A 56,557-nucleotide genomic window follows, 5' to 3' on the forward strand; every position below is an offset into this window, starting at 1 on the left:
GTGCAGGGGGTGCAGTTCTTCCCCAATCCGAAGCTGAAGAAGCCGCAGGAATAGCTCTGCGACAGTGTGTTGAAAATGCCCCGGCTTGCCGGGGCATTCTTCTTTCGGCGCCGAAATGCCGCGCATCACCACCAACATCAAGGAATGTCGAAGCAGCCTTGCCCTAGCATGACCCTCCGCCCTTCTCGCCCGGCCAGCCCATGATCGCCACGGCCGGCTAGTCTGTAGGGCATCGCCGCAAGGAATCCTACCGATGCCGCAACCGACCCGAAGGAAGCCCTCTCGTGCTTGACCGCTTTGGCATGCTGGAGGTGATGCGCGCCTCACGCCTGACGCAGTTCCCGATCAGCCCCGTTCTGCGCGAAACCCACGGCTTCAAGGGCCGCCTGACCTTCTTTCTGCTGCTGGCCGCCGCGCTGGTGTTCACCTTCGGCGCGCTCGGCCATGATATCCGCGCCAGCGGCACCCATCTGGAGGCCGGCTGGCCCGTGGTGGTGCTGGTGGTCGCTCTGCTGATCGCCCTGGGCTTCGAGTTCATCAACGGCTTCCACGACACGGCCAACGCCGTAGCCACGGTGATCTACACCAACGCCCTGCCGCCACGCTTCGCAGTGGCCTGGTCGGGGCTATGGAATTTCCTCGGTGTGCTCTTCTCCAGCGGCGCGGTGGCCTTCGCCATCGTCTCGCTGCTGCCGTTGGACCTGCTGCTCAAGGTGGACAGCAGCGCCGGCCTGGCGATGATCTTCGCCCTGCTGATCGCCTCGATCCTGTGGAACCTCGGCACCTGGTGGCTGGGCTTGCCGGTGTCCTCCTCGCACACGCTGATCGGCTCCATCGTCGGCGTCGGCCTGGCCCACGGCGCCATCGCCGGGCACATCGCGCTGTCGGGCAATGCCTGGTCGCAGCTGACGACGGTGGGCTACGCACTGTTCCTCTCGCCGGTGGTGGGCTTCTTCGCCGCGTTCGTGCTGCTGCGGGTGATGAGCTCGACCATTCGCAACCGCACACTGTTCCACGCCCCTGAAGGCCGCACACCGCCGCCCCGCTGGATTCGCGCCATCCTCATCCTCACCTGTACCGGCGTCTCCTTCGCCCACGGCTCCAATGACGGGCAGAAGGGTATCGGGTTGATCATGCTGATCCTGATCGCAACCGTTCCCCTGGCGTTCGCGGTGGATCGCGCCCACTCGCCGGAGCAGACTCGCCAGCTGATCGCCCTCACCCAGGCCAGCCAGGAACAACTGCACCGCGCTGGCGGCAGCCCGGCGGCGGACCCGCGCCAGGCGCTGCTGAGTTACCAGGAAGACGAGGTGGTGCACCCCGACCTCCTGCCGTCGCTGGGCAGCGTCATCGGCGATATCGGCGCGCGCCTGAAGCGCCATGGGCAGATGAGCGACGTGCCCGCCGAAGAGGTGCAGGACCTGCGCAACGACCTCTACCTGAGCCTGGAAACCATCCGCCTGCTGGACCGCAGTGGCCAGCGCTTCGACCTGGAAGCCTGGAACAGCCTGCAGGCGCTGCGCCATGAAGCCGATCGCACCATCCGCTTCATTCCGGTGTGGGTGAAGGTCGCGGTCGCCCTGGCACTCGGGCTAGGCACGCTGGTGGGCTGGCGGCGCATTGTCACCACCGTCGGCGAGGGCATCGGCAAGACCCCTCTGACTTATGCACAGGGCGCGTCGGCGCAGTTGGTGGCGATGCTCACCATCGGCGCGGCGGATGGCTTCGGGTTGCCGGTGTCGACGACCCAGGTGCTCTCCTCCGGCGTGGCCGGCACCATGGCGGCGAACGGCAGCGGGCTACAGTGGCCGACCATCCGCAACATGCTGCTGGCCTGGGTGCTGACGCTGCCGGCAGCCATCGGCCTGGCCGCGGGGCTGTACTGGCTGTTCATCCGGCTGATGTAGAACCCTGTAGGAGCGAGCTTGCTCGCGAACAGAATTTCCGCACTGCTTGGGAGCCAAGCGGTTCGCGAGCAAGCTCGCTCCTACAAAGAGCCTGCTCCCATATAAAGACGGCGTGCCGGTGAGCCGCGCCGACCGCCGAGCAGTTAACGCTGGCTCATGACCACTTCCCTTCCACCCCGCGGCCGGGGCACCGCCAGCAATCCACACAACCGTTTCGCGCCGACCACCTCGGTGCCTGTGGATAACGACTGGTACGACCGTGGCCGACCATCCGCAACATGCTGCTGGCCTGGGTACTGACGCTGCCGGCGGCCATCGGCCTGGCCGCGGGGCTCTACTGGCTGTTCATCCGACTGATGTAGAACCCAGTAGGAGCGAGCTTGCTCGCGAACAGAATTTCCGCACTGCTTGGGAGCCAAGCGGTTCGCGAGCAAGCTCGCTCCTACAAAGAACCCGCTCTCATATAAAGACGGCGCGCCCGGTGAGCCGCGCCGACCGCCGAGCAGTTAACGCTGGCTGTGGAAAACTCCGTGGATTACTGTATCCATATACAGTATTTATTCCGAGCTTTCCCACATGACCACTTCCCTTCCACCCCGCGGCCGGGGCACCGCCAGCAATCCACACAACCGTTTCGCGCCGACCACCTCGGTGCCTGTGGATAACGACTGGTACGACGAAGTACCCAAGCCCCAGGTGACCGAAATCCGTACTGAGCGGGCGAAGTCGGTGATCTCGCGCAACCAGTCACCGGACCTTCCCTTCGACCGCTCGATCAATCCGTATCGCGGTTGCGAGCACGGCTGCATCTACTGCTACGCGCGGCCCAGCCACGCCTACTGGGACCTGTCGCCAGGGCTGGATTTCGAGACGAAGCTGATCGCCAAGACCAATGCCGCCGAAGTGCTGGAAGAAGAGCTGAGCCGCAAGGGCTACGTCTGTGCGCCGATCAACCTGGGCGCCAACACCGACCCGTACCAGCCCATCGAACGCCAGCAGCGCCTGACCCGGCAGATCCTCGAAGTGCTGCTGCGCTTCCGCCACCCGGTGACCATCGTCACCAAGGGCTCGCTGATCCTGCGCGACCTCGACCTGCTGGCGGAGCTGGCCAGACAGAACCTGGTCGCGGTGATGATCAGCCTGACCACCCTGGACGATGAGTTGAAACGCATCCTCGAACCCCGCGCCGCCGCACCGTCTGCGCGTCTGCGGGCGATCCGCGTGCTGCGCGAACAGGGCATTCCGGTGGGCGTGCTGTGTTCGCCGATGATCCCGATGGTGAATGACCGCGAGCTGGAAGCCTTGCTGGAAGCTGCTCACGATGCCGGCGCGCAGAGCGCCAGCTACATGATGCTGCGCCTGCCCCGCGAAGTCGGGCCGCTGTTCGAGGAGTGGCTGGCGGCGCACTACCCGCAGCGCGCCAATCATGTGATGAGCCTGATCCGCCAGGTGCGCGGCGGGGAAATCTACGACAGCCGCTTCGGCCACCGCTTTCGCGGCGAGGGCCCGTTCGCCGACCTGCTGGCCAAGCGCTTCGAGGTGGCCATGCGTCGTCTGGGCCTGGGCCGGCGCGGCAACTTCAACCTGGACTGCACGGCATTCGCCCCGCCGCGCAGCCAGATGAGCCTGTTCTGACAGCCGCCCAGCGGAAATTTCGATCAGCGGATTACAATCACCGCAATATCGCCTTGCCATGATAGCTTGCCGATATCATCTTGGAATGTCGGCGAAACATCATGCAAAAGCTCATTCCAGAGCGGTTTTTTAATTTTGGTTTAATCTTCGTTGTCTAGGGTTTGCGCATAAAGTGACTAACCGGTCACGCCAGATTTTTTCCCACGCCTGTGTCTTTTCTCCCTAGGGAGAGCGTCGGCTGACGTGGGAAAATTCTTCGTCATTCTTCGAGGCTGATACATGAACGACAAAACGCACGGTGAGGATCACGCCCACGAATCTGCTGACGAGGCGCTGCGCCATATCGTCGAGGGCTTCCGCCAGTTCCGCCATGAGGTCTTCCCGCAGCAGGAAGAACTGTTCAAGAAACTGGCCCACGCGCAGAACCCGCGCGCCATGTTCATCACCTGTGCCGACTCGCGCATCGTCCCGGAGCTGATCACCCAGAGCTCGCCGGGCGACCTGTTCGTCACCCGTAACGTGGGCAACGTGGTCCCGCCGTACGGCCAGATGAACGGCGGCGTTTCCACCGCCATCGAGTTCGCGGTAATGGCGCTGGGTGTGCAGCACATCATCGTCTGCGGCCACTCCGACTGTGGCGCGATGAAGGCGGTGCTGGCGCCGCAGACACTGGAAGGCATGCCCACGGTAAAAGCCTGGCTGCGCCATGCCGAAGTGGCTCGCACCGTGGTCGCGCAGACCTGCGGCTGCGCCACCCAGGAGCACCTGGGCGTGCTGACCGAAGAGAACGTGGTGGCCCAGCTCGACCATCTGAAGACCCACCCGTCCGTGGCGGCGCGCCTGGCTTCCGGCCAGCTGTTCATCCATGGCTGGGTGTATGACATCGAGACCAGCGCCATCAAGGCCTACGACGCCCAGGAAGGCCGCTTCCGCGCCCTCGACGGCGAAGGCCCGACGCCGAGTGCGACCCCGCGCCCGCGCTACTCCCCCCAATAAGCGGCTGATACCAGTACGCTCCGGGGCGCGGCGGCCCAGCAGAACAAACGCCGCGCCCCGCTTCTGACTTGATCCCTGCCTGAGGCGTACGCCCCCACCGCGTTCGCCATCCCTCTGAATTGCGCGTGTCGATGCGGTCGAGACCGGCGTCGTGGGCTTTCGCGCGCCCGAAAAATGCTTGAAGGAGAACAGCGCCATGTCGGCTTCCCACTCTGTTCCATGCGGACTTTCCCAGCTGCGCCAAGCGCTGCCGCGCGACCTGCTCGCGTCGGTGGTGGTCTTTCTCGTCGCCCTGCCGTTGTGCATGGGCATCGCCATCGCCTCGGGCATACCGCCGGCCAAGGGCCTGGTGACTGGCATAATCGGTGGCCTGGTGGTCGGCTTCCTCGCCGGCTCGCCCTTGCAGGTCAGCGGCCCGGCGGCGGGCCTCGCCGTGCTGGTCTTCGAACTGGTGCGTACCCATGGCATTGCCATGCTCGGACCGATCCTGCTGCTGGCCGGCGCGCTGCAACTGCTGGCGGGAAGGCTGCGTCTGGGCTGCTGGTTCCGCGTGACCTCGCCAGCGGTGGTCTACGGCATGCTCGCGGGCATCGGCATCCTTATCGTGCTATCGCAGGTCCACGTCATGCTGGACCTCAAGCCGCAGGCATCCGGGCTGGACAACCTGCTGGCCTTCCCCTCGGCACTGCTGTCCGAAGCCCGCGGTTTCGATGCGGCGCTGCTCGGGCTCGGCACCATGGCCTGCATGGCGCTATGGGACCGCTTCAAGCCGGGCCGGTTGCGCATGCTGCCCGGTGCGCTGATTGGCGTGAGCCTGGCGACGTTGGTGTGCATCGCACTGCAGCTCGATGTGCTGCGGGTGAGCGTGCCGGAGAACCTCGGCGACGCCGTCGACTGGGTCCGCCCGAGCGACCTTGCTGCGCTGCTCGACCCGACGCTTTTGCTGGCCGCCGTGGTGGTGGCCTTCATCGCCAGCGCCGAGACGTTGCTCTCCGCCGCAGCGGTGGACCGCATGCACACCGGCCCACGCTCGGACATGGACCGCGAACTGAGCGCCCAGGGCGTGGGCAATATGCTCTGCGGGCTGGTCGGTGCGCTGCCGATGACCGGGGTGATTGTGCGCAGTTCGGCCAATGTGCAGGCCGGTGCGCGCAGCCGCGCCTCGGCGATCTTCCATGGGTTGTGGCTGCTGGCATTCGTCGTGCTGCTGGGCGGGTTGCTGCGGCAGATTCCCATCGCCAGCCTGGCCGGCGTGCTGGTCTACACCGGGATCAAGCTGGTGGACCTCAAGGCGCTGCGCTCGCTGGGCCGTTACGGGCGGATGCCAGTGCTGGTGCACGCGGCGACCGCGCTGGCCATCGTCGCCACCGATCTGCTGACGGGTGTGCTGCTGGGCTTCGCGCTGACGGTACTGAAGCTGGTATTCAAGGCGGCGCGGCTGAAGATCAACCTGCGCTATGACGGCCAGGGCAACGGTGCCGAGCTGCGTCTGGTCGGCGCTGCCACCTTCCTCAAGGTGCCGGCGCTGTCCCAGGCGTTGCAATCGGTGAAGCCAGGCACGCACCTGCGCGTACCGCTGCAACACCTGAGCTACATCGACCACGCGTGCATGGAGTTACTGGACGACTGGGGCCGCAGCGCCGCGGCCAGCGATTGCCGGCTATCCATTGAGGGCAACGGCCTGCGCCGCCGTGTGGAAGGCCGGGTGCGCGCGCTGCAGAGTGGCGGCTGAGCCTCAGTCGCGGCCCAGTTCCAGCTCCACACCGAACTGCCGAGACAGGCACGGCCACTGCTGCCAGGCCATGACCACCTGCGGATCATTGAGGCGGGCACGGTAGCTGACGGCGGACTCGGCACTGAAGGTACTGTCGTCGAGCATGCCATTGACCGCATGGTGCACCGCTTCATCCAGTTGGTTGGCGAAGGGTTCGCCGATCAGTTGGTGCGCCACCAGGTTCGCCACCGTGGTGTCCAGCGGGATCAGCGGCTGGTTGAAGTGGGCGATGTAGCGGTCGTTCACCTCTTCCACCAGGCGATGGGCGAGGTAGGCCTCGTCCAGCAGTGCGTCGAGGCCATCATGGCCGTCGAGCAGCGCGGGCGGGGTGAGGAAGAACTGTTCGGCAAGCTTGAGCACCGGCTTGATGCGGTCCTCGATGCCGGCCGCGCGGGCCACCGAGTTGGCGGCGTCGAGGAAGTCCGGCACCTGTTCGATGTAAGCATGGACGAAGCGCGTCAGCGTGCCGCTGGGGTCCTCCCCCGTCAGGGCGATGCTCTTGTGCAGGCTTTGCAGTTGGCTCTGGATCAGGCGGGCGAGATGGCCGTGGCGGGATTCGAGCAGGTGGGCATTCCGGATCAGCTCACGCAGTGCAGCGGTGTTCATGACAACTCCAAGACAACGGGTTTGGAAAGTGAAGAAAGACCTTAGCCGCACCCGGGGCGCAGCTAAGACGCGATTGTCATATTCATGAACTGGTTATGCCGGCACGGCATATCAGACCGCCAGCATGGTACTCCAAACCCGCGCCATCCGTGGCCTTGAGATCGCACTTCGGTCTTTCAAACACAGTTTTTACTCTGCGTTGTTATGTCGCAACCCGTGGCTATACTCCGCTTCGACACACCGAAAACCTGATGGACCCGGCCTGCCCTGCGTGCTGCCGAGGTAAGACGTCAAAGTAAGTTGTCTTGGCGGTCACTCCCTTGGCCGTTGGCTTGTTCAGGCTCGAACCCTCTGCAATGGGGATCGCAGCCAGGGCGCTATGCCGGCGGGATAAAAACAACGATAAGGGGAACCCGAATGCTGCGACATCCACGAGTCTGGATGGGCTTCCTTTTGCTCTTGGCTTTCAGTCAGGCAAACGCCGCCTGGACGGTCAACATGGCCCCCGGTGCGACAGAAGTCAGCCGTAATGTTTTCGATCTGCACATGACGATCTTCTGGATCTGCGTGGTCATTGGCATCGTCGTCTTTGGCGCGATGTTCTGGTCGATGATCGTCCACCGCCGGTCCACCGGGCAGCAGCCCGCGCATTTCCACGAGAGCACCACGGTGGAAATCCTCTGGACCGTCATTCCCTTCCTGATCCTGGTGGTGATGGCCGTTCCGGCCACCAAGACGCTGATCCACATGTACGACACCTCGGAGCCCGAGCTGGACGTGCAGGTCACCGGTTACCAGTGGAAGTGGCAGTACAAGTACCTGGGCCAGGACGTGGAGTTCTTCTCCAACCTCGCCACGCCCCAGGACCAGATCCACAACAAGGCCGATAAGGACGAGCACTACCTGCTCGAAGTGGACAACCCGCTGGTGCTGCCGGCCGGGGTCAAGGTGCGTTTCCTGGTCACCTCCAGCGACGTGATCCACTCCTGGTGGGTGCCGGCCTTCGCGGTCAAGCGCGACGCCATTCCCGGCTTCGTCAACGAGGCCTGGACCAAGGTCGACCAGCCCGGCGTCTACCGCGGCCAATGCGCCGAGCTGTGCGGCAAGGACCACGGCTTCATGCCCATTGTCGTCGACGTGAAGTCCAAGCCCGACTTCGATAAGTGGCTGGCCGAACGCAAGGAAGAAGCCGCCAAGCTCAAGGAGCTGACCAGCAAGGAGTGGACGAAGGAAGAGCTGGTCGCCCGTGGCGACAAGGTCTACCACACCGTCTGCGCCGCGTGTCACCAGCCCGAAGGCCAGGGCATGCCGCCCATGTTCCCGGCGCTCAAGGGCTCGAAGATCGTCACCGGGCCGAAGGAGCACCACCTGGAGACCGTCTTCAACGGCGTCAGCGGCACCGCGATGGCGGCCTTCGGCAAGCAGCTCTCGGAAGTGGATATCGCTTCGGTGATCACCTACGAGCGCAATGCCTGGGGCAACAACGACGGCGACATGGTGACCCCGCAAGAAGTGGTCGCCTACAAGCAGAAACAACAATAAGGAGGCCGCGATGAGTACAGTGATCGATCACCCCGACCATTCTCACGCCGGCGACCACCACCACGGCCCCGCCAAGGGCCTGATGCGCTGGGTACTGACCACCAACCACAAGGACATCGGCACGCTGTACCTGTGGTTCAGCTTCTGCGCCTTCCTGCTGGGCGGCTCCTTCGCCATGGTGATCCGCGCCGAACTGTTCCAGCCGGGCCTGCAGATCGTCGAGCCGGCGTTCTTCAACCAGATGACCACCATGCACGGCCTGGTGATGGTCTTCGGTGCCGTGATGCCGGCCTTCGTCGGCCTGGCCAACTGGATGGTGCCGCTGATGATCGGCGCGCCGGACATGGCTCTGCCACGCATGAACAACTTCAGCTTCTGGCTGCTGCCGGCTGCCTTCGGCCTGCTGGTGAGCACCCTGTTCATGCCCGGCGGCGGCCCGAACTTCGGCTGGACCTTCTACGCACCGCTCTCGACGACCTTCGCGCCACACAGCGTGACCTTCTTCATCTTCGCCATCCACCTGATGGGCATGAGTTCGATCATGGGCGCGATCAACGTCATCGCCACCATCCTCAACCTGCGTGCCCCGGGCATGACGCTGATGAAGATGCCGCTGTTCGTCTGGACCTGGCTGATCACCGCCTTCCTGCTGATCGCGGTGATGCCGGTGCTGGCAGGTTGCGTGACGATGATGCTGATGGACATCCACTTCGGCACCAGCTTCTTCAGCGCGGCAGGCGGCGGTGACCCGGTGCTGTTCCAGCACGTGTTCTGGTTCTTCGGCCACCCCGAGGTGTACATCATGATCCTGCCGGCGTTCGGCGCTGTCAGCTCGATCATCCCGGCCTTCAGCCGCAAGCCGCTGTTCGGTTACACCTCGATGGTCTACGCCACCGCCTCGATCGCCTTCCTGTCCTTTGTCGTGTGGGCGCACCACATGTTCGTGGTGGGCATTCCGCTGGTGGGCGAGCTGTTCTTCATGTACGCGACCATGCTGATCGCCGTGCCCACCGGGGTGAAGGTGTTCAACTGGGCGTCGACCATGTGGCAGGGTTCGCTGACCTTCGAGACGCCGATGCTGTTCGCCGTGGCCTTCGTCATCCTGTTCACCATCGGCGGCTTCTCCGGGCTGATGCTGGCCATCGCCCCGGCGGACTTCCAGTACCAGGACACCTACTTCGTGGTGGCGCACTTCCACTACGTGCTGGTGCCCGGCGCGATCTTCGGCATCTTTGCCTCGGCCTACTACTGGCTGCCGAAGTGGACCGGCCACATGTACGACGAGACCCTGGGCAAGCTGCACTTCTGGATGAGCTTCATCGGCATGAACCTGGCGTTCTTCCCGATGCACTTCGTCGGGCTTGCCGGCATGCCGCGACGGATTCCGGACTACAACCTGCAGTTCGCCGACTTCAACATGGTCTCGTCCATCGGCGCCTTCATGTTCGGCACCACGCAGTTGCTGTTCCTGTTCATCGTCATCAAGTGCATCAAGGGCGGCAAGCCGGCACCGGCCAAGCCGTGGGATGGCGCGGAAGGCCTGGAGTGGACGATTCCCTCGCCCGCGCCCTACCACACCTTCACCACGCCGCCCGAGGTGAAGTGACGAACTGGCTCTTGTAGGAGCGAGCTTGCTCGCGAACCGGCCTCCCCCGCAGGCCATGGCTTCAAGTGGTTCGCGAGCAAGCTCGCTCCTACGAAAAGAGGACAACAAGATGAGCGACGGCAACATCGAAACGCGCAAGCTGGTAACCCGGCTGGTCATTGCCGTGGTCGCCATGTTCGCCTTCGGCTTCGCCCTGGTGCCGCTGTACGACGTGATGTGCAAGGCGCTGGGCATCAACGGCAAGACCTCCGGCAGCGCCTACCAGGGCGACGGCCAGGTGGTCGATCAGTCGCGCGAGGTGAAGATCCAGTTCGTCGCCAACAACAACATCGACATGGTCTGGGAGTTCCACCCCGAGGCCGAACAATTGGTGGTGCATCCCGGCGCGGTGAACCAGATGCTGTTCGTCGCCTACAACCCCACCGACAAACCGATGACCGCCCAGGCGATCCCGAGCATCGCGCCGTCGGTGGCGGCCACCTACTTCCACAAGACCGAATGCTTCTGTTTCACCCAGCAGGTGCTGCAGCCGGGCGAGCGCATCGAAATGCCGGTGCGTTTCATCGTCGACCGCGACCTGCCCAAGGATGTGCGTCACCTGACGCTTGCTTACACGCTGTTCGACATCACTGCCCGCAAGCCACCCGTGGCCAGTAACGAGCGCTGAAGGGCAAAGGAGAACAAGAGAGATGGCAACCCACGATCCCTATTACGTCCCCGCGCAGAGCAAGTGGCCGATCATCGCCACCCTCGGCATGCTGGTGACGATGTTTGGCGTCGGCACCTGGATGAACGACATGAGCGCCGGCAAGGAACACTCCCACGGCCCGTGGATCTTCTTCGCCGGCGGGCTGATCCTGGCGTACATGCTGTTCGGCTGGTTCGGCAACGTCATCAAGGAAAGCCGCGGCGGGCTCTACAGCCCGCAGATGGACCGCTCGTTCCGCTGGGGCATGAGCTGGTTCATCTTCTCCGAGGTGATGTTCTTTGCCGCCTTCTTCGGCGCGCTGTTCTACGTGCGCCACTTCGTCAACCCATGGCTGGGTGGCGAAGGCCACCACGGCATCTCGCATATGCTCTGGCCGCAGTTCGAAACCGGCTGGCCGCAGTTGAACAACCCGGACAACAAGCTCTTCCCGCCGCCCAAGGAAGTGATCGATCCGTGGAAGCTGCCGCTGATCAACACCCTGCTGCTGGTCACCTCCAGCTTCACCGTGACCTTCGCCCACCATGCGCTGAAGAAGAACCACCGCGGCCCGCTGAAGATGTGGCTCGCGCTGACCGTGGCACTGGGCGCGTGCTTCATCGTGCTGCAGGCCTACGAATACCACGAGGCCTATAGCGAGCTGGGCCTGACCCTGGGCTCGGGCATCTACGGCGCGACCTTCTTCATGCTCACAGGCTTCCACGGCGCCCACGTGACCATCGGCGCGATCATGCTGAGCATCATGCTGATCCGCATCATCCGCGGGCACTTCGACGCCGACAAACACTTCGGCTTCGAGGCGGCCAGCTGGTACTGGCACTTCGTCGACGTGGTGTGGATCGGGCTGTTCATCTTCGTTTACGTGCTGTGAGGCGAGAGGGACCTGTAGGAGCGAGCTTGCTCGCGAACGCTTTTCCCTGATGCCTCAGGGGTGTGCGGTTCGCGAGCAAGCTCGCTCCTACGAAAAGCAATGCGGGATCAGAAATGCCAGGGGGCGGAGCTGCCGAGTTGGCCGCTGAAGAAACCCCAGGCGATGAGAGCGACGGTCAGGGCAGTCAGGGTGACACGCACGGTCAGCGCGTTGACCACCCGCGAGCCGTGGCCCTCGTCCTTGACCAGAAAGAACAGGCCACTGAACAGACTGACGACGGTCGCCAGCAACAACAGAACGATCGCAGCTTTGAGCACTACCGGCCTCCTGTCCGCAGGGGACTGGGGTTGAGGGGGATGTCTTGCAGTATAGCCAGCACGCATCTGAGCACCGGCCCGATCCCGCGCAGGGAAGCCGCGCCACGCGCGCCTTCCGGCCCGGTATCGCGCCGACCCTGGTGGTCCTCGCGCTGCTGCCGGTGCTGATCGGCCTGGGCTTCTGGCAACTGTCCCGCGCCGCCGAGAAACGTACCCTCCTCGCCGCCGCCGAAGTGCAGCGCCAGCAGGACCCGATCAGCATCGCCGAACTGGAACGCCAACCGCCGCGCAGCTACGTTCGTGTGCGCCTGCAGGGCCAGCTCGACGCCGAACATACCGCCCTGCTCGACAACCGCACCCGCAACGGCCAGGCCGGCGTCGAGGTGCTGCAACCCTTCTTCGACCGCGTCGGCCACCAGTGGCTGCTGGTCAATCGCGGCTGGGTGCCCTGGCCCGACCGCCGCGTGCCGCCGAAGATCGATACCCCCAGCCACGACCTGTTGCTGGATGCCTGGACCTACGCCCCGCTGTCCACCGGCCCGAGCGCTCCGCTCGCCGGCTGGCCACGTCTGATCACCCAGGTGGACGCCCCTTTCCTGTGGGATCAGTTGGGCCGCGAAGGCAGCCCGCTGGAAATCCGCCTGGAGCCGGGCGACGCCGCCTTCGACACCGACTGGCCGATCGTCGCCATGCCACCGGAGCGCCACGTCGGCTACGCCGTGCAGTGGTTCGCCCTGGCCATCGCACTCTCCGCCCTCTACCTCTACCTCGGCATCCGTCGCGCACGGGAGACCTTCGACCATGACCGCCATGACTCTGCCTGACTCCTCCGCCCGCCGCCGCGGGCGCGTGCAACTGCTGCTGATCCTCGGCATGGTGCTGGGGCCGATGCTGCTCGCCACCGCGATGTACAAGCTGCAGTTCTGGGTGCCGGAAGGCCGCAGTTACAGCGGCGACCTGATCGCCACCGGGCAGACCCCGGCCGATCTGGGCGTGCAGGCCGACAAGTCGAGCGAGCATTGGCAACTGTTGGTCACCGCGCCGGAAAGCTGCACCAGCGACTGCCAGCAACTGGTCTACCTGGCCCGCCAGATCAACATCGGCCTGGGCCGCGAAGCCAGCCGCGCCGAACACGCGCTGGCCTTCGCCAAACCGCTGCCAGCCGAGTTCACGGGGTTGCTCGAAAAGGACTACCCACGCCTGCAACGCCTGGGCCTGACGCCCAACCAGCACACCGGCGCCCAACCGCAGCTGTGGATCGTCGACCCCCACGGCAACCTGGTGCTGCGCTACGACGCCAAGGCCAACGGCAAGTCGATCCTCAAGGACCTGCAGTTGCTGCTGAAGCTGTCCAACATCGGTTAAGAACCTGTTTACGATCTCGCGAGCTAGAGCAGAACAAGGCAAAAGCGGGCTAAAAAAGCGGAGTTTACGCGGCGTAAATGAGCATTTTTCAGCCCGCTTTTAACGCAGTTATGCCGACGCGCAGCAGATCGTAAACAGGTTCTAAGAGCTCGCCAGCCTCAGACAACAACAAGATCGGGAGCGACGCATGATCCAGGCAAGACGCAAACCCGCCTTCTACCTCGCCGTGCTGGCCACGGCGCTGGCCTTCGTGGTCATCCTGCTGGGCGCCTACACCCGCCTGACCCACGCCGGCCTCGGCTGCCCGGACTGGCCCGGCTGCTACGGCTTCGTCCACGTGCCGCTGAACGAGGCGCAACTCGCTCATGCCGAGATGCACTTCCCCGACTCGCCGGTGGAGGCGCAGAAGGGCTGGAACGAAATGATCCACCGCTACTTCGCCGGCAGCCTCGGCCTGCTGATCCTCGGGCTGGCGGTCCACGCACTGGCGCGGCGTGGCCGTGACGGCCAACCGATGCGCCTGCCGCTGGTACTGCTCGCGGTGGTGATCGCCCAGGCGGCATTTGGCATGTGGACCGTCACCCTCAAACTCTGGCCGCAGGTGGTCACCGCGCATCTGCTCGGAGGCTTCACCACGCTGTCGCTGCTGTTCCTGCTCAGCCTGCGCCTGTCCGGCGCCTTCGCCCCGCTGCAACTGCCTTCAAAATTGCGCGCGCTGGCGGCGCTGGCCCTGCTGATGGTGATCGGGCAGATCGCCCTGGGCGGCTGGGTCAGCAGCAACTACGCGGCAGTGGCCTGCATCGACCTGCCGATGTGCCACGGCGAGTGGTGGCCGAACATGGACTTCGCCAACGGCTTCCACCTTACCCAGCACATCGGCCCGAATTATCTCGGTGGCCAACTCGACAGCGACGCCCGTACCGCCATCCACATGACCCACCGCATGGGCGCGCTGGGCGTGACGGCGGTGATCCTGCTGCTGGCCTGGAACCTCCAGCGCCACGGGCTGATCGGCATTACCGCACTGATGCTGCTGGGGCTGTCCTTGCAGATCGGCCTGGGGATCAGCAACGTGCTGCTGCACCTGCCGCTGCCGGTGGCAGTGGCGCACAACGGCGGCGGCGCTTTCCTGCTGCTGATGCTGGTGCTGGTGAATTACCGGGTGCGCGCGCCCGCGGCGAAACGTGTCGAGCTGCCCGCCAGCGGCCCGATTGCCCTGGACGCTCTGGAGCGCCCGGTGGCCTATCCCTCGCAAGGATGAAACAAGCTTGAGCACGACGGCCGGCCGGCGCCGAGGCGCGCCGGCCCCATTCCAGAAGTCAGAAGACGGAGAAATGCCCATGGCCAGCGTCATCAGCACTTCCAGCCAAGCCAGCTGGCGCGACCTGTTAGAACTGACCAAACCCAAGGTCGTGCTGCTCATGCTGATCACCTCACTGATCGGCATGCTGCTCGCCACCAAGGCCGGCGTGCCCTGGCAGGTGCTGGTGTTCGGCAACCTCGGCATCGGCCTGTGCGCCGGCGGCGCGGCGGCGGTGAACCATGTGGTGGACCGCCGCATCGACTCGATCATGGCGCGTACCCACAAGCGCCCGCTGGCCGAAGGACGCGTTTCGCCACCCATCGCTCTGGGCTTCGCCATGCTGCTGTCGGTGGCCGGGATGGCCGTCCTGCTGGTCTTCACCAATGCGCTGACGGCCTGGCTGACACTGGCTTCGCTGCTGGGCTACGCGGCGCTCTACACCGGTTTTCTCAAGCGCGCCACGCCGCAGAACATCGTCATCGGCGGCCTCGCCGGCGCCGCCCCGCCGCTGCTGGGCTGGGTTGCGGTAACGGGGCAGATTTCCGCCGAACCGCTGCTGCTGGTACTCATCATCTTCGCCTGGACGCCGCCGCACTTCTGGGCGCTGTGCCTGCACCGCAAGGACGAGTACGCCAAGGCTGACATCCCGATGCTGCCGGTGACCCACGGCGAGCACTACACCAAGCTGCACATCCTGCTCTACACCCTGGTGCTGTTCGCCGTGACGCTGATGCCCTTCGCCATCCACATGGCCGGGCTGGTCTACCTGCTCGCCGCGCTGGCCCTGGGCGCGCGCTTCCTCGACTGGGCCTGGGCGCTCTACTGCGGCAGCCGACCCCATGCGGCGATCAAGACCTTCAAGTACTCTATCGCCTACCTGTTCCTGCTGTTCATCGCGCTGCTGGTGGACCACTACCTGCCGCTGCACCTGAACTATTGAGGGTTCGCGAGCAAGCTCGCTCCTACAGGGGAACTCCGTTTGTAGGAGCGAGCTTGCTCGCGAACATCACCGCCCCCTGCCAACGGCACAAACAGCAACACAAAGCCCAGACGTCCCGACCCACGAGTACCCCATGACCCGAGTCAACAAGACCGTCTTCATCCTCGTCGCCATCGTCGCCCTGATCCTCGGCCTCACCGTCCAGAAGGTGCTCAACCAGCGCCATCAGCTCGACCCGACCGTGCTGCTCGACGCCGGCATCGTGATCCTGCCGCAAACCCGTAGCGTCCCCGACCTGACCTTCACCGACCAGGACGGCCAGCCGTTCCAAACCGCCAGCCTGAAGGACAAGTGGTCCCTGCTGTTCTTCGGCTACACCTTCTGCCCGGACGTCTGCCCCACCACCCTGGCACAACTGCGCGAATTGCAGACCAAGCTGCCGCCGGAAGTGGCGAAGAACCTGCAGGTGGTATTCGTCAGCGTCGACCCGCACCGCGATACCGCGCCGCGCATCAAGGAATACCTCGGCTTCTTCAATGCCGGCTTCAAGGGCATCACCGGCTCGGAAGAAAACGTGCAGAAGCTGGCCAACGCGATGAGCATCCCCTACATCCCGGCGGACACCAGCAAGCCCAACTACACTGTGGATCACAGCGGCAACCTGGTGGTAATCGGCCCGGACGGCACGCAGCACGGCTTCATCCGCGCGCCGCTGCATAACGACAAGCTCGCGGCCCAGTTGCCCAGCGTGATCAGCGCCAACAACTGAGCCACCCGCGACACCGTGTCTCACCCCCAGCGGCCACCCGATAACGGTGGCCGTTGTTTTTTCTGCGTCATTCGTCGTTGTAGCGGACAAACGCGAGCTTTCTGCTAAACCTCTTCTCATGGCTCTGGAACGGTGTAATGCGCGGCCTTGAAGCATCCGGACGAATTTCCTGACCCCGTAGTCAATGTAAAAAATCTGCTACAGGAAATCAGGCATCAGGAATGACTCATACTCCATATTAGAAACATTAATTAACACCTATGCCTGAGCCTGTTGCAGGATTACCGGGCCTTTCGGTGGGCATGGGGAGCCTCTGATGGGTGGTCATTCACGGCGAGGATGACATTTCCGTCCGGTCACAATAGGCAATTAGGCTTAACGCCAGGGCTCACGCGGCCTCGGTGGCGACCGGAAAACTGCGGGTCCAAACGTGACTTGTAGTTATCGCTTCGTACCACTCCAGAACTTCTTGATGCCCTCCAGGTTCGATTGCACAATGCCGCGGCCGCCGGGTCACAACCCGGTCTGAAAACAAGCTCTTAAAACAAAAAATAGACCGTTGCCAGTTCAAAACCCGGGTCGCCAACGTAGTAGCCCGGACCATCCCAGGATCACGCAGGAGATTTGCAAGTGCAGATCGGTGTACCCCTCGAGACCCAAGCCGGTGAGACGCGGGTCGCAGCAACGCCGGAAACGGTCAAGAAACTGATCGGGCAGGGCCATCAGGTCGTCATTCAGAGCGGTGCGGGCGTCAGCGCCAGCCAGCCGGATGCCGCCTATGAAGCCGTTGGCGCGAAGATCGGCACTGCCGCCGATGCCTACGGTTCGGAGCTTGTGCTGAAGGTTGTCGCGCCCAGCGAAAGCGAGCTGGCACAGATGAAGCCGGGTACCGTGCTGATCGGCATGCTCAACCCGTTCAACAACGAGAACATCGCCCGCATGGCCGAACGCGGCGTCACCGCCTTCGCCCTCGAGGCCGCGCCGCGTACTTCCCGCGCGCAGAGCCTGGACGTGCTCTCTTCCCAGGCCAACATCGCCGGCTACAAGGCCGTGTTGCTCGCTGCTCACCATTACCCGCGCTTCATGCCCATGCTGATGACCGCCGCCGGCACCGTTAAGGCCGCCCGCGTGCTGATCCTCGGCGCTGGCGTTGCCGGCCTGCAGGCCATCGCCACGGCCAAGCGCCTGGGTGCGGTGATCGAGGCCTCGGACGTTCGTCCGGCGGTGAAGGAGCAGATCGAGTCCCTGGGCGCCAAGTTCGTCGACGTACCCTACGAGACCGATGAAGAGCGCGAGTGCGCCGAAGGTGTCAGCGGTTATGCCCGACCGATGCCGGCCTCGTGGATGGAGCGCCAGGCCAAGGCCGTGCACGAACGCGCCAAGCAGTCGGACATCGTCATCACCACCGCACTGATTCCTGGCCGCAAGGCGCCGACCCTGCTGCATGAAGCGACTGTCGCCGAGATGAAGCCGGGCTCCGTGGTCATCGACCTCGCGGCATCCCAGGGCGGCAACTGCCCGCTGACCGAGGCCGACCAGGTCGTGGTCAAGCACGGCGTAACCATCGTCGGCCTGAGCAACCTGGCCGCACTGGTACCGGCGGACGCCTCCGCACTCTACGCACGCAACCTGCTCGACTTCCTCAAGCTCACCCTGACCGCCGAAGGCTTCACGGTGAACATGGAAGACGACATCGTCGCCGCGTGCCTGATGTGCCGTGACGGCCAGATCGTGCGCAAGAACGGCTGAGCCCTTCTTATATAAGAACGCGCCGGACCCCGCGTCCGGCCCTGAAGACCGGTGAGAAACTATGGAAGACATGCTGATCTCCCACGGCATCTACAACCTGATCATCTTCGTGCTGGCGATCTACGTCGGCTACCACGTGGTCTGGAACGTCACCCCTGCCCTGCACACCCCGCTGATGGCAGTAACCAACGCCATCTCGGCCATCGTGATCGTTGGCGCCATGCTGGCCGCCGCCCTGACCGTCACTCCGCTGGGCAAGGCCATGGGCACCCTGGCCGTGGCCCTGGCTGCAGTGAATGTGTTCGGTGGCTTCCTGGTCACCCGCCGCATGCTGGAAATGTTCAAGAAAAAAGCGCCGAAGGCGGAGAAGCACTGACATGAGCATGAACCTCGTCACCCTCCTCTACCTCATCGCCTCGGTCTGCTTCATCCAGGCCCTCAAAGGCCTGTCGCACCCGACCACCTCGCGTCGCGGCAACCTGTTCGGCATGATCGGCATGGCCATCGCCGCGCTGACCACCGTCGCACTGGTGTTCAAGATCAGCAGCGAGATCGCCACCACCGGCATCGTCTACGTGATCATCGGCCTGCTGGTCGGCGGCACCGCCGGCTCGATCATGGCCAAGCGCGTCGAGATGACCAAGATGCCGGAACTGGTCGCCTTCATGCACAGCATGATCGGCCTGGCCGCCGTGTTCATCGCCATCGCCGCCGTGGTCGAGCCGCAGTCGCTGGGCATCGTGCAGAACCTGGGCGACACCATCCCCACCGGTAACCGCCTGGAGCTGTTCCTCGGCGCGGCCATCGGCGCCATCACCTTCTCCGGTTCGGTGATCGCCTTCGGCAAGCTGTCGGGCAAATACAAGTTCCGCCTGTTCCAGGGCGCTCCGGTGCAGTTCGCCGGCCAGCACATGCTCAACCTGGTGCTCGGCCTGACCACCCTGGGCCTGGGCCTGCTGTTCATGTTCACCGGCAACCTGACCGCCTTCGTGGTGATGCTGGCCCTGGCGTTCGTCCTCGGCGTGCTGATCATCATCCCGATCGGCGGTGCGGACATGCCCGTGGTCGTGTCGATGCTGAACTCCTACTCGGGCTGGGCCGCGGCCGGTATCGGCTTCTCGCTGAACAACTCGATGCTGATCATCGCCGGCTCCCTGGTGGGCTCCTCGGGCGCGATCCTCTCCTACATCATGTGCAAGGCGATGAACCGCTCGTTCTTCAACGTCATCCTCGGTGGCTTCGGCGCCGAAGCGGACGCTGGCGGCCCGGCCGGTGCCAAGGAAGCCCGCCCGGTGAAATCCGGCTCGGCCGACGACGCCTCCTTCCTGCTGACCAACGCCGACAGCGTGATCATCGTTCCCGGCTACGGCCTGGCGGTGGCCCGTGCCCAGCACGCGCTGATGGAACTGGCCGAGAAGCTGACCCATCGCGGCGTCAACGTGAAGTTCGCCATCCACCCGGTTGCCGGCCGTATGCCGGGCCACATGAACGTCCTGCTGGCCGAGGCCGAAGTGCCTTACGAGCAGGTGTTCGAGATGGAAGACATCAACTCCGAGTTCGGCCAGACCGACGTGGTGCTGGTGCTGGGCGCCAACGACGTGGTGAACCCGGCGGCGAAGAACGATCCGAAGTCGCCGATCGCCGGCATGCCGATCCTCGAGGCCTACAAAGCCAAGACCGTGATCGTCAACAAGCGCTCGATGGCCAGCGGCTACGCCGGCCTGGACAACGAACTGTTCTACCTGGACAAGACCATGATGGTCTTCGGCGACGCCAAGAAAGTCATCGAAGACATGGTCAAGGCCGTCGAATAAGTCGACCGCTGATCCAAAAGACACCGGCCTTGCGCCGGTGTCTTGCTTTCGGGCAACACGAAAAGCGCTGGACATTGGTAGTAAGAAGGCCCTGGCCGGGCGATTTTTCGACCTTGGTATAAGAGCCAAAAATCGCCGAGTCCCTAGACTGGCGGCCTCGCACTTCCTACTGCCCGAGGTTTTCCCATGTTCCGTGATCGCGTGCGTATGTCCTCCCTGTTGGACAAGGTGATGACTGCCGACCAGGCCGCGGCCCTTATCAAGGACGGCATGACCGTCGGCATGAGCGGTTTCACCCGCGCCGGCGAAGCCAAAGCCGTACCCAAGGCCCTCGCCGAGCGCGCCAAGCAGGAGCCGCTGCGCATCAGCCTGATGACCGGCGCCAGCCTGGGCAACGACCTCGACAAGCAGCTCACCGAAGCCGGCGTGCTGGCCCGCCGCATGCCCTTCCAGGTCGACAGCACCCTGCGCAAGGCGATCAATGCCGGCGAAGTCATGTTCATCGACCAGCACCTGTCGGAAACCGTCGAGCAGTTGCGCAACCACCAGCTCAAGCTGCCGGACATCGCCGTCATCGAAGCCGTCGCCATCACCGAGGAAGGCCACATCGTACCGACCACCTCGGTGGGCAATTCGGCCAGCTTCGCGATCTTCGCCAAGCAGGTGATCGTCGAGATCAACGTCGCGCACAACGCCAACCTCGAAGGCCTGCACGACATCTATATCCCGACCTACCGCCCGACTCGCACGCCGATCCCACTCACTCGCGTGGACGACCGCATCGGCAGCACCGCCATCCCGATCCCAGCAGAAAAGATCGTCGCCATCGTCGTCAACGACCAGCCGGACTCCCCGTCCACCGTGCTGCCGCCGGACGACGAAACCCAGGCCATCGCCAATCACCTGATCGATTTCTTCAAGCAGGAAGTGGAAGCCGGCCGCCTGACCAAGAACCTCGCGCCGCTGCAAGCGGGCGTCGGTACCATTGCCAACGCGGTGATGTGCGGCCTGATCGAATCGCCGTTCGAAGACCTGACCATGTACTCCGAAGTGCTGCAGGACTCGACCTTCGACCTGATGGACGCCGGCAAGCTGCGCTTCGCCTCGGGCAGCTCCATCACCCTCTCCGCGCGCCGTAACGAAGAAGTCTTCGGCAACCTGGAGCGTTACAAGGACAAGCTGGTGCTGCGCCCGCAGGAGATCTCCAACCACCCCGAAGTGGTCCGTCGCCTGGGTATCATCGGCATCAACACCGCGCTGGAATTCGACATCTACGGCAACGTGAACTCCACCCACGTCGGCGGCACCAAGATGATGAACGGCATCGGTGGCTCGGGCGACTTCGCCCGCAACGCACACCTGGCCATCTTCGTCACCAAGTCCATCGCCAAGGGCGGCAACATCTCCAGCGTCGTGCCGATGGTCAGCCACGTCGACCACACCGAACACGACGTGGACATCCTGGTCACCGAGGAAGGTCTGGCCGACCTGCGTGGCCTGGCGCCGCGCGAGCGCGCCCGGGTGATCATCGACAACTGTGTGCACCCGTCCTACCGCGACGCCCTGAACAGTTACTTCGATGCCGCTTGCGAACGCGGCGGCCATACCCCGCACATCCTGCGCGAGGCCCTGGAGTGGCATATCAATCTGGAAGAACGCGGCCACATGCTGGCGGCGAGCTGATTCCAGACGCTCTGCGGGTCATTCAGCAATGAATGGCCCGCAAGGGTTTACAGCCGGAAAAAAACCACGTAAAAACACTACTGAACAGATTTTTATCCCGCCCCAACTGTTCAGCTTCCCCCGCCGCCACCTTGGCCGGCACCGTCGAAACACCTCAGATGCCTACCAATTGCGCACCAGAATGGAGCGTAACGGTACAGTTCGCCCTGAAAAAGACCATAACAGTTCAAAATTACAATCGGCTGAGCAGCTGCAATACTGCACAACTGTACCTGTCATCCCTGACCAAAAAGTCAGATCATATGCTCAATCCATTCAGCAACTGACTACTCGCCACAAGCGAGAAGGATGACCACCATGGAACGTACCCTCGGTTCCGCAGCTCTGAGCACCACCCGTAGCACCTCCAGCGCCCATCGTGGCCTCGTCGGCACCGTTCGCCTGTGGCAGCGCCGCATGGAAAGCCGCCGCCAGCTGGCCCGCCTGGACTCCCGCCTGCTGGCCGACGCCGGCATCAGCGAAGCCCAGCGTTACGCCGAACTGAACAAGCCGTTCTGGCGCTGATTCAACAGTACAACTGAGCCACATTCTCCAGGCTCGCCATAACTGTACTGGTAAGTTCGTTGCCCCGGCCGCTCAGCCAGAGCGGCCCTCGGGCAGCAGCCCTTCCTTCTCTGCTCTCTCGTCCAGTAGATCGCGATACAGATCTGCCCAGACGCGCCCCATCGCATCAGCCGTGAACAGCTCCTGGTAGCGCGCTTCCGCCTGCCGCCCCATTTCTTCCGCCGCCGCGGGATTTTCCCAGCACCACTTCATCGCCTGACGGAACGCCAGGGGATCGCTGGGTGGCACTACCAGCCCGGTCAGGCCGTTGGCATTGATGAAGCTGGTGCCGGTTCCGATCTCGCTGGAAATCATCGGCTTGCCATACATCGCCCCTTCCAGCAGGGAAATGCCAAAGGCTTCCGAGCGCAGGTGCGAGGGGAAGACGATCGCCCGCGACAACTGCAGCAAGGCAACCTTGTCCTCTTCGCTCACACGACCGACGAAGCGCACGTGGGACTCAACACCCAGCGCCGCCGCCTGAGCCTTCAACTGCTGCTCCAGGGGGCCAGCGCCGACGATGACCACCGGGTACCCGGTGCCCTGCACGGCTTCCAGCAGAATATGCAGGCCCTTGTAGTAGCGCATCACGCCGACGAACAGGAAGAACTGCTCCCCTACCTCGCGGCGCCAGCGAGCGGTGCACTCCTCGGAAGGAACCGGGTAAGCCTGCTTGTCCAGACCATAGGGAATGACTTCCGCTTTGTGCTGGTAGCGGCGCAGGGTCTCGCTGGAGCCCAGGTAGTTGGGCGAAGCCGCAACGATGCGGTCCACGCTACCGAGGAAGCGGTGCATCAGCGGTTGGTACAGTTTGAAAAGGTGCCGCTGGCGAACGATATCCGAGTGGTAGGTCACCACGGTCGGCTTGTCGATGCCCGCCAGCAAGTGCACCACATCCATGAACGGCCAGGGGAAGTGGAAATTGATGATGTCCGCTTCCGCCGCGAGCTTGCGGAACTGCGGTATGACGCTGTAGGAGAAACCGGTGGAAGCCAATTGCAGGTCGAGGCGCGCCCGGTAGACGCGGTGCCCATCGACCATGAGCTCCGCGGGCTCTGGGTTCGAGCTCAGGGTGAGTACCTGGTGTTCGATGCCGTGATGTCGCCCGGTGCGGCAGAGCTGGTTGATCACCTGCTCGATGCCCCCCACGGAGTCCGGCAGATAGGTCTTGAAGAAGTGCAATACGCGCATTCAGCCTCCCACAGCCTTTCGGTAGGCTTCGCTGGTTATCCGGGCGCATCGCTGCCAGCTGAAGTCCCGGGCTCTCTCAAGGCCCAGCACACGGCAACGTTGCCCGAGAGAAGAATCGTCCACCAGTTCCTGCAGGGCGGAGCACATCTCCTGCGGATCATGGGCATCGACATAGATGCCCGCCTCTCCCGCCACTTCCGGCAGCGAGGAGGTACGAGTCAGTAATACCGGCACGCCACTGGCCATCGCTTCCAGCACGGGCAGGCCGAAGCCTTCGTACAGCGACGGGAAGAGCAAAGCCTTCGCCCCAGCCAGCAACTCCGCGAGCACCTCATCACTCTGATAGCCGAGCACCTTGGCCCAGCCGCCCTTCACGGCGACATCCAGCGTCTCATCGAGACCATCGCTGCGCCAGCCTGGCATTCCGACTATCACCAATGGCAAGCGCGAGCGCAGCATGGGCGGCAACAGGGAATGAGCCCGCAGCGCCAGCTGCAGGTTCTTACGCGGCTCCAGTGTGCCGACGCAGATCAGATACTGCCCCGCTGACAATCCAAACGAGGCCAGCGGACTCAATAGTTCTGCATCAGTTCGGGGACGGAAGCGCGGCGCGTATCCGAGCGGCGCCACCACCACGCGTTCATCAGGCAATGCAAAGTGACGGCGGACCTCTCCGGCAACGTGCTCGGAGTCTGTCAGTACGATCCGCGCCCGCTCGACACCCCTGCCGACGTGGCGTTCGATCTCGGCCAGGCGATCGGCGGGCTGGGTGTGGGGGTAGTGCACATGGGTCAGGTCATGCAGGGTCATGACCATCGGCCCGTCGAACTCCAGCGGCCACAGGCTGGGCTCGTGGTACAGGTCGATCGAACGCTGACTCAGCCCTCGGTCGAAGTTTCCCTGCTCCAGCCAGCGGCGAATGCGATAGGCACCAGGCACTCGCTTGGCCAGCGCAGTGCGGCGGGAATAGCCGGGCAGCGAGGCCGGCGGCAGATCGACCGACCACTGGCGGCCCAGAAACAACTGCAGGCTGACTTCCGCCTGATCCTGCAGCGCTCGGGTCAGGGACGAGACGTACTGGCCGATGCCAGTCCTCGGTGCCTGAAGGATGCGAGCGTTCAGCGCAACGTGCACGCTAACCCACTTCCGCTTCGGGTCGGGACTGCGCCGGCCTGCGCAGCATCAGGGCCCCCAGCACGCGGCTGACCAGTTGCCGACTGGCATCACGCCAGGTCAGCCAGCTCCAGTCAGCGGCAGCGCGGGTTGCCGGGAATCGGTTGCTACCTTCGAACTCCTGCACCAACTCGGCCAGAGACTCCGGTCGCTGCAGATCGAAGTAAGCCACGAAGTCGCCGCCGACTTCACGGAACACCGGAATGTCGCTGGCCATCACCGGCAGGTGGCGCTGCATCGCTTCCACCAGCGGCAGGCCAAAGCCCTCGACGTACGACGGGAAGACCAGCGAGCGGGCGTTGGCGTAGGCGTACTCCAGGCCGCGATCATTGAGTTTGTTGAACATGAACAGGCGCTTGTCGAGTTCCTTGTGGCGACGGATGCGATCCATCAGGCCCTCGCACTTCCAGCCATAGCGGCCGATGATGCACAGCCGTGCCGGCGAGCCCTGCGCCCACAGGCGCTCGAAAGCGTCGAGCAGGTAGGCGTGGTTCTTGCGCGGCTCGATGGTGCTGACCATCAGGTAGACCGGCGCGCCGTCTTCGAACATCTGTACCAGTTTTCCGTCCAGCTGCGAGGCGTCATGCACCAGGTCCAGTTCCGAGCCGAGGTAGAAGTGCTCGAACCACAAGCCCTGGGCAACCTCTTCGCCTCGACGGCGAACGATCTCGGCACGCACCTGGTCGCGGATGGTGGTGGAAATGCAGATGAATCCGTCCGCCATTTCGACGATCCAATCGAACCAGCGGTCGAACACCTTCACCAGTCCGGCGTCGCAGAACTGCGGGTGGGTACAGGGGATCAGGTCGTAGATCACCGAGATCAGCCCGACACCTTGGGACTTGAGCTTTTCCGCTACCGGGAAGAAATCGGCGTGCCAGGACGAATCAAGCAGCAGGAGCTGGTCGCCAGGCTGAACCTCCAGCGGCTCCAGGCGCTCGGGCACAACATGGCCGCGCGAGGCAAACATGGCGAAGCGCAGCGGCAGGGTAATCGCCAGGCTGGCAATCTTGCACGCCACGTAAAGAACGCGGCGTGCGTTGTGGTAGCGGTTCATCGGCCAGCGGCGCTCCAGGCTCGCATGCCTTACCCAATAGTCATTGCGCATCTGCTCCAGGGCGATCTTCATCCGGCTGTGCCAGGGCAGTTCCTCGGTCGACAGCGGTGCCAGATGCAGCACCCGATGCATACGGCCGTTGATGAACGCCACCGGAACGCATTCGACCCCGCCTTCGGCATCCTCAAGATGGCGGATGACATTGCGCACGACGCGCTGGATGCCGGAATTCACGTGCGGATGTTCGAAGACGTAGGTGCATTCGACGAGCAGGCGCATCAGGAATGCTCTCCACTGCGTTGGGCCAGGGAATCGCTGGGGAAATGCTCGATGCTGGCGCGGGCATCCAGCCAGGAATAACCGATGAAGTTCTCACGCGTGCTGTTGACCACATGGAAGATCATTGCGCAGTCCCGCCACTCGTAATTGCCGTCCAGGTGCGAGTCGAGCCGTGAAAGGCTCAGCGACACCGAGTAGTTACCGGCTCCCAGCCGCATGGGGAAGGCGTAGCGATAGACCAGCCGGTCGCCGGTCTTGAGCCCCTTCTGCACCTGCTTGAGGCGGTGCGAGTTGATGCCATACATCGCCTGCCCGAGCCGGTCCTTGAGCATGAAGCCAAGCACCAACCGGTCGACGTCCTGGCAGACTCGCACACCGACCTCCAGCACAACGTCGTGGCCCACTTCGACCAGGTCGATGTCCTTGCCTCCAGCGTCCAGCAGCCGTACCGATTCGATCTCCGCCTCCCCCGTGCCAGAGATGGTGCGGGCCTTGCCGTTGGCGAGCATCTCCTGGCGCACGAGATGATTGAGTCCCTCGCCCATCCTCGCGTGGTAGTAGTCCATGACCATTTCCGGGTCGCCCTGCATCGCCACCTGGCCGAACTCCAACAACACCGCACGATCACAGATGGACTGGATGGAGAAGCGGTCATGGGAAACGATCAACAGCGTGGTGCCGGCACGACGGAAGCTGCGGATACGCTCGAAGCTCTTGTGCTGGAAATACGAGTCGCCGACCGACAGCGCCTCGTCGATGATCAGTACATCCGGCCGCCGCGCGGTGGCCACGCTGAACGCCAAGCGCATCTGCATGCCGCTGGAGTAGGTGCGTACCGGCTGGTCGATGGCGTCACCGATTTCAGCGAAGGCCTCGATCTCCGGGAACAGCGCGTCGATCTCGCCACGCTGCAGCCCCAGCAGCTGCGCGGCCATGTAGACGTTCTGCCGACCGGTGAACTCCGGGTGAAAGCCCATGCCCAGTTCGAGCAGGGCGGATACTGTTCCTCCCACCTCGCAGGTGCCACTGGTAGGCTGCGTAGTGCCGGTGATGATCTTGAGCAGGGTGCTCTTGCCGGCACCATTGGAACCGACGATACCGACCGCCTCGCCCGGCTCGATCTCCAGGGAAATGTTCTGCAGGACCCAATGTTTGTGATGCCGCGGCTTGCCATCGGGAGCGATCCACTCGACCAGGCGGGACCAGCGTTTGGGGTACTGACGATAGGCCTTGCCCAGTTGCTGAATGCGGATATGGCCCATCAGAGTTCGTCCACCATTTCACCTGCGCGTGCGCGGTACAACACCATGGCCAGCACGCACAGCAGAGCGCCGGATACCGTCACCGGCAGCAACTGCGAGAGCTGCGGCCATTGGCCGTGGAGGAACAGGTTCTGGTAGGCCTGCATCAGGCCGGTCAGCGGATTGAGCTGCACCAGCCGGCCGATCGACTCCGGCAGAATGGTCAGCGGGTAGACGATGGGGGTGAGCCAGAACCAGAACTGCAGGAGAATCCCGAACAGCTGCCCGACATCGCGGAAGAACACATTGAGCACGCCGACCAGCATGCCCAGGCCGACGGCGAACATCAGCTGCAGCGCCAGCAACAGCGGGAACGACAGCAGCGCAACGCCGGGCAGGCGCCCGGTGATAAGCAGGAAGCCGATGAACAACGCGAAGATGATGGCGAAATTCAGCGACGCACTGCAGACGCTCACCACCGGCAAGCAGAGGCGCGGGAAGCTCAGCTTCTTCAGCAGATTGGCGTTTTCGAGGAACATGTTCAGGCAGCGGCTGACCACTTCGGAGAACAATCCCCAGGTCAGCAGCCCCGCGCAAAGAAACACGCTGTAGGCCATCTTGTCGTCCACGCCCGGCAGGCGCGCACGCATCACTTCGGAGAAGATCACGGTGTACACCAGAATCATCGCCAGGGGATTGAGGATGGTCCAGGCCGCTCCCAGCAGCGAGCCGCGATAGCGCGACTCGAATTCCCGCCGCACACTGCCCACGATGAATCCGCGGTACTGCCAAGTGCCTTTCAGACTGCTCAGCGACATCAAACGATCCTGCCGTAAATATCCTCGAAGCGAACGATGTCGTCCTCGCCCAGGTACTCGCCGCTTTGCACCTCGATCATCACCAGATCGATAACTCCCGGGTTCTCCAGGCGATGGCGGTGGCCCGCGGGGATGTAGGTGGACTCGTTGCTGTTCACCAGCCGTACGGACTCGCCGTTGGTGACCTTGGCCATGCCCTGCACCACGACCCAGTGCTCGCTGCGATGGTGATGCATCTGCAGCGACAGGGCGGCGCCAGCCTTCACCACGATGCGCTTGATCTTGAAGCGCGGGCCTTCCTCGAGAACGGTGTAGGTGCCCCAGGGACGGCTGACCGTGCGATGCAGGCGATAGGCTTCGTTGTCGGTATCCTTGAGCTGCTTGACCACCTTGCGCACATCCTGCGCACGGTCGGCACGCGCCACCAGAATCGCATCGGCGGTCTCGACCACGACCAGCCCCTCGACGCCCACGGTAGCGATCAGTCGACCTTCGCTCTGTACGTAGTTGTCGCGGCTATCGACGAAGATGGCATTGCCGGCGGCGCGGTTGTTGTCGGCATCGGCATCCACCAGCGCACTCATCGCGGTCCACGATCCGATATCGCTCCAGTCGAACGCCGCGGGGATCACCGCCACACGGTCGGAGCGCTCCATCAGTGCGTAGTCGATGGAGATGTCCTCCAGCGCGCAGAAATGATCCGACGGCAACTCCTGCTGAACCAGATTGCCGAAGTCCGCCGGCTGGCTGGCCATCTGGCAGGCGATGGCTTGTTCGAGCATCTGCGGAGCGTACTTTTCCAGCTCGCTGATGAAGGTGCCGACGGTGAAGCAGAACATCCCCGAGTTCCACAGGAAGGTGCCCGCCTGAAGGAAGCCCTTGGCAGTATCCAGGTCGGGCTTCTCGACGAAGCGCTTCACGCGGCTGCCGCCACGAGTGTCCAGCGCATCGCCCATTTCGATGTAGCCGAAGCCGGTTTCCGGCGCGTTGGGCACGACACCGAAAGTCACCAGGTGCCCCGCCTCGGCCAGTTCCACAGCATGCTCGACGCAGCGTCCGAAGGTATCGATGTCGCGGATCAGATGGTCCGCCGGCATCACCACCATGGTCACGTCATCACCATGCAGTGCACGCAGCGCGAGTGCGGCGACCGCAATAGCCGGGGCAGTATTGCGCCCGGCGGGTTCGAGGATGAAGTGGCCACGCTGGCGCAGCTTGGCCGACTGGAAGTGATCCTTGCTCTGGAAGTAGTAGTCGCGATTGGTCACCGTGACGATGTGCCCGTCCGCACCCAGCAGGCTGGCCGCGCGCCGATAGGTCTTGCTCAGCAGCGACTGCCCGTCGGGCATCGCCATGAACGGCTTGGGCTGGCCTTCACGGGAGACCGGCCACAGCCGGGTGCCGGCTCCACCGGAAAGGATCACAGGGACGAGCATGCATCACTCCTTGTCAACGCGACGCAGGTCGGCGTCAACCATCATGTGGATGAGGTTCTCCAGACTGGTTTTCGGACTCCAGCCCAACACTCGCTCGGCCTTTCCAGGGTTGCCCAGCAGCACATCCACTTCCGCCGGGCGGAAGAAGGCCGGGTCGATCACCACATGATCCTGGTACTTCAGGCCTACGTATTCGAAGGCGATACGGCACATCTCGCGCACCGTGGTGGTGACGCCGGTGGCCACCACATAGTCGTCAGGCTTGTCCTGCTGCAGCATCAGCCACATGGCTTCGACGTAGTCGCCGGCGAAGCCCCAGTCACGCTTGGCATCGATGTTGCCCAGGCGCAGTTCGTTCTGCTTGCCCAGCTTGATGCGCGCCACCGCGTCGGTGACCTTGCGGGTCACGAACTCGATTCCGCGCAGCGGCGACTCGTGGTTGAAGAGGATGCCGCTGGAAGCGTGCAGCTTGAAGCTCTCGCGGTAGTTCACGGTGATCCAGTGGCCATAGAGCTTGGCCACGCCGTAGGGGCTGCGCGGGTAGAACGGTGTGTTCTCGTCCTGCCGCTCGGCCTGGATCAGACCGAACATCTCGCTGGTGGATGCCTGATAGAAGCGGGTTTCCGGGTTGAACTGGCGGATGGCTTCCAGCAGGTGGGTAACGCCCAGGCCATCGACAATGCCGGTGGTCACCGGCTGGTCCCAGGAACTGCCGACAAAGCTCTGTGCACCGAGGTTATAGAGCTCATCCGGCTTGGCCTTGATGACGGCCCGCTGTACGGACGATGCGTCCGCCAGATCGCCGTCGAGGTAGACCACCTCGGACTCGATCCCCAACTCACGCAGGCGCCAGCGCGTATCGCTACTACGGCGAGCTACCAGACCGTGGACCTTGTAGCCCTTTTCCAGCAGCAGTTTCGCAAGGTAGGCGCCATCCTGTCCGGTCAGACCGGTGATCAGAGCACTTTTTGTCATTCTTCTAGCATCCGTGGTGGCTCGCAGATGAAAGCGCCGCGAGCTCGTTGTAGTTATGCCGGAGTCTCGATCGGCTTCCGCCCGAGCGATGCCTCCGCGTACAGCACATTACCTGGGACCCCATTCCCCCTGGCAGGTATGGCGGGGTCTTGAACCGGCGACAGGTTTCGCCGCGGTGGGCCACAATCAGCCAGTCACCGGTGTCACTCCTGCAATGCACGGACATCCCATTCCGCCAATACATCCAGCAGGATCTGCTCCATTGCGTAAGACGGTTTCCAGCCGGTCTCACGCTGCAGCTTTGCATTGCTGCCGCGCACACGCCTTTGCTCGGCCTTGCGCATCCTTTGCGGGTCCTGGCGGATCTGCAGATCAACGCCTGACAGCGAAGCCATCTGGTCGATCACGTCGCGCAGGCGATATTCCTGACCCGAGCAAACGTTGTACACCTCCCCCGAACGCCCGTTTTCGAGCAATGCGAAGTACGCCGCCAATACATCCCGTACATCGAGGAAGTCGCGGGTGACATCAATGTCCCCGACCTCGATATACGCGTCCTGCAATCCATGACGAATACGCGCGAGTTGTCTTGCGACCGCCGGTATCACGAAATCGGCCTTCTGGCCCGCGCCCACGTGGTTGAACGGCCGTGCCACCATCATGCGCCAAGGTTCGGCGAAGCTCCACTGCTGACACAGCAACTCCGCCGAGAGCTTGCTCACACCGTAGGGATTCCTCGGCCTGGGCAACTGCAACTCGGTAATCGGCAGCTGATCCTCGCTCACCTGTCCATAGACATCCCCGGAGCTGACATAAAGAAACGCTCCGTTAAAGTCGCAACGCTTGAGCGACTGCAGCAGGTTCAGCGTCCCGATCAGGTTCACCTGCAAGGTCCCGGCGGGATCGCGAAACGCCTGCGGCACGAAGGTCTGGCCGGCCAGGTGGATCACTGCGTCGGGCACATCCTCGCGCAGATACTCATCGAAAACCCCGGGCTCGGTCAGATCCAGACGCGGGAGCTCCATCAACTGCCATTGCGACCCCAGCGACGCCCGAAGCCGGGTGCCCACGAAACCGGAAAGCCCTGTCACCAGTAATCGTTTGTTCAAAGGCCAGTCTCTCTGATTGTTCTAAGGGAAAGGAACCTAAAATGGCTGACCGGCTGGTCACGATAATTCGATTACACCCCGGGCTTTCTGTGACCCGGAAACAGCCTCGAGGGTTTCCACTCTCGCAACTGACGGCACTTATTCGGTCGCACGCGCGCTCGGCGCATCTGTCCGGGTGACCTCAAGCGGCTGCGTGTCCGGATGCGGGGCATCCACAACCGGCGCGCCGCCGGAAAATCGCTCCAGACGCTCCCGCGCAACCCGCGCACCCTTGCGCCGCAGGGGCTCCTCGACGAAACGATAGTTCAGCTCGCTGGCAACCAGTGCGATCGCCAGTGCCGTCACCACCAGTTCCGGGGTAAAGGACTTGTCCAGCTCAACCCCTTGCGCTGCGGCGTAGCGATACCAGATTTCGCGACTCAAGTGATAAGCGCAGATATGAATGACGTACAGGCCGTAAGAGCGCGACCCCAGCCAGAGCAGCGGGCGTGACAGTACCGACGGGCAGTACAGATATCCCTGCTGGTAGCTGGCAACCCACACCAGCAGCAGCGCAACGATGGCTATCAACCCCACGGCGATAGGCATGGCGATGAGCTGCCCCGGAATCGCCCCCAGCAGGTAGAGCAGGATGACTGCATAGGCCAGGCGCAGCCAGACACTCTTACCCAGGAAGGTCGGTTCGAATTGTCGAAGCAAGGGTGTGCGTCCCGCCAGGCACAGCAGCACACCCCACATCATGGCGTCGAGCCGGAACGAGTTGAGCATGGCGCTGGTCGGCGTCCCGAACATATTGCGGTCAAGTCCAAACTGCAGGGCAATCAACGCCAACAGCAACCCGACGCGCCAGCGGAAGGCCGTCACGCACAGCAGGAAGAACGGCAACACGAAGTAGAATTGCTCTTCCAGCGCGAGACTCCAGTAGACCGCATTGGGGCCCAGCATTCCGTTGTACTGGTTCGCGAGGTTGCCGGTGAAGGTCGCCACAGCCGCAAAGCTACGCAGGTTCTCGAACCAGGATCCAAAGGCGCCGCTGCGGTTGAACAGGACCGAGAGTGCCAGGGGAATCAGGATCCACAACCAGGCGGTCGGCAACAGTCGGTAAACACGCCGCAACCAGAAGCTCTGGGCCGCGATGGCAAAACTGCCCCGCTGCCGATGCTGATCGAAATAGTCCAGATAGCTTTTGCAGACGATGTAGCCGGAAATGCAGAAGAACAGGTCTACGCCTGACCAGGGCATGTAGAGGCTGAAAAAACGGCCGAAAAGCGCATCGTAATAGGGCAACAGCATCGGCACGTGGCATAGCAATGTCATGCCGATGGCCACCGCCCGCAGGTACTCGATCTCCGGGTTTTTTCCCTTGTTCATTCGCACTCCCCGACCTTCCTCATTTCCTGCATGGCAAGGCACTTTCCGGCCAGCGCGAAGCATTGTTCCATGATCACCGTCCAAATCCCTGCTCAACTGCAAGGCTCTGCGATGTTTCAGCCCGCTCGCCAGATATCTGCCGCGCCATCAGCGCACCGCGGCGACGCAGCGGCGTCTCCAACAGACGGAAATTGAGCTCGCTCAACATGAGGATCAAAGCCGCCGCGCACAGCACGAAAGGGTAGAAGAAGCGCTCATCCACCGGCAGCTGAGGGTACAAACGGGCGGCGATTTCGCGCGTAGCGAAAAACGCCGGAACGTGAATCAGGTAGATGGCATAGGAACGCGTGCCGATCCAGATGATCAACTGACGCCAGGGCCCCGCCGGAATGAACAGTTCCGCATCATAGGACGCCATCCACACCAGCACGAAGGAACAGATCGCCACCAGGCTGAACTTGTAGGCGCCCACGTCGAGTGTGTCCGACCAGAAGGCTCCCATGAGCAAACTGATTGCAGCCAGCACCAGGCTGCCACCACGGGCGGGCAGGAGCGTGCGCAAGCGCTCGTAGGACGCCGTCCGACTCCAGATAGCCAGCAATACGCCCAGTATCAGCGCATCGCTGCGGAACATCACCATCACCAGGCCGCGGGAAGCGAACAACTGGTACACCACCAGGACCAGCAACACAGGGACCAACCAGCGGCGAGCCAGCAGAGCGATGAGCGGCAGCAGGATATAGAACTGCTCCTCCAGCGACAGGCTCCAGTAAACGAAGCTGGCCCCGTATTCGCTGCGCATGAACGTCTCGGCAAAGCGCCAGTTGGCGAATTGCAGCACGCCGGCATAGGTCGCATCGAGGTTGGCGCCCCAGGTACCGAAAACGCCCGTACGATTGAAATACACGACCGCCAGCAGCACCACGGCCAGCCAGAACCAGGCCGAAGGCAACAAGCGCCAGGCGCGGCGCACCCAGAAGGCGAGGATGCAACGCCATGCCGTGCCGGCCTGTGTAGCGGATCGCAGCCGGGGCAGCAGATCGCGGGCAATGACGAAACCGGAAATAGCGAGGAACAGGTCCACACCAAAGCCGCCGGAGAAATGTGCGGTCAACGCATCGAAGCGAGGTGAAGCCCAGGAGATCAGATTCCCATGGGCGTGGTGCAGCACCACGAACAGTACCGCGAAGGCGCGCAGGATCTCGATGTCGGCGATCCGCCCCTTGCTCATCGGTTGCACCTTGATCCGCTTTGCACACTGCTCATTTCAGAAAGTGCCCCTATCTCAAAGCGGCTTGCGCGCGATGATCGCCTGGCTCTTGGGCATCGCCTTGTCCAGGGCCTTCTTGATGCGCGGCCCTTCTTCCGTAGCCAGCATCATGTTCCAGGTGCGCGTCCAGCTATCGAGCAGCGGGTGCCACGGCGGCGACAGGTCCTGCTTGCAGGCCCAGAAGAAGAACCACCAGACCGACCAGTAGAAGCCGTAATGCGCCTGGCGCTCGATCACCAGGCCCGCGTCGCGTATCAACTGCTCGAAAGCTTCGCGCTCGAAGACACGGATGTGGTTGGGGTGTTCGAAGTAAGCGGCAGGAGCCAGTTCCTTCTGCACACTTTCGCCCAGCGGATCGGGCACGGTGATCAGGTAGAGCGCGCCGGGCTTGCCGACGCGGACCAGTTCGGTCATGAACTGCGCCGGGTCCTCGACGTGCTCCAGCACCTCCATCGCCACGACCTTGTCCACCCGAGCATCGGGCAGGGGAATCGGGTTCGCATCGGTGACCAGCGGCAGCATGGCTCGGGCATTGGAGCCCTGCAGGCCGCGCTCGACAGCGGCAACCTTGTCCGCATCGATATCGGCGAAGATCACCTCGGCACCGCGCTGGGCGCAGAAGGCAACGAAAGGCCCGTCGCCACAACCGATATCCAGGACCGAGTCCTGTGCGCTGATCGGAAAGCCCTCGAACAGCTCATCGGTTTCCTGGTGGAACCAGCCGCTGAGGTAGGTATCGGTCAGCGTCGACAGGTCCTCCGCCGGCGCAGCGGGCGGCGGCACAGCCTCCTGCGCCGGCGTGACGGGCGCCGGCTTGCGCCTCAGGCTCTTGATGAACTCCAGCATGTCAGCTCCCGCTATGACTTCGTGTGTGCCGCAGCGCCTTCAGGCGGTGCCTGCAGCCAAAAATGTCTCAAGACGACCGCGACCGGCCTCCAGTGAGCAGTGCGTACGCATTCTTTCAATCGCCGCATTCGACATACGCGCATAGCGCTCCGGCTGCTGCGTGAAGCACTGGAACGCAGCACGGTATGCCTCTACCAGCGATGCCCAGTCGATCTGGTGGCGCAGCGTGCGATACGCCAGGCGCGGATCGTGCGGCCAGGCGGTCGCATCCAGCCAGGTCGCCACTTCAAAAGCTACGCTCTCGTCGATGTAATCGACCATCGCCGAATGGCGTGGCGCAACCGCCGGCTTGCCGCAACTGAGGAACTCCATCAGCGGCAGGCACTGGCCCTCTCCGTGAGAAGCATTGACGATATACGCGGTATGACGGATCAGCTCGTCGAATTCGGAACGATCCAGATAGCCGTGCAAAAGGACGACACGGCACTGGAAGGCCGGCATGCGCGCCATGCACATCAGCATGTCGTTCATCGCCGACTCGTACTCGTGGTGGCCGAGCTTGAACAGCAGCGTGGCTTCGGGAGTGTCGCGGAAGGCGCTGCAGAACGCGGTGAGCATGTCGACCCAGTTCTTGCGGCCATCGTAAGGGTTGAACACGGCCGTGAAGACCACGCCGGAGAGGGTCAGCCGATGCTCGCCCAATGGCAGCGCCGGCATCGTTTCTTCATCCACCTCCACATCCGGCAGACCACCGGGTTCCACCGGGTTGGGCGGCTCCATCCGTGCGGGCGCGGGCTCTGCGGCGACTGGTACAACCGGCACCTGCGCTCGCCAGGCCAGGCGATACCATTCCACCAGGTAACGCAAGGTAATACGGGCCAGCGACTGGCGAACCGCTGTCGGCTGCTCCGCGGCTTCAGCCTTTGCGGCTGCCGCTGGCAGTTCCCGAGCACGCGCGCTGGCAACGGCGCGAGTGACGGCATCAGCGTTGGGAATGTAGGGAGCCAGCGACAGATCGTGGGTATCCATGACCACGCCGGAGCGAACGGTCAGGGTCACCGGGTCGCTCGGCAGGCCAGCGGGTTGCTGGCGCAGGGGGGCAAACTTGTCCCACACCGGCGCGGGAATCGAGACCACCGGAAACGCCGCGCCCAACTCAGCGCGGGTCGCCTCGACGGTGAGCCCGGAATGGGTAATGGCACGTCCACAGCGCTGCAATACCGCCGCCCAGTTCTGTCGATCATCCTCCAGCCAATGCTGGTTGGGAATGGAGTCGAACTCCCAGGCGAACACCGGAATGGTCGGGCACTGCAGGTCCAGCGGCGTCTTGTGCGGCGGCGTGAAGCTTAGGAAAACACAGGGTTCGCCGTTATCGAGGGCTTGTCGATAGAGGGCGTCAACCTCCCCGACCTGCTCCACCACAGTGACGTCTCCCAGGCCGCGCAGCAGCGGCAGGAACTCCTTGAGCACAAAGTAGTAGCTATAGTCCGGCAGCCCCAGGCTCGACTCGATGCGTGCGCTGTTGACCTCCGAGTAGACCAGGAACCTCATTCCGCCATTCCTCCCGCGACACGGGCAGGCGCTCGTACCGACCGATCGGTATCCAGCACATCGCCAATGAAGGCTTCCAGTGCACCCGCCACCGTCTTCAGGGAGCTGAACGCTTCCATCCGCGTGCTGGCCGCGCGGGCCATCTGCACATAGACCTGCGGCTCACGAATCGCCACAGCATGGCTGCGGCGGAACGCCTCCATCAGCGACTGCCAGTTCAGCCGGTGCCGATGCGTGACCAGCATGCCAGTGGGGTCGTGGGGCCAGCAGGTCGGTTCCAGTGCACCCTCGACAACGAACGCCATGCGCTCATCCAGATAATCGGCCATCGCCGTATGCCGGGGCGCCAGTGCCGGTTTCCCCGCACTCAGGAACTCCATCAGCGGCAGGCAAAGCCCTTCGCACGATGAGGCGTTCACGTAGTAATCGGTGGCCGCGACCATCGCCTGATACTGGTCGTCCTCGAGGAAGCCATGCAACACGACCACCCGGCAGGAGAAGGGAGCCAAGCGGGAAAGCAGCGTCATCAGCACGACCCGGTAATGTTCCAGGTCGTGGTGGGTCATCTTCACCAGCAACACGGCATCGGGCGTATCACGGAACGCCCAGCAGAAGGCGGTGATCAGGTCGATCCAGTTCTTGCGACCGTCGGCAGGATTGAGGACCGTCGTGTACACGACCCCATCCACCAGGACGTCGCGGACGGGCGGCGCCGCCAGCGCCGGAGCGCTGGGTACAGCGACCTCTGTCTGACCGAATGCCTCACGGCGCCAGCCGTCGAAGAGAAGCCGGCCGATCTCCAGCCGCTGCCTCCAGCGCGAAGGCGGCCTCGGGACGTCCACGACCTCCGGCACAGGCTCTGGCGCCTCGGCGCGACGAACCAGACCATCGGCACTGAGTCCCAGCAACGGGCTGTCAATGACAACACCCGCAAACGGGATACGCCGCTCACTCTGGGCCGGCCGAACGGGTGCGACCTTGCCAGCACCGAAGCGCTCCCAGATCGGGGCGGGGGCGGCGAGTACAGGCAGGTGACGATGTTGTTCGGCCACCAGGGCGGCGGCCTCCCGGCTCGTCGCGATGGCGCCCTGAACGCGCTCGAAGACATGGCGCCAGTCGTTGCGCGGGTCACCCTCCCAGGCAACGTCGGGCAGGCTGTCGAACTCCCAGGCGAACAGCGGAATGGTCGGGCAACGCAGGCCAAGCGGCGTCTGCTGCGGCGGGCTTACGCTGATGAACACCACCGGCCGGCCGGCCGCATGGTGCTGATCATAGAGCGACTCGACCTCGGCGATGCTGCGCACTTCGACGACCGTTCCGATCGCTTCGAAGGCCGGCAAGAACTCCTTCAACAGGAAGTAGTAGCTGTATTCCGGCTTGCCCAGCGAGCTGTGGATGGTGTCCTGGCTGATTTTCGAGCCAATGAGAATAAGCAGATCCATCATGCGTACGCAGGCCCCGTTCCTGCGCTGTTTTTTGTTATGACACGACCGGTTTGACCGGTGCGTTTTTCAAGGAAGGCATGCATAGCACCAGTTCTTCGAGGCGCTGGCAAGCATCCGGATACATTGAGTACAGCTGAGGCGACAGCGGGACTGTACAGTTGCGGAAGCCGTTGAACTGACCCGGAACAATCGCCCCCTCCATGACTGAACAGTCACCTCAGAACACGGATTTGCTCGCTACGAACTTACCTTCTTCACCCAGCGCTCGACGCTAGATCGCGCTCAAGCATTCCGATAGCCTAATTGGCCGTGCTTTCAGATCGGCCGAGCCCATGCGTACCCTGCAACTCCTCCTGTCGCCGCTGAGCTGTTCCCTGCCCACTCCGGCAATCAATCAGATGCGCCGCTTTCCACGCGGGGCTTGCCCTGCCAATCGCTCGACCCGCAGAACGGCCAACACAGGTTTGTACTGCCTTGATCTTCCTGACCACCGCGATTCGATAGCGAGACACTTCGGAACCACCGCCCGCATACCATCCGAGCGCGCAGGATGAGCCAGTTCCAGAAACTGCCTGAGCCAGCAACTCTTGGAAAAAGCGCGTGGCTCTGGAGAGAGGCGCCAAGCAGCACCGCCTATGCGGCAGCACTGCTGATGGCCATGGCATTGGTGCTGCACCTTTATCCGCTCTCCTTCCTGGCCGGGCATGGGCTGTATTTCGAAGGAGGGGATGCAGCCTCCCACGTGGCGGGCTGGTTGTTCTTCGAGAAAGATGGCTGGCATTTCCCGCTGCTCAAATCCGTTCGCATGAACGCCCCAGAAGGCACCAGCATCGCCTTCGCCGATAGCATCCCACTGCTGGCCCTGCTGCTGAAACCTTTCCGCACTCTGCTCCCCGACGGCTTCCATTACTTCGGGCTCTGGCATGGCTTCAGCTATCTGCTCCAGGCGGCCGCCGCCGTGTTCCTCATCCGCTCGCTGAAAGTTCGCCACCTGCCGGGCGCACTCCTCGCGGCCGCCTTCGCGATCACCTGGCCGGCGCTTACCCATCGCCTGGGGCATACGGCCCTGATGACCCAGGGCCTGCTGCTGGTAGCACTGGGTATCTACTTCCGCAGTTTCCAGACAACCTGGAGCCTGGGCAGGACCAGCATCAGCTTTATCGCGCTGACCTGCACCGCGCTGCTGATCCATCCGTATTTGCTGGCGATGACCTATCCGGTTTTCATCGCCTGCCTGTTGGCTCGGCACCAGCAATCCCGTCTGACGCTCGCTCAGGGAGCACGCTGGATCATCGCCTCCCTGGCAGCACTGTTGCTGATCATGTATGTCGGTGGATACTTCATCGGCAAGGGAGCAGCGATCGGCGGTTTCGGCGTCTATTCGATGAACCTGCTTTCGCCATTCTGTGGCGGACTGCTCTGTGCACCCGTGGATGCCACCGGCGGCCAGGATGAAGGCTTCAACTACCTTGGCGCCGGCATTCTGCTGCTGTTGCCCATCGCTCTGACTCTTCAGGGCGCAGATCTGTTCCGAGCGCTGCGCAGGCATTGGCCGCTGACGCTGGTCATGGCGGTTTTTCTACTCTACGCCGCTAGCGACCGCATCTTCCTCGGCCAGCTTCTCCTGCTGGACTTGCCTCTCCCCCGGCTGCTGGAAGGTGCCTTCGGCATCTTCCGCGTCAGCGGACGATTCTTCTGGCTGTTTGGCTACGGTGTACTGTTCGCCGTGCTCGTCACCTTGCTTCGTCGCCAAAGCGGCGCATTGCTGCTGATCGTCGTCGCCGCCCTGGCGCTGCAGTGGCATGACACCCGTCCGCTGCGCGAACGAGTGCAGTTCTTTACCAGCCTTCCCCCAACCCTGGAGCTCGCCCCCTGGCGCTCAGCACTGGCCGGACTGCACAACATCGAGATCTATCCCGCCTATGGGTGCAAAGATGCCCCGACTGAAGACTACGTCCGCTATCAGTACATCGCTGCCAATCTTGGCCTGACAATCAACAGCGCCTATACAGCGCGAACGGTAGTGCACTGCGACCAGAAGAATGCTTTCTCGCAAGCTCCCGCGCAGGACGGCCAGCTGTATGTGAGAGCGGGTTTCCTGCGCAACTCGCTGGACTTGCCGCCCCTGTTTCAGCAGGCAATCGCGGCAGGCGATTGCATGCTCGATACCGTCCATCTGATCTGCGCCAAGAACCATTCCGGCGCCTCCTGGGGTAAGGTCGGAGCCCCCCTGACCCTGCAGCAGCAGGAGTTTTCCGCGCACTGGGGGGCCGCTCAACTGCCCTCATTGATCGGCCAATTGCAAGGAGACCGATTGGTACCGCGCTCTCCGGGCCAGGCGGGATACCTCAGCTACGGTCCCTACATCGACTTGCCGGCCGGCGTCTACCAGCACCGCATCGACTATCTCAGCCAGGCAGACGACACCACGAACGTGGGCACCTGGGACCTGGTCGGGCAGCAGGCCTCGGGCACTGTCGTCACCCTGGCCTCCGGGCCGCTCATGGGGACTTCAGGCAAGAGCATCGCGCTCACGGGCAGAGCCGCCCTGAACAGCCCACTGCAGAAGGTGGAGCTACGCCTGTTCAGCAACGGTGGCGACGTCCAACTTGAGGCCATCTCGTTGAGCGCAGATCATCCTGCGCTCAACGACCAACAAGACAGATAAAGCATGGACTGCCAGCCATCGAGTGGGGAGATGAAAGATGACCAGTGAACTGCATATAAGCCCTCGAACGGAGCAGGAGCGACGGACTCAGGATGACGCTCCGGTGATGCTTTCGCTGGTAGTGCCCGTCTACAACGAAGTCGAGACCGTGGCCTTGTTCGTGGAGCGCGTGGAGAGCGTGTTCAACGATCCCGTGGCCGTGCAAGTGGAATACATCTTCGTCAATGATGGCAGCACGGACGGGACGCTGGAAATCCTGCTCCTGAAGCAGCGCAGCATGCCACGAATCAGGGTGGTCGACCTGAGCAGGAACTTCGGCAAAGAGGCCGCGCTGAGCGCCGGCCTGCGCTGCGCCACCGGCCAGGTCGTGGTGCCCATCGATGTCGACCTGCAGGACCCTCCCGAACTGATTCTGGAAATGATCGAGAAGTGGCGCGAAGGCTACGAAGTCGTTCTAGGACGACGTGTCGATCGTACCTCCGACTCCTGGGCCAAGCGCGCCTCGGCCAACTGGTTCTACCGGATCCACAACAAGATCGCCGACCCCGCCATTCCGGAGAACGTCGGCGACTTCCGCCTCATGGACCGGCAGGTCGTGGATGCTCTCAACGAGTTGCCCGAGTCGCGGCGGTTCATGAAGGGACTCTTCGCCTGGGTCGGGTTCCGCACGACCTGCCTGGACTACCACCGCCCCGAGCGCATCGCTGGGTCGAGCAAGTTCAATGGCTGGCGCCTATGGAACTTTGCCCTCGAGGGCATTACCAGTTTTAGCACCGACCCCCTGAAGATATGGACTTATCTCGGCATCACGGTGTCGCTGGGGTCGTTCCTGTTCGCGACGTTGATCGTACTCAAGGTGGTGTTCTTCGGGGTCGACGTGCCCGGCTATGCATCGATCATAGTCGCCGTAACCTTCCTGGGCGGCCTGCAGCTCATCGGCATTGGCGTGCTTGGCGAATACCTGGGGCGGACCTATCTGGAATCCAAGCGCAGACCGGTGTATCTGGTACGGCGCATTTATGAGAGCAAGGACTGAGCATGGACCTGAAGGAAACCGACATCCTCGGCGAGCGCATCGGTGAACAGGAGCATTGCCGTTCCAAACGTGCAGCGACGCAGAGGTTGCCGGAGGATATCAACGGCGCACCGAACGCGGACGGCTCCGCTGGCGCAAAACCGTGATTTCCAAAGAATCGAACCCCACGCCGAACCTGCAGAGCCGCCTGTTGCGCGAGTTGCTCATCGCCGCTCGTTTCGGTGTCGTCGGGATAGGCGCCACTGCCCTGCACATCAGCGTGGCGTGGAGCCTGATCACCTACATGGAGATGCCGGCACTGCTCGCCAACCTGATAGCGTTCCTGTGCGCATTCGGACTCTCATTCGGCGGCAACTATCTCTGGACGTTTTCCGCTCCCGGCTCTCCGGTCAAGGCAATCCGCCGATTCTTCCTGATATCGCTGAGCGCCTTTCTGGCCAACAGCGCGCTGCTCGCCACCATCCTTGCCAGCGGATGGCTATCTCCGCGGCTGGCAGTCGTAGCCTCCGCGGCTGTGGTGCCAGGTATCACCTTCCTGGCCAGCCGGCTCTGGGGTTTCAGGCAGCAGCACCATGAATAGCGACCCCAAAAACAACAAAAAACGGAGCTTACACAGCCATGATGGCGCCGACTAACATCCGTTCGTCGCTCTGGATTCCAGTCCTGCTGGGTACTGCGTTATTCATCGCGCTGGGTGGCCTTTCAGTGTTGCCGACCTCCAGCATTGGCTGGCTCATGCGCGGCCTGCTGGACCCACCGAGCAACCTGCTGGGCTGGGAATTCTTCCGCGAAACACCATTTCTGCAGTTCCCGCTGGGCGCCAACCCGCGTTACGGCATGGAGATGGGCAGCTCCATCGTCTTTTCCGATTCCCTGCCGCTCTTCGCACTACCGTTCAAGTTGCTGGGGCCATGGCTGCCGGACACCTTCCAGTACTTCGGCCTATGGATGCTGCTTTGCATGGTCATGCAGGCAGTCTTCGCCTACCTGACCCTGTCGCACTTCACCAAGGACAAGCGCCTGCTCACTCTGGGCACACTCCTGCTCCTACTGCTGCCTCCCTATCTGATACGTTTCGCCTTCCACCTGGCGCTCGGCGGGCAATGGCTGCTGCTCGGAGGTCTTTACCTCTACTTTGCGCAACGCTACCGCGCCGGCTTATGGCTGGTGATGCTGGCACTGGCAACTCAGATCCACGCCTACCTACTGGTGATGCTGGCGGCTATCTGGGGCGCCGATCTCCTGCAACGCCTGGCGAAACGCGAGTTGAAATTGGGGCAGTGCGTGGCGCATGGAGTGGTCGGCAGCGCAATGGTCCTGCTGCTCATGTGGCTACTGGGCTACTTCATGCTGGGGCCAACACCAGTAGCACCCGGCCAGTACGGGCGCATGAACCTGTTCTCACTAGTGGACTCTCGTGGCGACTGGTCACAGCTTCTACCGGCGCTCAAGCGAGCGGAAGGCATGGAAGGCTTCCTCGACAACGATGGCTTCGCCTACATGGGCGTCGGCATGCTTGCCCTACTGACAATATCCGCCGTATTGACAGCTTTACCGCGCACTGAGGGACCTAGCGAACGGCCGTACCTTCGATGGCCACTCGTGCTGATGAGCGTGCTGATGGTGTCGATTTCACTGACCAACACGCTGAGTGCAGGCCCCTATGTAGTTACCTGGGTCGAGCTGCCTGCCTGGGCAGAACGGGTCTATCAGGTGTTCCGCTCTCCCGGTCGGATGATCTGGCCGGTCTTCTACCTGCTGGCCGTCGCGACCATTGCCGTCATCTGCACCCGTACCCGCCCCCGTGCTGCCTTCCTGCTGCTGACCGTGGCCGCCTCGGTACAGCTCTACGATCTATCCAAAGGCCTTCAGGGCATGCGCCAGTACTTCCAACAGGAAGCCGGCTGGACCAGTCCCCTGATATCCCCGATGTGGGGGAGTCTGGGCAAGCGTTACCAGCGCATCCTTTTCGCCTACCCAACTCACGTTCCAGCCGATTTTATTTCGCTATCGGACTTTGCCTTGCATCACGGCATGTCGATCAACTCAGGCAACTTTGCGCGTTCCGACCTCCAGGCCCAGACGCGCGCGCGTACACGTCTGGCTGAACAGGTAGCTAGCGGAAATTACGATCCCGACGCGATCTACGTATTCAATGAACCCGAACTGTGGGATCAAGCCATTCGCACGCTGAAAAATGGTGCGATCGCCGGCGAACTGGATGGCATAAAGCTGGTCATCCCGGACCTCCAAAGCTGCGCCGGATGCCGCACAACGGATTTCAAGACCTTACGCTGGGGCGATTGGCCGGCCTCACGTTTGCCAACAATCATCGGCCATCTGCGAGAAGATCGCCTGGTGGCGCCCACTGGAGCCGCGGGATACCTCAGCTATGGTCCGTATACCCGGATTCCGGCGGGCCGCTATCGATACCGGATCACCTACGCCGCTCCCGGGGAGTCGTCGCTGCGTCTAGGGACATGGGACATCGTCAGCAATGCAACCCAGTCCGCAGCCGTGCTCGCCCAAGGAGAATTGACAGGTACCGCCGGCAAGGAACGGACGATCGAGGGCCTCATCGAGCGCGACCAGGACAGTCTCAGCTGTGAAATACGCACACTCAGCAATGGCAACGGAGAACTCTCGCTGATTCGCATCCAATTGCAGCCTGAGGGGACGGATCAAAAACTCGCCCAGATACAGTCAACGCAAAAAACACCCTGACAGTCACCCGCCACCCGCAACTGTTACACCAAACCAACCGCTCGCTGCGGCTAACCAGCCATAGCGCGGCGGGGCATCCTGAACCTCCAAGTGTTGGACCCCAGGATGACCTGCCATGGAAAGCCATCTCGAAACCCAGGCGCAGCGCCCCGCATCAGGAATACGCCATTGCGCGGCATTGCTCGTGCGCGGACTGCGCCAATGGCACCAGAACGCCCGCACCCGCCGCCAGCTCGCCGAGCTCACCAGCCTGCAGCTGGCCGACCTGGGCATCAGCCCCAGCGAGCGCGTAAGAGAAATCTCGAAACCATTCTGGCGCTGAGCGCTGGTGACGCCGATCAGTCTTGGCTAGTCTGACCACAGTTAGAGTGGCCGCCCCGGCCACCTTTTGTTTGGTCTTATCCGGAGCCACGCCATGAAGAACAGCCTTCGCCTGATCGCCGCCGCCGCCCTGATCGGCTGCACCACCGGTGCTTTCGCCACCAGCTTCGTCTACACCACCGACCTGTCGGTGCGCGCTACCGGCGCCACGTCCGATGGCACCTCGGACCTGAGCAACTCCTTCAAGGACGACAAGATCGTCCTCGAAGCCCGTGACGACGCGGCCACTTTCGTTGCCAGCCAGGGCCAGATCCGTGGCGCCCACCTGGAAGCTGCCCTTGCCCACATCCGCAGCAAGCTGCCGACCCTGGCCGCCAATGACCAGCAACTGGCCCAGGCCATCCTGACCATCTGATCCGCTGCATCCTGCCGCGCCGGGCGCTCCGCCCGGCGCTCTGCGCTGGCTCTCCTGCGCGCATTCCGTTAGCCTTGTCGGTCGTACTTTTCCGATCGTCCGAGCCCATGCGTACCCTGCTGTTGCTACTGCCGCTGCTGACCTGTTCCCTGCCCGCCCAGGCATTCGACCAGACGACCCAGTTCCCGGTAGCGACCAGTTACGCCACCAGCAAGGTCACCAGCGCGCCCTTCGACAACAAGCTGCTGCGCGGCGCCCGCGACGACGCGGCGCAGTTCGTTGCCACCGGCGGTGCCTTGCGCGGAGCCCGCCTGGAAGCTGCGCTGCGCTGGCTGCGCCAGGAATATCCGGCGCTGGCGGCGAACGATCGGGAACTGGCCGAAGCCATTCTTGCCAAATAAGTCGTGAGCAGCTCCCGCTGCCCTTTCGGAGACATCCATGCGCCTCAGCTCGCTTTCCAAGAGCCCCCTGATCCTCGGCCTGCTGCTCGCCGCCTGCGCGTCCACCGCCCAGGCCCAATCGGTGGTCCGCGTATTCAACATCACCACCAACGCGTTCGCCCGCAGCATCGACTTCACCTCGGACACCACCACCTCCGTGCGTGACATGAAGGTCGTCCGCGAAGCCCGCGACGATGCCGCCAGCTACGTCGGCAGCGACGGCGCGATCCGTGGCGCCCAGCTGGAAGCCGCGTTCACGGTCCTGCGCGAGCAGGTGCCGCAGGCGCGCGAAGCCTCCGACCAGGACCTGGCTGAAGCCATCCTCGCTCTGTGAGACTCCGGGCTGGCCGCTGGCTGGCGGCCCTGGCACTGTTGGTCGCCGCCAGCAGCCACGCCTCGCTCCGCCTGGAGCTGGACGCCGACGGCCTGACCGCCGCCCAGCGCCAGGCCAGCCAGCAGCTGCTCGACGAAGCCCTGCACACCCTGCCGGACAGCTTCGTGCAGCGCCTGGACCGCAGCGTGCAGGTGCAGTGGCGCGACGACCTGCCCAGCAATGGCATGGGCCGGACCCTGCGTCCCGGCGCCATTGCCCTGAATACCCGCTATCTCGGCCCGCTCACCGACGGCAGCGCGGCCACCGAGCAGACCGGTCGTACCCACGGCACCCTGCGCCGCGAACTGCTGGCCACCCTCCTCCATGAACTGACCCACCTCTACGACCGCGCGCGCCTCTGGCAGACCGACGAAGGCCGGGTGATCCGTCGCTGTACGATGCGCGACAAAAGCCTCGGCCGCGTTGGCGCGCCGGACGAATGCCGTGGCCAGACGGGTCGCCGCTTCACCCTGTCCGACGACCCGCGCCTGCTCGACCTAGCTGGCTGGCCGCAGTACGCCGGCAAGCATGGTGAACGCGAGCAGCACAATCGCTTCCTGCTGCGCAGCCCGGACAAGTACGAACTCACCAACCCGCGCGAGTACGTCGCGGTGAACATGGAGTACTTCCTCCTCGACCGCAGCTTCGCCTGCCGGCGCCCGGCGCTGTACCGCTACTACGCGGCGCGCTTCGGCGAGCGTCCGCATGACGAATGTTCTGCCAGCTATGCGTACCTCAACGCCGGCCGCGATTTCGGCCGCCAGCCGCTGGGCTACCTCGATCCGGAACGCGTCTACGAAGTCGACTACCTGATTGCCGAGGCCAACACCGAGATCGCCAGCCGCTGGGGCCACACCATGCTGCGCCTGGTGGTCTGTGCGCCGGGGCGCCCGCGCGGCCCGGCCTGCCGCCTGGACCTCGACCAGCACCTGGTGCTGTCCTACCGCGCTTTCGTCGGCGACCTGCAGCTTTCCAGCTGGGACGGCCTGACCGGCGCCTACCCGTCGCGCCTGTTCGTGCTGCCGCTGTCCCAGGTGATCGAGGAGTACACCAAGGTCGAGCTGCGCAGCCTCGCGTCCATACCGCTCAAGCTCAGCCGCGATGAAGTCGCCAGCCTGGTGGAGCGCTCGGCGCAGAGCCACTGGAGCTACGACGGCAACTATTACTTCCTGTCCAACAACTGCGCGGTGGAGACGCTCAAGCTGCTGCGCAGCGGCATCGGGCGCCAGAGCCTGCAGACCATGGACAGCATCACGCCCTATGGCGTGCTCGGCCTGCTGGAGAACAAGGGCATCGCCGACGCCAGCGTGCTGGACAACCCCAAGGAAGCCCTGCGCCTGGGCTATCGCTTCGACTCCTTCCGCGACCGCTACCAGGCCATGTTCGATGTGCTGAAGAAGCGCATGAACGTTCCGCAGGACAAGGTGGAGGACTGGCTCGCCCTCCCCGCCGTCGAACGCCGCCCCTGGTTCGACAAGGCCGACCTGCGCTCCAGCGCTGCCTTGCTGCTGCTCGAGCAGGCTTCGCTGCGCCGCCAGCTGTTGCTGGCCCAGGACGAGCTCAAGCGCCTGTACCTGAGCAACCCGGACGCCATGAAGAGCAAGCCGGACCTCGCGGCGGCCGGCAAGACGCTGCAGCAGATCCTCGACGACAGCGGCTTCCTCAGCCGCCCCGCCGAGCTGCTCGACGGCGGCTACGGCCTGCCCCAGGCGCCGGAGACGGCAACCCTGGAGAAGCAGACGCAGCAGCGCCAGCAACGCCTGCGCCAGCTCAGCGACAACCTCGACCGCGAAGTCCGCGCCCTGCTCACTCCGGAACGTCGTGACGAGCTGGCCGCACTGGAAGCCAACACCAAGCAGATCGGCGCGCACCTGCGCGAGCTGCACAAGGCGTCGGGCGGTCTCGAGCTGCCCTGACAGCCGCTGGATAGCCCGTTCGCGAGCAAGCTCGCTCCTACGAAGAGCAACAAAGCGCTACCTGTAGGAGCGAGCTTGCTCGCGAACCGAACCGAACCGAACTGCGAACCCTAGAGCTTCTCCTCCCACTCCTCTTCCAACTGCTCATCCAGGTGAATCCACGGCAGGCGGCTGTTCACCCAGATATGCCGGTTCGGCACGACGCTGGCCACTTCATCCAGGGTCGCGGTGGTGATATCCAGCGTGTCCGGCGCCTGGTCGGTGAACAGGGCCAGCTGGGCACCACAGTTACGGCAGAAGTAGCGCACGCACGGCGGTGAAGAGCGGTACTCGGCAGGCTTGCCGAGGGTCCAGCGAAAGCTCGTCAGCGGTACCGTGACCCAGGTGGTGACGATGCCGCCGGTGGTGCGCCGACAGATCGAGCAATGGCAATGGGCGACGTCCGTCAGCGTCGCATCGCACTCATAGCGCAACTGGCCACAATGGCAGCCGCCAGCATGAACAGCATTCATCGGTGATCCTCCCAGTCAGTCGTACTCGGCCGCCTCGTGGTCGCCCAGCAGCCGCCGCTGTCGCGGTGTGCAGGCGGCGAGCACCGCGGGGTTGAAGGCCCAGTCCAGGTAGGGCGAGAACTTCTGCGCAACCATCCTGCGCCCATAGTGCACCTGCAGCAGATAACGCGTTCGCTCGCTCAAGTTGCGGCTGCCGGCGTGCCACAGGTCGCTGCGAAACAGCAGGCAGTCGCCTGCCAAACACAGCACCGGCTCGGCCGCCCTGCCCGCCCATTCGCGCTCGTCCGGCGCCGGTGCGCGGCCGGCACTCTGGCTGCCGGGGATCACCCAGGTCGGGCACAACGCCTCGTCGATCTCGTCCAGGTAGATCTGCGCCGTGCAGATGAACATCGGCAGGTCGACTGCCAAGCCCGGTAGCGTGAGCGGCAGGTAATCCTGGTGCATCTCGGCGCCGATGAAGCCGGGATGGCAGCGCCAGGCGGTCTGGCCTATCACGTGGCAGTCCGCGCCCAGCGCCACCTCCGCCAGCTCTATCAGGCCCGGAGGATCGAGATAGGGCAGCCAGCGCGGCGAGCGGTTGAACACGCATTTGTAGTGATCCACCAGCCCTTCATAGTCCCAGTGCAGCGGCTCAAGGCCATCGATCAACTCGCGCACTTCGGCCACCTGTGGCGCGCTCAACAGGCCGCGCAGCAGGACGAAACCGTCCTCATGCAGTGCCCGCAGGGCGTCGATCACGCCGGTTCCCCGCTGCCCAGTTCGAGCTGGGCGCGCTCCAGGGCGTCGATAAACGCGCCCAGCACTTCGCTCGGCTCGGCGCCCTGCCGGGTCACGTAGTGGAATTCGGAGATATAGGCCAGCTGCGCCGGTCGAATCGCCCGCAAGCGATCCTGGGCCACCCACTGCGCGGCGTAGTGCGTGGGCAGATAGCCGATGAACGTGCCGCTGAACACCAGGTTGGCGATGGCTTCCATGGTGTAGGCGTTGGTGGCGCGGCTGAACACCAGCCCGTGCGGGCGACGGCTCTCGGTCATGTAGCCACGCCCGATGTATTGGGCAGCGCAGATCTGCTCCAGGGAAGGCTCGCCCTCGGCAGCATCGAAGAACGGATGCCCCGGAGCGCAGTAGAGGTTCTGCTCCTCGCGGAACAGCAGTTGGTAACGCAGGCCGGACAGCCGATGATGGAAGGCACCGATCGTCAGTTGCAGGCGCTCCTCCAGCACCGCGTTCTCCAGCTCGTCCGGGCGCTGGGTGTGCAGGTTCAGCCGTACCCGCGGATGACGCTCACGGAACAGGCGGATGGCCAGCGGCATCGGCCAGCAGTGCTGGCCAAGCACACCGTCAACGCAGCCCAGGTGCAGCACCTCGCGGTCGCGGCCGCCCAGGCCCGTCACCTGCTCGCGGAAGCGCTCGATGTCGACGAACAGCCCGAGCGCCGCCTCATAGAGTTGCTGCCCTTCCTCGGTGACCTGGAAGCCACTGCTGCCGCGCCGGCACAGTGAATAGCCCAGGCGCAGCTCGAGGTCGCGCACCAGCACGCTCAGCCGCGACAGGCTGGTGTTCAGGCGCACCTGGGCAGCGGTGAAGCCGCCCGCCTCGACGATGGTGCAGAAGGTGCGCAGCAGGCGCAGGTCGATATCGGAAAGATTGCCCAGCATGGGAGTTCTCGCGGCGGTGGGCGTTGGCCCTTCGTTATAGCGCTGTGCGCACCGCCCCGTGAACCCCCGGGGCAGTCAACGGCGCGTGGCGATGGAGTCGGCCAGGACGCAGAGCAACTCGAACATCATGGTGGCGCCCACGAGGGCGGTCGCCCCACCCTGATCGAACGGCGGCGAGACTTCCACCACGTCGGCGCCAATCAGGTTCAGCCCCTGGAGACCTCGGATCAGGTGCTGCGCCTGCAGCGTTGTCATGCCGCCGATTTCCGGCGTGCCGGTGCCGGGAGCGAAGGCCGGGTCGAGCACATCGACATCGAAGGTGACATAGGTCGGCCCCTGTCCCACGACCCGGCGCACTTCGGCGAGCGTGGCTTCGACGCCCAGATCGGCGAACTCTTCCATGTGGATCACACGGATGCCGCACTCCTGAGCGAAGGCCTCGTCGTCGGCATCATAGATCGAGCCACGAATGCCAATCTGCACGGTGCGCTTCGGGTCCAGCAGGCCTTCCTCGATGGCGCGGCGGAAGGGCGTGCCGTGGGTGTAGGGGTTGTCGCCGAAGTAACGGTCGTTGGTGTCGGAATGGGCGTCGAAATGCACCATTCCTATGGGGCGCTCGGCGGCCAGCGCACGGAAGATCGGCAGGGTCACCAGGTGATCGCCACCCACCGACAATGGGACGGTGCCCGCGGCGTGGATGCGCCGGTAGAAGCCCTCGATCTGCTTGAGGGAATCCAGCAGGTCGATGGGGTTAACCGGGGCATCGCCAATGTCACCGATGCGTACCAGGTCGTAGGGCGCGATGTGGCTGACGTGGTGCACCTTGCGCATCAGGCTCGACTGGTTGCGCACCTCGCGCGGGCCATGACGGGCGCCAGCGCGGTTGGTGGTGCCGCCATCCCAGGGCACGCCGAGCAGGGCAATGTCCAGCTGCGCCGGGTCTTCGAAGATCGGCAGGCGCATGAAACTGGGAATACCGGCGAAGCGCGGGATGAGGGCGGCATCTAGAGGCTGCGGGAAGTCATGGGGCATGGAGCGTCTCCTGTCGGTTCGCGGTTCAGTCGACCTGCGCCGGCAGGCTGGTCAGCGGGCCGCAGGCGAAGGGGTTTTGGCGAGCATCGCAGTGGCTCTTTTTGCTGCCATCTGCATTCAGGCCGTCGCCCCGCCAGCCTGATGCGCCTCGCCCCGTCAACAAATCCCCGAAGCCGGAAGCCAACTTTCGCCGCCGCGAAAGTGCCGCCCAGGCCCGCTCCCGGCGGGCTTTCCAGGCTTTCACGGGAAAAACTTCTGACTCTCCAAGTGCTTGATTCGTATACGTATGTTATCGTTGTATACTGTGTATACAGCGTAAACGGAGCTGTTCAAAAAGTGACCACCGTTGTTTCGTTCCGCGCCGATGACGCCCTCGTGGCGGCGCTGGACCAACTGGCCCGCGCTACCCACCGGGACCGGCCGTACCACCTGCGCCAGGCCCTGGCGCAGTACCTGGAGCGCCAGAGCTGGCACGTGGCGGCCATCGATGAAGGCGTGGCGGATGCCGATGCCGGCCACCTGCTGGAGCACGCCGCCATCGAAGCCAAGTGGGGCCTGGCATGAGTCTGCAGTGGACGCACAAGGCCGCGGCAGACCTGGACGCCATCTACGACCACTACGTCGTGCTGATCGGCCCGGAGAAGGCGCTGCGGGCCATCCAGGACATCGTCGAGCAGGTAAGCCCGCTGGCGAATCTGGAGCAAAGCAGCAGCGGCATGCCCAGCGAGGTGCCCGGCGTGCGCGAATTGCCGGTCGAGCGCTGGCCGTATCAGGCCGCCTTTCGGGTAAAGGGACGTTCTGTACAGATTTTGCGCATCGATCGTGTGGATAACTCGGGGTAAAAGTGGCCACACGGTTACAAGATGTTTCAAAGCATTGACTTTTCTGTTTGATTAAAAATCAATCAAATGTACAGCTTTGAATCATCTGGTCGCTTTATCGACCCAGCTGTAATTCATGGATTTCCAGTGACCGACTAGAGCCTTAACGGTCACAAAATCTCAGCGACGCCTGGCGTTTTCCAGGCAACAAAAAACCCGGCCAAGGCCGGGTTTTTTCGTTTTTTGCGCTTTTTCCGTCAGCGCTGTCAGACGGCTTGCCAGTTCACCGGCAGCTGGCCTTCTTTCCAGGCGAAACGGTCGAGGTGGCTGACCACCACGTTCTGCAGGCGCTCCAGGCCTTCCGCGTCGGCAGACTCGGCGTCCAGCAGCAGCGCCTCGGGGGTGGCATGCAGGCGGCAGGTGCCAAATTCGAAGGGCAGCACGCCACGGTCTTCAGTCAGTTCGACCGGCAACTTGTGGGCGAAGTGGTTGCACAGGCGCTTGAGGTAGCGGGCGGCTTCGGGGGTAGGGACGGTGGCACGGCTCGAAGGCATCTTTTCTCTTCTCCATTTTGGGAGATGACATCCTAGGCGCCGGCAATCAAGGGAAAAACCCGCTATTTTGCCTTTCACTCTTTAGCGGAGCTTCACAATGGACAATCTTCGCGGCATGGCGGTGTTCGCCACCGTGGTCGCCCGCGGCTCCATGGCCGCTGCGGCCGAAGCGCTGGGCATGACGCCTTCGGCAGTCAGCCAGCAGATCCGCAAGCTCGAAGCCCACGCCCAGGTCACGCTGCTGCACCGCACTACCCGCAAGCTGACGCTGACCGAGGCCGGCGAAGCCTTCTATCGCAGCTGCGCGCAGATGCTCGCCATCGCCGAGGAAGCCGAGCAACGCCTGGGGGAATGGCGCGAGGCGCCGGTGGGTGAGTTGCGCCTGGCAGCGCCGGTCGGGTTCTCCGGCAAGCTGATCACCGAGGCGCTGCGCCCGCTGCTGGAGAATCACCGCCAACTGCGCCTGCAACTGTTCTTCCATGATGAGCAGATCGACCTGATCGAGCAGCGCATCGACCTCGCCATCCGCGTCGGCAGTCTTTCCGATTCCAGCCTGGTAGCGCGGCACCTGGCCGAGTGGAACAACGTCGTCTGTGCCGCTCCCGCCTACCTGCGTCGCATGCAGGCCATCGACCATCCGCAGCAGTTGCAGGGCATGGACTGGCTGTCGCTGAACACCGTCGCGCACCAGAGCTACCTGACCTTCAGCGGGCCGGGCGGGGAGAGCTGCAAGCTGCGGCTCGAGGCGCGCGTGGCCGCCAACAGCATGATTGCCCTGCGCCAGTTCACCCTCGACGGTCTCGGTGTTTCCGCCCAGCCGGAGCCGGAAGTCCGCGAGGCGCTGGAGGAGGGCAGGCTGGTGCGCCTGCTGCCGGAATGGTCGCTGCCGCCATTCGGCATCTACGCCGTCACCCCGCGCCGGGATGCCCAGCCGGCCAAGGTGAAGGTCGCCATCGACGCGCTGCGCCGGCACCTGGGTGGCTCGACCACGCTGCGCTTCCACGCGCCGGTCTGAGGCGCGCTACCATGGCCAACCTGATGATCGGAGTGAACACGACATGGCCCTGAACTGGACCTGCAAGCACCACCACGACCTGACCAAGGAAGAGCTCTACGCCATCCTGCAGCTGCGCACCGAAGTCTTCGTGGTGGAACAGAAATGCCCTTACCAGGAGGTCGATGGCCTGGACCTGGTCGGCGACACCTGCCACCTGATGGTGGAGGAGAATGGCCAGCTGATCGGCTACCTGCGCCTGCTGGACCCGCAGCGCCACGACGGCGACGTGGTGATCGGCCGCGTGGTGATCGCCCCGCAGGGACGCGGCACCGGCCTCGGCCATCAGTTGATGGAGCAGGCATTGCAGGCCATCGCCCAGCGCTGGGCGGGCCTGCCGATCTACCTCTCGGCCCAGGCGCACCTGCAGGGTTACTACGGTCGCTACGGCTTCACGCCGGTGACCGAGGTCTACCTGGAAGACGACATCCCGCACATCGGCATGCGCCGCAGCCCCTGACTCAGCGCGGCAGGCTTTCGCGCCAGGCGCCCGGGCTGGTGCCGTACCAGCGGCCGAAGGCACGGGAGAAACTCTGCAGATCGCCGTAACCGAGCTGGTCGGTGATTTGCGCCAGCGACAGCGCCGACTGCTCCAGCAGATCCAGCGCCCGGTAGCGGCGCTGCTCATCCAGCAGTTCGCTGTAGCGCCAGCCATGGCTGAGCAGCCGCCGCGCGGCGGTGCGTTCGGTGAGGTGGCGCGCCTCGCAGAAGGACTGGAAGCTCGCGCCCTGGGGCAGCTCACGGGCAACGTAGTCGGCGGCCTCGTCCAGCAGCGTGCGCTGGGTCTGGCTGCGCGCCTGGTCGAGCAGGCCGACCAGCGTGCCTTCGAGCTCCGGGTTCGGCGGCGACAATGGGCGGCGGAACAGATCCGGCGCCAGGCGCAACACGACCTCAGCCGCGCCCCAGCGCAGTGGCACACGCAGGGCCTGGTCGTAGGCTTGCAGCTCTCCAGGCTCGATGCCCGGCAAGTCGATGCCCAGCAGCGGGTCATGATCGATCCCGCTGGCCAGCAGCTTGCGCCGCAGCAGGCTGCAGATGCCCACCACGGTGTACTCGCGGCTCTGCCGGCCGGAGAGCAGGGCGCCGTGCTCGGTGAGCACCAGCGCGAGGCTGTCGCCTTCGGCGCGCAACTCGGCGCGCAACGAGCCGTTGAAGTAGGGGAAGTACTCGCAGAAATAGGCGCAGGCCAATTCCAGCGTGGGCGCCACGTCGAACAGGTAGGTCAGGCCATTGGTCAGCGTCGAGGCGAAGCGCTTGCCTGCCAGCAGGCCGATGGCCGCTTCACCGCTGGCCTGCTCGGCCAGGTCCCAGAAGCGGCGCGAGAGAAACAGCGGCACCCGTACCAGCGGCGTACGCAACTCCAGCAGGCTGCGGCGAAAACATGCCTCCAACTCGGCGCCAGCGATGCCGCGCGACAACAGCTCTTCCATCGCCGGCAGCAGGGTCGGCGCGTAGAAGGCGTTGGACGGATCGGCGGTGCGTGGGCTCATGGTGCGCGGCTCGGAAGGCTGGCCGGCCGACCTTACGCATTGCGCCGCGCGCCCACAAGCCGGATCAGGCTGTGTAATGACGGCCGAGGAAGTCCAGCAACAAGGCGTTGACCCGCTGCGGCTGCTGGCTCTGGATCCAGTGGCCGCAGTTCTCCAGCACGTGCTGTTCCAGGTTGGGCACATGCTCGGGCATGCGCTGCACGGTGTAGGCCTCGAAGCGCCCGACCGGGTCGCGGTCGCCGATCAGGAACAGCGTCGGCTGCTCGACCTTGCGTCCGGCCAGCGGCTCGGTGCGCTGCCAGGTGCGCTCGAAGTTGCGGTACCAGTTCAGCGCGCCATGGAAGCCGCGGCCCTCGAACGTCCGCACGTAGTGCTGGAAGTCCTCGGCGCTGCACCAGTCCGGGTGTTCAGGTGGGGGCGGCAGGCCGTCGAACAGGCGGCCTTCGGGCGGCTGGTCGGGCGCCAGGCGCACGTTGTCGCCGAGGAAGTGGCGCAGGCTGATGGCGATGTCCGCATCCAGCTCAGCCTCGGCGCGGCCGGGCTCCTGGAAGTAGAGGATGTAGAAGAACTTGCCGGCGAAGACTTCACGCATGATCTCCACCGCAGGGCGCTTGGCGCGGCCTGCGAAGGGCACCGAGAGCGTGGCGAGCACCTCGACACGCTGCGGCTCCAGCAGCGCCAGGTGCCACGCCACCGGCGCACCCCAGTCGTGGCCGACCATGGCCACGCGCTCGTGGCCCAGGGCGTCCATTGCCCCCTGGATATCCGCGCAGAGTGTCAGCACATCGTAGGCATCCACCTCGGCGGGCGCGCTGGTCTGGCCATAACCGCGCATCTCCGGGGCATACACCCGGTAGCCGGCAGCGGCGAGGGCGCGCATCTGGTGCTGCCAGGAATGCCAGCACTCGGGGAAACCGTGCAGGAGCCAGACCGGCTTGCCGCCTTCCGGGCCGCAGCTGTAGACGCTGAGCTGGATGTCGTTGACCGCCAGCAGCTGCTGTTCGAACTCATTCATGGCGCGCCCTCCCGCGAGTGGTGGCCTCCACTATGCCAAGCCCGGCGCCCATCGCCGAAGCGCATTCACCGGACGAATGCCGGCACCACGCCTGTCGGCGAAGCGTCGCGATGATCGGAAATTGTCCTGTAGGGCTGGCGGCGCGGGGCAGGGCGCTCACTAGCATGCGCCGCTCGTTTCAGCGCTCGCCGCGGTGCCCACCATGCTCGACCTTCGCCAACTGGACCTCAACCTGCTGCTGGCCTTCGACGCCATCTACCACCAGCGCAGCATCACTCGCGCCGCCGAGGTGATGGGCCTGACCCAACCGGCGATGAGCAACGCCCTGCGTCGCCTGCGCCTGCTGTGCGACGACCCGCTGTTCATCAAGACCCACCTGGGCGTGGCGCCGACGCTCGTGGCGCACCGGCTTTCCGGCTCGATCCGCGAGGCGCTGGACGCCCTGCGCGAAGCCCTGGCCCATACACCCGCCGCCCATGCTGCGCCCGTCGCACGCAGTCTGCGCATCAGTTGCCCGGAGGCGTTCCAGCCGCTGCTGCTGGAGGCGCTGCTGGAAGACCCCGGCATCGACTGGCAGCCA

56 protein-coding genes and 2 pseudogenes (2 of these 58 only partly in view) are annotated in these 56,557 nt (G+C 63.8%); 36 read left to right on the forward strand and 22 right to left on the reverse strand.

Annotation, left to right across the window (positions count from 1 at the left end):
* The 7 genes and pseudogenes from AC2T4A_RS04065 to AC2T4A_RS04095 form a co-directional block, all read left to right on the forward strand.
* Positions 1-54 carry the 3' portion of a YheV family putative zinc ribbon protein gene (locus AC2T4A_RS04065; protein WP_024763727.1) on the forward strand. The gene continues 216 nt to the left of window position 1, outside the view, so the window shows 54 of its 270 coding nt (coding positions 217-270); its start codon lies off the left edge, out of view; its stop codon occupies positions 52-54.
* Positions 55-302: 248 nt separating this feature from the next.
* A complete protein-coding gene (locus tag AC2T4A_RS04070; RefSeq protein WP_486743646.1) occupies positions 303-1,907 on the forward strand; it encodes an inorganic phosphate transporter in 1,605 nt (534 codons plus the stop codon).
* A gap of 156 nt (positions 1,908-2,063) precedes the next feature.
* Positions 2,064-2,165, forward strand: a pseudogene (locus AC2T4A_RS04075) (hypothetical protein); the annotation flags it as partial.
* A 2-nt stretch (positions 2,166-2,167) separates the two neighbouring features.
* A pseudogene (locus AC2T4A_RS04080) lies at positions 2,168-2,269 on the forward strand (hypothetical protein); the annotation flags it as partial.
* A gap of 214 nt (positions 2,270-2,483) precedes the next feature.
* The gene (locus AC2T4A_RS04085) at positions 2,484-3,542 is read left to right on the forward strand and encodes a PA0069 family radical SAM protein (protein WP_478376874.1); all 1,059 of its coding nucleotides are present in this window, start codon (positions 2,484-2,486) and stop codon (positions 3,540-3,542) included.
* A 279-nt stretch (positions 3,543-3,821) separates the two neighbouring features.
* Positions 3,822-4,538: a carbonic anhydrase gene (locus AC2T4A_RS04090; RefSeq protein WP_170858109.1), complete on the forward strand. Its 717-nt coding sequence runs from the start codon at positions 3,822-3,824 to the stop codon at positions 4,536-4,538.
* 196 nt (positions 4,539-4,734) lie between these two features.
* Positions 4,735-6,270 carry a SulP family inorganic anion transporter gene (locus AC2T4A_RS04095; RefSeq protein ID WP_486742773.1) on the forward strand — a complete coding sequence of 512 codons (1,536 nt, stop codon included), beginning with the start codon at positions 4,735-4,737 and terminating at the stop codon, positions 6,268-6,270.
* Between the two features lie 3 nt (positions 6,271-6,273).
* Here the strand turns inward: AC2T4A_RS04095 and AC2T4A_RS04100 are convergent, their stop codons facing one another.
* Positions 6,274-6,918, reverse strand: coding sequence for a hypothetical protein (locus AC2T4A_RS04100; RefSeq protein WP_416743967.1), 645 nt, complete (start codon positions 6,916-6,918; stop codon positions 6,274-6,276).
* A 417-nt stretch (positions 6,919-7,335) separates the two neighbouring features.
* Here AC2T4A_RS04100 and coxB point away from each other — a divergent pair, with 417 nt between their 5' ends.
* From coxB to AC2T4A_RS04120, 4 genes are all read left to right on the forward strand, one after another.
* Positions 7,336-8,460, forward strand: coding sequence for a cytochrome c oxidase subunit II (gene coxB / locus AC2T4A_RS04105; protein WP_416743969.1), 1,125 nt, complete (start codon positions 7,336-7,338; stop codon positions 8,458-8,460).
* 10 nt (positions 8,461-8,470) lie between these two features.
* Positions 8,471-10,066 carry a cytochrome c oxidase subunit I gene (ctaD, locus tag AC2T4A_RS04110; protein ID WP_017517728.1) on the forward strand — a complete coding sequence of 532 codons (1,596 nt, stop codon included), beginning with the start codon at positions 8,471-8,473 and terminating at the stop codon, positions 10,064-10,066.
* Positions 10,067-10,175: 109 nt separating this feature from the next.
* Positions 10,176-10,733, forward strand: coding sequence for a cytochrome c oxidase assembly protein (locus AC2T4A_RS04115; protein ID WP_081518891.1), 558 nt, complete (start codon positions 10,176-10,178; stop codon positions 10,731-10,733).
* Between the two features lie 22 nt (positions 10,734-10,755).
* Positions 10,756-11,643, forward strand: coding sequence for a cytochrome c oxidase subunit 3 (locus tag AC2T4A_RS04120; RefSeq protein ID WP_416743972.1), 888 nt, complete (start codon positions 10,756-10,758; stop codon positions 11,641-11,643).
* A 107-nt stretch (positions 11,644-11,750) separates the two neighbouring features.
* Here AC2T4A_RS04120 and AC2T4A_RS04125 read toward each other — a convergent pair whose 3' ends face one another.
* Entirely contained in the window at positions 11,751-11,960 is a 210-nt protein-coding gene (locus AC2T4A_RS04125; RefSeq protein WP_015474903.1) for a twin transmembrane helix small protein, read from the reverse strand.
* 44 nt (positions 11,961-12,004) lie between these two features.
* Between AC2T4A_RS04125 and AC2T4A_RS04130 the strand changes: the two genes are divergently transcribed.
* The 10 genes from AC2T4A_RS04130 to AC2T4A_RS04175 all read left to right on the forward strand — a co-directional run bounded on the left by AC2T4A_RS04130 (position 12,005) and on the right by AC2T4A_RS04175 (position 22,147).
* Entirely contained in the window at positions 12,005-12,784 is a 780-nt protein-coding gene (locus AC2T4A_RS04130; protein WP_478376877.1) for an SURF1 family protein, read from the forward strand.
* Positions 12,762-13,325, forward strand: coding sequence for a hypothetical protein (locus AC2T4A_RS04135; RefSeq protein WP_486742774.1), 564 nt, complete (start codon positions 12,762-12,764; stop codon positions 13,323-13,325). The genes AC2T4A_RS04130 and AC2T4A_RS04135 overlap by 23 nt, the downstream gene beginning before the upstream one ends.
* 187 nt (positions 13,326-13,512) lie before the next feature.
* The gene (locus AC2T4A_RS04140; RefSeq protein WP_486742775.1) at positions 13,513-14,586 is read left to right on the forward strand and encodes a COX15/CtaA family protein; all 1,074 of its coding nucleotides are present in this window, start codon (positions 13,513-13,515) and stop codon (positions 14,584-14,586) included.
* A 79-nt stretch (positions 14,587-14,665) separates the two neighbouring features.
* Positions 14,666-15,568, forward strand: a complete 903-nt coding sequence (cyoE, locus tag AC2T4A_RS04145; RefSeq protein ID WP_486742776.1) for a heme o synthase — start codon at positions 14,666-14,668, stop codon at positions 15,566-15,568.
* 133 nt (positions 15,569-15,701) lie between these two features.
* Positions 15,702-16,337 (forward strand): SCO family protein, encoded by a 636-nt coding sequence (locus AC2T4A_RS04150; protein ID WP_416743982.1) that lies wholly within the window; start codon positions 15,702-15,704, stop codon positions 16,335-16,337.
* A 630-nt stretch (positions 16,338-16,967) separates the two neighbouring features.
* The gene (locus AC2T4A_RS04155) at positions 16,968-18,086 is read left to right on the forward strand and encodes a Re/Si-specific NAD(P)(+) transhydrogenase subunit alpha (RefSeq protein WP_486742777.1); all 1,119 of its coding nucleotides are present in this window, start codon (positions 16,968-16,970) and stop codon (positions 18,084-18,086) included.
* A gap of 61 nt (positions 18,087-18,147) precedes the next feature.
* A complete protein-coding gene (locus AC2T4A_RS04160; RefSeq protein WP_015474896.1) occupies positions 18,148-18,462 on the forward strand; it encodes an NAD(P) transhydrogenase subunit alpha part 2 in 315 nt (104 codons plus the stop codon).
* A gap of 1 nt (position 18,463) precedes the next feature.
* Positions 18,464-19,900: an NAD(P)(+) transhydrogenase (Re/Si-specific) subunit beta gene (locus tag AC2T4A_RS04165; protein ID WP_088420512.1), complete on the forward strand. Its 1,437-nt coding sequence runs from the start codon at positions 18,464-18,466 to the stop codon at positions 19,898-19,900.
* Positions 19,901-20,086: 186 nt separating this feature from the next.
* Positions 20,087-21,583: a succinyl-CoA:acetate CoA-transferase ScpC gene (gene scpC, locus AC2T4A_RS04170; RefSeq protein ID WP_486742778.1), complete on the forward strand. Its 1,497-nt coding sequence runs from the start codon at positions 20,087-20,089 to the stop codon at positions 21,581-21,583.
* 357 nt (positions 21,584-21,940) lie between these two features.
* Entirely contained in the window at positions 21,941-22,147 is a 207-nt protein-coding gene (locus AC2T4A_RS04175; RefSeq protein WP_015474893.1) for a DUF1127 domain-containing protein, read from the forward strand.
* A gap of 72 nt (positions 22,148-22,219) precedes the next feature.
* Here the strand turns inward: AC2T4A_RS04175 and AC2T4A_RS04180 are convergent, their stop codons facing one another.
* The 13 genes from AC2T4A_RS04180 to AC2T4A_RS04240 form a co-directional block, all read right to left on the reverse strand.
* The gene (locus tag AC2T4A_RS04180) at positions 22,220-23,377 is read right to left on the reverse strand and encodes a glycosyltransferase family 4 protein (RefSeq protein ID WP_416743987.1); all 1,158 of its coding nucleotides are present in this window, start codon (positions 23,375-23,377) and stop codon (positions 22,220-22,222) included.
* Positions 23,378-24,511 carry a glycosyltransferase family 4 protein gene (locus AC2T4A_RS04185; RefSeq protein ID WP_416743988.1) on the reverse strand — a complete coding sequence of 378 codons (1,134 nt, stop codon included), beginning with the start codon at positions 24,509-24,511 and terminating at the stop codon, positions 23,378-23,380.
* 1 nt (position 24,512) lies between these two features.
* Positions 24,513-25,889 carry a glycosyltransferase family 4 protein gene (locus AC2T4A_RS04190; protein ID WP_486743647.1) on the reverse strand — a complete coding sequence of 459 codons (1,377 nt, stop codon included), beginning with the start codon at positions 25,887-25,889 and terminating at the stop codon, positions 24,513-24,515.
* Positions 25,886-27,148, reverse strand: coding sequence for an ABC transporter ATP-binding protein (locus AC2T4A_RS04195; RefSeq protein WP_416743990.1), 1,263 nt, complete (start codon positions 27,146-27,148; stop codon positions 25,886-25,888). Before AC2T4A_RS04195 ends, AC2T4A_RS04190 begins: the two co-directional genes overlap by 4 nt.
* Positions 27,148-27,945, reverse strand: a complete 798-nt coding sequence (locus tag AC2T4A_RS04200; RefSeq protein WP_416743992.1) for an ABC transporter permease — start codon at positions 27,943-27,945, stop codon at positions 27,148-27,150. Before AC2T4A_RS04200 ends, AC2T4A_RS04195 begins: the two co-directional genes overlap by 1 nt.
* Positions 27,945-29,381, reverse strand: coding sequence for a mannose-1-phosphate guanylyltransferase/mannose-6-phosphate isomerase (locus AC2T4A_RS04205; protein WP_478376879.1), 1,437 nt, complete (start codon positions 29,379-29,381; stop codon positions 27,945-27,947). The genes AC2T4A_RS04200 and AC2T4A_RS04205 overlap by 1 nt, the downstream gene beginning before the upstream one ends.
* Before the next feature lie 3 nt (positions 29,382-29,384).
* Positions 29,385-30,356 (reverse strand): GDP-mannose 4,6-dehydratase, encoded by a 972-nt coding sequence (gene gmd, locus AC2T4A_RS04210; RefSeq protein ID WP_416743994.1) that lies wholly within the window; start codon positions 30,354-30,356, stop codon positions 29,385-29,387.
* A gap of 203 nt (positions 30,357-30,559) precedes the next feature.
* Entirely contained in the window at positions 30,560-31,465 is a 906-nt protein-coding gene (locus tag AC2T4A_RS04215) for a GDP-mannose 4,6-dehydratase (RefSeq protein WP_416743996.1), read from the reverse strand.
* A 138-nt stretch (positions 31,466-31,603) separates the two neighbouring features.
* Positions 31,604-32,836: an acyltransferase family protein gene (locus AC2T4A_RS04220; protein ID WP_486742779.1), complete on the reverse strand. Its 1,233-nt coding sequence runs from the start codon at positions 32,834-32,836 to the stop codon at positions 31,604-31,606.
* 73 nt (positions 32,837-32,909) lie between these two features.
* Positions 32,910-34,067: an acyltransferase family protein gene (locus AC2T4A_RS04225; protein ID WP_416743999.1), complete on the reverse strand. Its 1,158-nt coding sequence runs from the start codon at positions 34,065-34,067 to the stop codon at positions 32,910-32,912.
* 54 nt (positions 34,068-34,121) lie between these two features.
* The gene (locus AC2T4A_RS04230) at positions 34,122-34,952 is read right to left on the reverse strand and encodes a class I SAM-dependent methyltransferase (RefSeq protein ID WP_416744000.1); all 831 of its coding nucleotides are present in this window, start codon (positions 34,950-34,952) and stop codon (positions 34,122-34,124) included.
* 39 nt (positions 34,953-34,991) lie between these two features.
* Positions 34,992-36,503 (reverse strand): glycosyltransferase, encoded by a 1,512-nt coding sequence (locus AC2T4A_RS04235; protein ID WP_416744001.1) that lies wholly within the window; start codon positions 36,501-36,503, stop codon positions 34,992-34,994.
* Positions 36,500-37,948, reverse strand: a complete 1,449-nt coding sequence (locus AC2T4A_RS04240) for a glycosyltransferase (RefSeq protein ID WP_416744003.1) — start codon at positions 37,946-37,948, stop codon at positions 36,500-36,502. The genes AC2T4A_RS04235 and AC2T4A_RS04240 overlap by 4 nt, the downstream gene beginning before the upstream one ends.
* A 550-nt stretch (positions 37,949-38,498) precedes the next feature.
* Between AC2T4A_RS04240 and AC2T4A_RS04245 the strand changes: the two genes are divergently transcribed.
* The 10 genes from AC2T4A_RS04245 to AC2T4A_RS04290 all read left to right on the forward strand — a co-directional run bounded on the left by AC2T4A_RS04245 (position 38,499) and on the right by AC2T4A_RS04290 (position 47,841).
* Positions 38,499-40,616, forward strand: a complete 2,118-nt coding sequence (locus AC2T4A_RS04245) for a DUF6311 domain-containing protein (protein ID WP_486742780.1) — start codon at positions 38,499-38,501, stop codon at positions 40,614-40,616.
* 37 nt (positions 40,617-40,653) lie between these two features.
* Positions 40,654-41,652 (forward strand): glycosyltransferase family 2 protein, encoded by a 999-nt coding sequence (locus tag AC2T4A_RS04250; protein ID WP_486742781.1) that lies wholly within the window; start codon positions 40,654-40,656, stop codon positions 41,650-41,652.
* Positions 41,653-41,654: 2 nt separating this feature from the next.
* A complete protein-coding gene (locus AC2T4A_RS04255) occupies positions 41,655-41,798 on the forward strand; it encodes a hypothetical protein (RefSeq protein WP_416744008.1) in 144 nt (47 codons plus the stop codon).
* A complete protein-coding gene (locus AC2T4A_RS04260; protein WP_416744010.1) occupies positions 41,795-42,232 on the forward strand; it encodes a GtrA family protein in 438 nt (145 codons plus the stop codon). The genes AC2T4A_RS04255 and AC2T4A_RS04260 overlap by 4 nt, the downstream gene beginning before the upstream one ends.
* A 38-nt stretch (positions 42,233-42,270) precedes the next feature.
* Positions 42,271-44,376 carry a DUF6311 domain-containing protein gene (locus AC2T4A_RS04265; RefSeq protein WP_486742782.1) on the forward strand — a complete coding sequence of 702 codons (2,106 nt, stop codon included), beginning with the start codon at positions 42,271-42,273 and terminating at the stop codon, positions 44,374-44,376.
* A gap of 115 nt (positions 44,377-44,491) precedes the next feature.
* Positions 44,492-44,698, forward strand: a complete 207-nt coding sequence (locus AC2T4A_RS04270) for a DUF1127 domain-containing protein (protein WP_416744014.1) — start codon at positions 44,492-44,494, stop codon at positions 44,696-44,698.
* A gap of 93 nt (positions 44,699-44,791) precedes the next feature.
* Positions 44,792-45,112 carry a DUF2388 domain-containing protein gene (locus tag AC2T4A_RS04275; RefSeq protein WP_478376885.1) on the forward strand — a complete coding sequence of 107 codons (321 nt, stop codon included), beginning with the start codon at positions 44,792-44,794 and terminating at the stop codon, positions 45,110-45,112.
* 107 nt (positions 45,113-45,219) lie between these two features.
* On the forward strand, positions 45,220-45,513 hold the full coding sequence (locus tag AC2T4A_RS04280) for a DUF2388 domain-containing protein (RefSeq protein ID WP_486742783.1): 294 nt from the start codon (positions 45,220-45,222) through the stop codon (positions 45,511-45,513).
* A gap of 37 nt (positions 45,514-45,550) precedes the next feature.
* A complete protein-coding gene (locus tag AC2T4A_RS04285; protein ID WP_416744017.1) occupies positions 45,551-45,886 on the forward strand; it encodes a DUF2388 domain-containing protein in 336 nt (111 codons plus the stop codon).
* Positions 45,883-47,841, forward strand: coding sequence for a DUF7844 domain-containing protein (locus tag AC2T4A_RS04290; protein WP_486742784.1), 1,959 nt, complete (start codon positions 45,883-45,885; stop codon positions 47,839-47,841). The genes AC2T4A_RS04285 and AC2T4A_RS04290 overlap by 4 nt, the downstream gene beginning before the upstream one ends.
* A gap of 110 nt (positions 47,842-47,951) precedes the next feature.
* Here AC2T4A_RS04290 and AC2T4A_RS04295 read toward each other — a convergent pair whose 3' ends face one another.
* The 4 genes from AC2T4A_RS04295 to speB form a co-directional block, all read right to left on the reverse strand.
* Positions 47,952-48,353: a GFA family protein gene (locus AC2T4A_RS04295; protein WP_478376887.1), complete on the reverse strand. Its 402-nt coding sequence runs from the start codon at positions 48,351-48,353 to the stop codon at positions 47,952-47,954.
* 15 nt (positions 48,354-48,368) lie between these two features.
* Positions 48,369-49,088: a phytanoyl-CoA dioxygenase family protein gene (locus AC2T4A_RS04300; protein ID WP_486743648.1), complete on the reverse strand. Its 720-nt coding sequence runs from the start codon at positions 49,086-49,088 to the stop codon at positions 48,369-48,371.
* Positions 49,088-50,011 carry a LysR family transcriptional regulator gene (locus AC2T4A_RS04305; protein ID WP_486742785.1) on the reverse strand — a complete coding sequence of 308 codons (924 nt, stop codon included), beginning with the start codon at positions 50,009-50,011 and terminating at the stop codon, positions 49,088-49,090. The genes AC2T4A_RS04300 and AC2T4A_RS04305 overlap by 1 nt, the downstream gene beginning before the upstream one ends.
* Before the next feature lie 75 nt (positions 50,012-50,086).
* Complete coding sequence (speB, locus tag AC2T4A_RS04310) at positions 50,087-51,043, reverse strand: agmatinase (RefSeq protein ID WP_416744023.1); 957 nt, start codon at positions 51,041-51,043, stop codon at positions 50,087-50,089.
* 336 nt (positions 51,044-51,379) lie between these two features.
* On the opposite strand from speB, the gene AC2T4A_RS04315 reads away from it, so the two are divergent.
* Together AC2T4A_RS04315 and AC2T4A_RS04320 are read left to right on the forward strand one after the other, a co-directional pair.
* Positions 51,380-51,607 carry a CopG family ribbon-helix-helix protein gene (locus tag AC2T4A_RS04315; RefSeq protein WP_045213580.1) on the forward strand — a complete coding sequence of 76 codons (228 nt, stop codon included), beginning with the start codon at positions 51,380-51,382 and terminating at the stop codon, positions 51,605-51,607.
* Positions 51,604-51,885 (forward strand): type II toxin-antitoxin system RelE/ParE family toxin, encoded by a 282-nt coding sequence (locus AC2T4A_RS04320; protein WP_416744025.1) that lies wholly within the window; start codon positions 51,604-51,606, stop codon positions 51,883-51,885. Before AC2T4A_RS04315 ends, AC2T4A_RS04320 begins: the two co-directional genes overlap by 4 nt.
* 245 nt (positions 51,886-52,130) lie before the next feature.
* On the opposite strand, the gene AC2T4A_RS04325 is transcribed toward AC2T4A_RS04320, so the two are convergent.
* A complete protein-coding gene (locus AC2T4A_RS04325; RefSeq protein WP_486742786.1) occupies positions 52,131-52,418 on the reverse strand; it encodes a DUF2218 domain-containing protein in 288 nt (95 codons plus the stop codon).
* Positions 52,419-52,515: 97 nt separating this feature from the next.
* Here AC2T4A_RS04325 and AC2T4A_RS04330 point away from each other — a divergent pair, with 97 nt between their 5' ends.
* The gene (locus AC2T4A_RS04330; protein WP_486742787.1) at positions 52,516-53,433 is read left to right on the forward strand and encodes a LysR family transcriptional regulator; all 918 of its coding nucleotides are present in this window, start codon (positions 52,516-52,518) and stop codon (positions 53,431-53,433) included.
* A gap of 43 nt (positions 53,434-53,476) precedes the next feature.
* Positions 53,477-53,932 (forward strand): GNAT family N-acetyltransferase, encoded by a 456-nt coding sequence (locus tag AC2T4A_RS04335; protein ID WP_486742788.1) that lies wholly within the window; start codon positions 53,477-53,479, stop codon positions 53,930-53,932.
* A gap of 1 nt (position 53,933) precedes the next feature.
* Here AC2T4A_RS04335 and AC2T4A_RS04340 read toward each other — a convergent pair whose 3' ends face one another.
* Positions 53,934-54,962, reverse strand: coding sequence for a helix-turn-helix domain-containing protein (locus AC2T4A_RS04340; RefSeq protein WP_486742789.1), 1,029 nt, complete (start codon positions 54,960-54,962; stop codon positions 53,934-53,936).
* Positions 54,963-55,026: 64 nt separating this feature from the next.
* A complete protein-coding gene (locus AC2T4A_RS04345; protein WP_486742790.1) occupies positions 55,027-55,977 on the reverse strand; it encodes an alpha/beta fold hydrolase in 951 nt (316 codons plus the stop codon).
* 202 nt (positions 55,978-56,179) lie between these two features.
* On the opposite strand from AC2T4A_RS04345, the gene AC2T4A_RS04350 reads away from it, so the two are divergent.
* Positions 56,180-56,557, forward strand: the 5' end (the start) of a protein-coding gene (locus AC2T4A_RS04350; protein WP_486742791.1) for a LysR family transcriptional regulator. 546 nt of this gene lie beyond the right edge of the window; only the first 378 of its 924 coding nucleotides appear in the window; the start codon lies at positions 56,180-56,182; its stop codon lies beyond the right edge, outside the window.

Source organism: Pseudomonas sp. PVC-3-1 (genome assembly GCF_057444315.1).

Bases quoted from the DNA above. Each gene is read 5' to 3' on its own strand.
- AC2T4A_RS04070 (WP_486743646.1), top strand. From the start codon at position 303: ATGCTGGAGGTGATGCGCGCCTCACGCCTGACGCAGTTCCCGATCAGC.
- AC2T4A_RS04085 (WP_478376874.1), top strand. From the start codon at position 2,484: ATGACCACTTCCCTTCCACCCCGCGGCCGGGGCACCGCCAGCAATCCA.
- AC2T4A_RS04090 (WP_170858109.1), top strand. From the start codon at position 3,822: ATGAACGACAAAACGCACGGTGAGGATCACGCCCACGAATCTGCTGAC.
- AC2T4A_RS04095 (WP_486742773.1), top strand. From the start codon at position 4,735: ATGTCGGCTTCCCACTCTGTTCCATGCGGACTTTCCCAGCTGCGCCAA.
- AC2T4A_RS04100 (WP_416743967.1), bottom strand. From the start codon at position 6,918: ATGAACACCGCTGCACTGCGTGAGCTGATCCGGAATGCCCACCTGCTC.
- coxB (WP_416743969.1), top strand. From the start codon at position 7,336: ATGCTGCGACATCCACGAGTCTGGATGGGCTTCCTTTTGCTCTTGGCT.
- ctaD (WP_017517728.1), top strand. From the start codon at position 8,471: ATGAGTACAGTGATCGATCACCCCGACCATTCTCACGCCGGCGACCAC.
- AC2T4A_RS04115 (WP_081518891.1), top strand. From the start codon at position 10,176: ATGAGCGACGGCAACATCGAAACGCGCAAGCTGGTAACCCGGCTGGTC.
- AC2T4A_RS04120 (WP_416743972.1), top strand. From the start codon at position 10,756: ATGGCAACCCACGATCCCTATTACGTCCCCGCGCAGAGCAAGTGGCCG.
- AC2T4A_RS04135 (WP_486742774.1), top strand. From the start codon at position 12,762: ATGACCGCCATGACTCTGCCTGACTCCTCCGCCCGCCGCCGCGGGCGC.
- AC2T4A_RS04140 (WP_486742775.1), top strand. From the start codon at position 13,513: ATGATCCAGGCAAGACGCAAACCCGCCTTCTACCTCGCCGTGCTGGCC.
- cyoE (WP_486742776.1), top strand. From the start codon at position 14,666: ATGGCCAGCGTCATCAGCACTTCCAGCCAAGCCAGCTGGCGCGACCTG.
- AC2T4A_RS04150 (WP_416743982.1), top strand. From the start codon at position 15,702: ATGACCCGAGTCAACAAGACCGTCTTCATCCTCGTCGCCATCGTCGCC.
- AC2T4A_RS04160 (WP_015474896.1), top strand. From the start codon at position 18,148: ATGGAAGACATGCTGATCTCCCACGGCATCTACAACCTGATCATCTTC.
- AC2T4A_RS04165 (WP_088420512.1), top strand. From the start codon at position 18,464: ATGAGCATGAACCTCGTCACCCTCCTCTACCTCATCGCCTCGGTCTGC.
- scpC (WP_486742778.1), top strand. From the start codon at position 20,087: ATGTTCCGTGATCGCGTGCGTATGTCCTCCCTGTTGGACAAGGTGATG.
- AC2T4A_RS04175 (WP_015474893.1), top strand. From the start codon at position 21,941: ATGGAACGTACCCTCGGTTCCGCAGCTCTGAGCACCACCCGTAGCACC.
- AC2T4A_RS04180 (WP_416743987.1), bottom strand. From the start codon at position 23,377: ATGCGCGTATTGCACTTCTTCAAGACCTATCTGCCGGACTCCGTGGGG.
- AC2T4A_RS04195 (WP_416743990.1), bottom strand. From the start codon at position 27,148: ATGGGCCATATCCGCATTCAGCAACTGGGCAAGGCCTATCGTCAGTAC.
- AC2T4A_RS04200 (WP_416743992.1), bottom strand. From the start codon at position 27,945: ATGTCGCTGAGCAGTCTGAAAGGCACTTGGCAGTACCGCGGATTCATC.
- AC2T4A_RS04205 (WP_478376879.1), bottom strand. From the start codon at position 29,381: ATGCTCGTCCCTGTGATCCTTTCCGGTGGAGCCGGCACCCGGCTGTGG.
- gmd (WP_416743994.1), bottom strand. From the start codon at position 30,356: ATGACAAAAAGTGCTCTGATCACCGGTCTGACCGGACAGGATGGCGCC.
- AC2T4A_RS04220 (WP_486742779.1), bottom strand. From the start codon at position 32,836: ATGAACAAGGGAAAAAACCCGGAGATCGAGTACCTGCGGGCGGTGGCC.
- AC2T4A_RS04225 (WP_416743999.1), bottom strand. From the start codon at position 34,067: ATGAGCAAGGGGCGGATCGCCGACATCGAGATCCTGCGCGCCTTCGCG.
- AC2T4A_RS04230 (WP_416744000.1), bottom strand. From the start codon at position 34,952: ATGCTGGAGTTCATCAAGAGCCTGAGGCGCAAGCCGGCGCCCGTCACG.
- AC2T4A_RS04235 (WP_416744001.1), bottom strand. From the start codon at position 36,503: ATGAGGTTCCTGGTCTACTCGGAGGTCAACAGCGCACGCATCGAGTCG.
- AC2T4A_RS04240 (WP_416744003.1), bottom strand. From the start codon at position 37,948: ATGATGGATCTGCTTATTCTCATTGGCTCGAAAATCAGCCAGGACACC.
- AC2T4A_RS04245 (WP_486742780.1), top strand. From the start codon at position 38,499: ATGAGCCAGTTCCAGAAACTGCCTGAGCCAGCAACTCTTGGAAAAAGC.
- AC2T4A_RS04250 (WP_486742781.1), top strand. From the start codon at position 40,654: ATGACCAGTGAACTGCATATAAGCCCTCGAACGGAGCAGGAGCGACGG.
- AC2T4A_RS04255 (WP_416744008.1), top strand. From the start codon at position 41,655: ATGGACCTGAAGGAAACCGACATCCTCGGCGAGCGCATCGGTGAACAG.
- AC2T4A_RS04265 (WP_486742782.1), top strand. From the start codon at position 42,271: ATGATGGCGCCGACTAACATCCGTTCGTCGCTCTGGATTCCAGTCCTG.
- AC2T4A_RS04270 (WP_416744014.1), top strand. From the start codon at position 44,492: ATGGAAAGCCATCTCGAAACCCAGGCGCAGCGCCCCGCATCAGGAATA.
- AC2T4A_RS04275 (WP_478376885.1), top strand. From the start codon at position 44,792: ATGAAGAACAGCCTTCGCCTGATCGCCGCCGCCGCCCTGATCGGCTGC.
- AC2T4A_RS04280 (WP_486742783.1), top strand. From the start codon at position 45,220: ATGCGTACCCTGCTGTTGCTACTGCCGCTGCTGACCTGTTCCCTGCCC.
- AC2T4A_RS04285 (WP_416744017.1), top strand. From the start codon at position 45,551: ATGCGCCTCAGCTCGCTTTCCAAGAGCCCCCTGATCCTCGGCCTGCTG.
- AC2T4A_RS04295 (WP_478376887.1), bottom strand. From the start codon at position 48,353: ATGAATGCTGTTCATGCTGGCGGCTGCCATTGTGGCCAGTTGCGCTAT.
- AC2T4A_RS04305 (WP_486742785.1), bottom strand. From the start codon at position 50,011: ATGCTGGGCAATCTTTCCGATATCGACCTGCGCCTGCTGCGCACCTTC.
- speB (WP_416744023.1), bottom strand. From the start codon at position 51,043: ATGCCCCATGACTTCCCGCAGCCTCTAGATGCCGCCCTCATCCCGCGC.
- AC2T4A_RS04320 (WP_416744025.1), top strand. From the start codon at position 51,604: ATGAGTCTGCAGTGGACGCACAAGGCCGCGGCAGACCTGGACGCCATC.
- AC2T4A_RS04325 (WP_486742786.1), bottom strand. From the start codon at position 52,418: ATGCCTTCGAGCCGTGCCACCGTCCCTACCCCCGAAGCCGCCCGCTAC.
- AC2T4A_RS04330 (WP_486742787.1), top strand. From the start codon at position 52,516: ATGGACAATCTTCGCGGCATGGCGGTGTTCGCCACCGTGGTCGCCCGC.
- AC2T4A_RS04335 (WP_486742788.1), top strand. From the start codon at position 53,477: ATGGCCCTGAACTGGACCTGCAAGCACCACCACGACCTGACCAAGGAA.
- AC2T4A_RS04340 (WP_486742789.1), bottom strand. From the start codon at position 54,962: ATGAGCCCACGCACCGCCGATCCGTCCAACGCCTTCTACGCGCCGACC.
- AC2T4A_RS04345 (WP_486742790.1), bottom strand. From the start codon at position 55,977: ATGAATGAGTTCGAACAGCAGCTGCTGGCGGTCAACGACATCCAGCTC.